40 protein-coding genes (1 of these 40 cut by a window edge) are annotated in these 47,190 nt (G+C 32.8%); 32 read left to right on the top strand and 8 right to left on the bottom strand.

Features of this window, described 5'->3' with window-relative positions:
• The first annotated feature begins 570 nt into the window (after positions 1-570).
• From fadX to LQ609_RS08210, 5 genes are all read left to right on the top strand, one after another.
• Positions 571-2,148 carry a fatty acid degradation protein FadX gene (fadX, locus tag LQ609_RS08230; RefSeq protein WP_208143498.1) on the top strand — a complete coding sequence of 526 codons (1,578 nt, stop codon included), beginning with the start codon at positions 571-573 and terminating at the stop codon, positions 2,146-2,148.
• A 14-nt stretch (positions 2,149-2,162) separates the two neighbouring features.
• On the top strand, positions 2,163-3,680 hold the full coding sequence (gene fadD / locus LQ609_RS08225) for a long-chain-fatty-acid--CoA ligase FadD (RefSeq protein WP_078357426.1): 1,518 nt from the start codon (positions 2,163-2,165) through the stop codon (positions 3,678-3,680).
• A 64-nt stretch (positions 3,681-3,744) separates the two neighbouring features.
• Positions 3,745-4,950 (top strand): acyl-CoA dehydrogenase FadE, encoded by a 1,206-nt coding sequence (fadE, locus tag LQ609_RS08220; RefSeq protein ID WP_239734574.1) that lies wholly within the window; start codon positions 3,745-3,747, stop codon positions 4,948-4,950.
• Positions 4,951-5,004: 54 nt separating this feature from the next.
• Positions 5,005-7,263 (top strand): 3-hydroxyacyl-CoA dehydrogenase/crotonase FadB, encoded by a 2,259-nt coding sequence (gene fadB, locus LQ609_RS08215; protein WP_239734573.1) that lies wholly within the window; start codon positions 5,005-5,007, stop codon positions 7,261-7,263.
• 31 nt (positions 7,264-7,294) lie between these two features.
• The gene (locus tag LQ609_RS08210) at positions 7,295-8,482 is read left to right on the top strand and encodes a thiolase family protein (protein ID WP_239734572.1); all 1,188 of its coding nucleotides are present in this window, start codon (positions 7,295-7,297) and stop codon (positions 8,480-8,482) included.
• A 384-nt stretch (positions 8,483-8,866) separates the two neighbouring features.
• Here LQ609_RS08210 and mbcS read toward each other — a convergent pair whose 3' ends face one another.
• The gene (gene mbcS / locus LQ609_RS08205) at positions 8,867-10,447 is read right to left on the bottom strand and encodes an acyl-CoA synthetase MbcS (RefSeq protein WP_239734571.1); all 1,581 of its coding nucleotides are present in this window, start codon (positions 10,445-10,447) and stop codon (positions 8,867-8,869) included.
• Positions 10,448-10,679: 232 nt separating this feature from the next.
• Here mbcS and LQ609_RS08200 point away from each other — a divergent pair, with 232 nt between their 5' ends.
• The 5 genes from LQ609_RS08200 (at position 10,680) to LQ609_RS08180 (ending at position 16,963) form a co-directional block, all read left to right on the top strand.
• On the top strand, positions 10,680-12,332 hold the full coding sequence (locus LQ609_RS08200) for a Na/Pi cotransporter family protein (RefSeq protein ID WP_115337035.1): 1,653 nt from the start codon (positions 10,680-10,682) through the stop codon (positions 12,330-12,332).
• A gap of 767 nt (positions 12,333-13,099) precedes the next feature.
• A complete protein-coding gene (locus LQ609_RS08195; RefSeq protein ID WP_078358578.1) occupies positions 13,100-14,176 on the top strand; it encodes a Gfo/Idh/MocA family protein in 1,077 nt (358 codons plus the stop codon).
• A 17-nt stretch (positions 14,177-14,193) separates the two neighbouring features.
• Positions 14,194-14,910: a ThuA domain-containing protein gene (locus LQ609_RS08190; RefSeq protein WP_078358579.1), complete on the top strand. Its 717-nt coding sequence runs from the start codon at positions 14,194-14,196 to the stop codon at positions 14,908-14,910.
• Positions 14,911-14,927: 17 nt separating this feature from the next.
• Positions 14,928-15,971 (top strand): Gfo/Idh/MocA family protein, encoded by a 1,044-nt coding sequence (locus LQ609_RS08185; RefSeq protein WP_239734570.1) that lies wholly within the window; start codon positions 14,928-14,930, stop codon positions 15,969-15,971.
• Between the two features lie 23 nt (positions 15,972-15,994).
• A complete protein-coding gene (locus LQ609_RS08180; protein WP_107510043.1) occupies positions 15,995-16,963 on the top strand; it encodes a sugar phosphate isomerase/epimerase family protein in 969 nt (322 codons plus the stop codon).
• 96 nt (positions 16,964-17,059) lie between these two features.
• On the opposite strand, the gene LQ609_RS08175 is transcribed toward LQ609_RS08180, so the two are convergent.
• Positions 17,060-17,494, bottom strand: a complete 435-nt coding sequence (locus tag LQ609_RS08175) for a VOC family protein (RefSeq protein ID WP_239734569.1) — start codon at positions 17,492-17,494, stop codon at positions 17,060-17,062.
• A 187-nt stretch (positions 17,495-17,681) separates the two neighbouring features.
• Here LQ609_RS08175 and LQ609_RS08170 point away from each other — a divergent pair, with 187 nt between their 5' ends.
• The 15 genes from LQ609_RS08170 (at position 17,682) to cysC (ending at position 34,047) form a co-directional block, all read left to right on the top strand.
• Entirely contained in the window at positions 17,682-18,755 is a 1,074-nt protein-coding gene (locus tag LQ609_RS08170; protein ID WP_208143508.1) for a YkvI family membrane protein, read from the top strand.
• A gap of 140 nt (positions 18,756-18,895) precedes the next feature.
• The gene (locus LQ609_RS08165) at positions 18,896-20,230 is read left to right on the top strand and encodes a sodium-dependent transporter (protein ID WP_078357908.1); all 1,335 of its coding nucleotides are present in this window, start codon (positions 18,896-18,898) and stop codon (positions 20,228-20,230) included.
• A gap of 35 nt (positions 20,231-20,265) precedes the next feature.
• The gene (cidR, locus tag LQ609_RS08160) at positions 20,266-21,150 is read left to right on the top strand and encodes a cidABC operon transcriptional activator CidR (protein WP_078357907.1); all 885 of its coding nucleotides are present in this window, start codon (positions 20,266-20,268) and stop codon (positions 21,148-21,150) included.
• A 340-nt stretch (positions 21,151-21,490) separates the two neighbouring features.
• On the top strand, positions 21,491-21,841 hold the full coding sequence (locus tag LQ609_RS08155) for a CidA/LrgA family protein (RefSeq protein WP_411815205.1): 351 nt from the start codon (positions 21,491-21,493) through the stop codon (positions 21,839-21,841).
• Complete coding sequence (locus LQ609_RS08150; RefSeq protein ID WP_078357905.1) at positions 21,838-22,527, top strand: LrgB family protein; 690 nt, start codon at positions 21,838-21,840, stop codon at positions 22,525-22,527. The genes LQ609_RS08155 and LQ609_RS08150 overlap by 4 nt, the downstream gene beginning before the upstream one ends.
• A 362-nt stretch (positions 22,528-22,889) precedes the next feature.
• Complete coding sequence (locus LQ609_RS08145; RefSeq protein ID WP_208143509.1) at positions 22,890-24,512, top strand: BCCT family transporter; 1,623 nt, start codon at positions 22,890-22,892, stop codon at positions 24,510-24,512.
• 225 nt (positions 24,513-24,737) lie between these two features.
• The gene (locus LQ609_RS08140; RefSeq protein WP_078357903.1) at positions 24,738-25,469 is read left to right on the top strand and encodes a phosphoadenylyl-sulfate reductase; all 732 of its coding nucleotides are present in this window, start codon (positions 24,738-24,740) and stop codon (positions 25,467-25,469) included.
• A gap of 109 nt (positions 25,470-25,578) precedes the next feature.
• The gene (locus LQ609_RS08135; protein WP_208143510.1) at positions 25,579-27,399 is read left to right on the top strand and encodes an assimilatory sulfite reductase (NADPH) flavoprotein subunit; all 1,821 of its coding nucleotides are present in this window, start codon (positions 25,579-25,581) and stop codon (positions 27,397-27,399) included.
• Positions 27,400-27,414: 15 nt separating this feature from the next.
• The gene (locus LQ609_RS08130; protein ID WP_404932025.1) at positions 27,415-29,118 is read left to right on the top strand and encodes an NADPH-dependent assimilatory sulfite reductase hemoprotein subunit; all 1,704 of its coding nucleotides are present in this window, start codon (positions 27,415-27,417) and stop codon (positions 29,116-29,118) included.
• 19 nt (positions 29,119-29,137) lie between these two features.
• Complete coding sequence (gene cobA / locus LQ609_RS08125) at positions 29,138-29,908, top strand: uroporphyrinogen-III C-methyltransferase (RefSeq protein ID WP_078357900.1); 771 nt, start codon at positions 29,138-29,140, stop codon at positions 29,906-29,908.
• A gap of 15 nt (positions 29,909-29,923) precedes the next feature.
• Positions 29,924-30,664: a sirohydrochlorin chelatase gene (locus LQ609_RS08120; protein ID WP_078357899.1), complete on the top strand. Its 741-nt coding sequence runs from the start codon at positions 29,924-29,926 to the stop codon at positions 30,662-30,664.
• 25 nt (positions 30,665-30,689) lie between these two features.
• Positions 30,690-31,322 carry an NAD(P)-binding protein gene (locus LQ609_RS08115; RefSeq protein WP_239734568.1) on the top strand — a complete coding sequence of 211 codons (633 nt, stop codon included), beginning with the start codon at positions 30,690-30,692 and terminating at the stop codon, positions 31,320-31,322.
• Between the two features lie 3 nt (positions 31,323-31,325).
• The gene (locus tag LQ609_RS08110; protein WP_078357897.1) at positions 31,326-32,234 is read left to right on the top strand and encodes a sulfite exporter TauE/SafE family protein; all 909 of its coding nucleotides are present in this window, start codon (positions 31,326-31,328) and stop codon (positions 32,232-32,234) included.
• Positions 32,235-32,249: 15 nt separating this feature from the next.
• Complete coding sequence (gene sat, locus LQ609_RS08105) at positions 32,250-33,428, top strand: sulfate adenylyltransferase (protein ID WP_239734567.1); 1,179 nt, start codon at positions 32,250-32,252, stop codon at positions 33,426-33,428.
• A 19-nt stretch (positions 33,429-33,447) separates the two neighbouring features.
• On the top strand, positions 33,448-34,047 hold the full coding sequence (cysC, locus tag LQ609_RS08100; RefSeq protein WP_078357895.1) for an adenylyl-sulfate kinase: 600 nt from the start codon (positions 33,448-33,450) through the stop codon (positions 34,045-34,047).
• A gap of 185 nt (positions 34,048-34,232) precedes the next feature.
• On the opposite strand, the gene cudC is transcribed toward cysC, so the two are convergent.
• Complete coding sequence (gene cudC / locus LQ609_RS08095; RefSeq protein ID WP_078357894.1) at positions 34,233-34,787, bottom strand: choline uptake/conversion transcriptional regulator CudC; 555 nt, start codon at positions 34,785-34,787, stop codon at positions 34,233-34,235.
• 209 nt (positions 34,788-34,996) lie between these two features.
• Between cudC and betB the strand changes: the two genes are divergently transcribed.
• Positions 34,997-36,487: a betaine-aldehyde dehydrogenase gene (gene betB / locus LQ609_RS08090; RefSeq protein WP_107509624.1), complete on the top strand. Its 1,491-nt coding sequence runs from the start codon at positions 34,997-34,999 to the stop codon at positions 36,485-36,487.
• 41 nt (positions 36,488-36,528) lie between these two features.
• Complete coding sequence (gene betA / locus LQ609_RS08085; protein WP_078357892.1) at positions 36,529-38,211, top strand: choline dehydrogenase; 1,683 nt, start codon at positions 36,529-36,531, stop codon at positions 38,209-38,211.
• Positions 38,212-38,447: 236 nt separating this feature from the next.
• Here betA and LQ609_RS08080 read toward each other — a convergent pair whose 3' ends face one another.
• Positions 38,448-38,990 (bottom strand): recombinase family protein, encoded by a 543-nt coding sequence (locus LQ609_RS08080; RefSeq protein WP_239734566.1) that lies wholly within the window; start codon positions 38,988-38,990, stop codon positions 38,448-38,450.
• Between the two features lie 88 nt (positions 38,991-39,078).
• Here LQ609_RS08080 and LQ609_RS08075 point away from each other — a divergent pair, with 88 nt between their 5' ends.
• Positions 39,079-40,530, top strand: a complete 1,452-nt coding sequence (locus tag LQ609_RS08075) for a SulP family inorganic anion transporter (RefSeq protein ID WP_239734565.1) — start codon at positions 39,079-39,081, stop codon at positions 40,528-40,530.
• 80 nt (positions 40,531-40,610) lie between these two features.
• On the opposite strand, the gene LQ609_RS08070 is transcribed toward LQ609_RS08075, so the two are convergent.
• Complete coding sequence (locus LQ609_RS08070; protein ID WP_239734564.1) at positions 40,611-41,501, bottom strand: fructose bisphosphate aldolase; 891 nt, start codon at positions 41,499-41,501, stop codon at positions 40,611-40,613.
• A gap of 180 nt (positions 41,502-41,681) precedes the next feature.
• Here LQ609_RS08070 and LQ609_RS08065 point away from each other — a divergent pair, with 180 nt between their 5' ends.
• Positions 41,682-42,011, top strand: coding sequence for a DUF4889 domain-containing protein (locus tag LQ609_RS08065; protein ID WP_078357888.1), 330 nt, complete (start codon positions 41,682-41,684; stop codon positions 42,009-42,011).
• A 49-nt stretch (positions 42,012-42,060) separates the two neighbouring features.
• Here LQ609_RS08065 and LQ609_RS08060 read toward each other — a convergent pair whose 3' ends face one another.
• The 3 genes from LQ609_RS08060 to LQ609_RS08050 are packed head-to-tail and all read right to left on the bottom strand — an operon-like array spanning position 42,061 to position 45,557.
• The gene (locus LQ609_RS08060; protein WP_107509629.1) at positions 42,061-43,464 is read right to left on the bottom strand and encodes a PTS transporter subunit EIIC; all 1,404 of its coding nucleotides are present in this window, start codon (positions 43,462-43,464) and stop codon (positions 42,061-42,063) included.
• A 21-nt stretch (positions 43,465-43,485) separates the two neighbouring features.
• Positions 43,486-44,217: a chitin disaccharide deacetylase gene (chbG, locus tag LQ609_RS08055; RefSeq protein WP_107509630.1), complete on the bottom strand. Its 732-nt coding sequence runs from the start codon at positions 44,215-44,217 to the stop codon at positions 43,486-43,488.
• A complete protein-coding gene (locus LQ609_RS08050; RefSeq protein WP_239734563.1) occupies positions 44,214-45,557 on the bottom strand; it encodes a family 4 glycosyl hydrolase in 1,344 nt (447 codons plus the stop codon). Before LQ609_RS08050 ends, chbG begins: the two co-directional genes overlap by 4 nt.
• Before the next feature lie 133 nt (positions 45,558-45,690).
• Here LQ609_RS08050 and LQ609_RS08045 point away from each other — a divergent pair, with 133 nt between their 5' ends.
• The 3 genes from LQ609_RS08045 to LQ609_RS08035 form a co-directional block, all read left to right on the top strand.
• Complete coding sequence (locus tag LQ609_RS08045; RefSeq protein ID WP_239734562.1) at positions 45,691-46,404, top strand: GntR family transcriptional regulator; 714 nt, start codon at positions 45,691-45,693, stop codon at positions 46,402-46,404.
• A gap of 16 nt (positions 46,405-46,420) precedes the next feature.
• Entirely contained in the window at positions 46,421-46,906 is a 486-nt protein-coding gene (locus LQ609_RS08040) for a GNAT family N-acetyltransferase (protein ID WP_239734561.1), read from the top strand.
• Between the two features lie 229 nt (positions 46,907-47,135).
• Positions 47,136-47,190 carry the 5' end (the start) of a mechanosensitive ion channel gene (locus LQ609_RS08035; protein ID WP_078357886.1) on the top strand. 884 nt of this gene lie beyond the right edge of the window, so 55 of the gene's 939 nt are visible here — the first part of the coding sequence; the start codon lies at positions 47,136-47,138; its stop codon lies beyond the right edge, outside the window.

Genomic DNA, 47,190 nt, shown 5'->3' with positions numbered 1-47,190 from the left:
ATTAACTCGGCAATTAATCTAAGAGATGAGGTAAGTTGTAGATTAACTCGGCAATTAATCTAAGAGATGAGGTAAGTTGTAGATTAACTCGTTAGTTAATCTAAGAGATAGGGAAAGTTGTAGATTAATTCGTTAGTTAATCGAAGAGATTGAATAATAATATTTAATTTATCAAATATTATTATTTTGAATTTTTTTGATAAAAGTATACTATTTCCCCCTTATTATCTAGTATATCGTCATAAATAGATATGTAATAAATAATTAAGTGTACTTCATAAAACTATATAAATATAGTTAAATATTTCCTTAACATTACTTATATAGTTAAAAATTCACTTGTCATGTGGGTTTGATTATTTTTTGAAATATTATATCTACAGTATGTGAGGAGGTACTAAGTGCTAGTTGTAAATATTTATTTTTAGTTATTAAAAAGATATTGTTGTATACCTTTTTACTTTTAATTTATATTTACACTATGTTATATTTGTATATGTAAGGGCTTACATTTTGTTGGGGAGGTCTTTTATGGATTGATTGTAATAATGAGAGATAGGGGATAATGGTATGCAAATTGCTTCGTTCGATGATTTAAAAGATATAGTTAAAACTGGTGATGTCATAGCACTTGCTGCTTTATCGGTAAGTAATTTACCAGCTAATGTTTTAAAACATATTGTTAATGCCCATGATAAATTTGGAAATATTGATGATTTAACATTTATGTTAGCTAATGATATAAGCGATTATCGTGGTGATGGATATGATCTAGATTCTTTTGTTAGTAGAGGTATGGTTAAACGTCTTATTATGAGTATTATTATTGGTTCGCCTAAAACAATTGAGGCAATCAAAGACAATGATTTAGAAGCATATTTCGTTCCACAAGGTCTATTAGCTACTCACTATAGAAATTCATCAAATAAGTTTCCAAACATGATTTCTAAAATAGGGTTACACACTTCTGTGGATCCAAGATACTCTGGCGGAAAAGTGAATGAAATGACTAAGGAAGATATTGTTTCTTTATTAGATATAAATGGTGAAGAATTTTTACAATATGATTTTCCTAAAGTTGATGTTGCTTTGCTTCGTGGTACATACGCTGATAACGAGGGGAATATTTATATGCACCAAGAAGCACATCTAGGTGAAGGATACGGTGTTGCTTTAGCTGCTCATCAAAATGGTGGGAAAGTGGTTGTCCAAGTTAAAGAAATTGTACAACATGGCAGTTTTAAACCAACTGAAGTATTTATACCTGGAGAACTTGTGGATTATGTATTTATAAATGATGACCCGAAACTTCATAGACAAACAATTCAACATTATTACAATCCGGCAATATCTGGTGAGTACAAAGTGCTCAGCATGCCTGAACCAGTTAATAAATTCAGTACTCGAAAAGTGATATTAAGACGTGCTGCTCAATTTTTAAATGAAGGAAATGTTGTAAGTATTGGTTTTGGTATAAATAACGAACTTTCTAATTTATTAGTTGAGGAAAAAGTAGAAAAATCTGTACAGCTGAATATAGATACTGGTGTATTTGGTGGCATGATTGGCAGTGGTCAAAACTTTGGTTTGAATTACAACTTAGATGCTAAAATGCGACATGAAATGACATGGGATTTTATTTATAACGGTGGTTTAGACATCGCTTACTTGAGCTTTGCTGAAGTTGATCAGTTTGGCAATGTCAATGTTTCAAAATATGGCGATAGAATGAATGGTTGTGGGGGATTCATCGACATAAGCCAAACTGTTAAGAAAATTGTATTCTCGGGAACAATGGTAGTCGGAAGTCAGGCTACTTGCAATAATAAAGAATTAGTTATTGAACAAGAAGGACACTCGAAAAAGTTTGTTGAAAATGTGCATAATATGGATTTCAATGCATCTTATGCTAAAGAATTAGGGCAAGAGATTTATTATGTAACTGAACGTGCTGTATTCCAATTAACTGATGATGGACTGAAATTGATTGAAATAGCTGCTGGGTTAGATTTAGAACGGGATATACTAGCAAACTTAGCATTTCAACCAATCATTGCTGATGAACTTAAAGTGACAGATCAGAATATTTATCAAGAAAATTGGGGAGGATTACATCAATACATTAAAGGCAATGGTTCAAACAAATAAGGGGGTAGTTTAATATGAATTACGATTGGATTAAAACAAGAGCGCATTATGATGAGGAAAAGGCAGCAATTATCGATCCATTAAAAGGTACAAAGTGGAGTTATCAAGAGTTGAATATTCGTGCTGAGAACTTAGCAAATCATCTTCAAGAACAAGGCGTTCAAAAAGGGGACGTTGTTGGTATATTCGCTCCAAATGATGTCGCATTATTAGATTTATTATTCGCTTCATTTAAAATGGGTGCAGTATACTTTCCGATGAACTGGAGACTTAATTCAAAGGAAATTGAAAGTGTAATAGAAGATTCTGGTGTTAAACTAATATTTTATGCCAATCGACATTTAAGTAGCTTAGAAGGTATTGCGGATGACTATTTGCATTTGGATATCGATTCACCAGAATATGATGAAGTTGTAAACCCTAAGAATCACAAACCTTTCAATACAGTAGATGTTGAAGGTGACGAGTTAGCTTCATTGATGTATACAAGTGGTACAACTGGTATGCCAAAAGGTGTCATGTTCACATATGATTCATTTACTGCAAATGGTATTAATACAGTTCTTACTTATAAAATCAATTCAGATTTCGTATCAATTGTTTCATTGCCAATGTTCCATGTATTTGGACTTAATGATTTAGTGTTACCGTTGTTAATGTCTGGTGGTTCGCTTGTATTACATCGATACTTTGAGGGTGAACAACTTAATGACTTAATGGCTGAATATAAACCTAATTACTTATCGCTTATACCAACTATGTATTATGCGATGTTAGTTGCACCGAACTTTAATCTGAAAAATTTTGATAATATAGATTTTCTTGTTCAAGGTGGATCAGCACCATTACCAGGCGTTCAGAAAAAATTTGAGAGCATGGGTTTAAATATCATTAATGGTTATGGATTAACTGAAGCACCGCTTGCATTACTGAATACACCGTCTAATTCTCTTAAAAAGCCTATGAGTATTGGTAAAGCAGTAATGTACGTTGATTTGAAATTATTTGATGAGAAGTTTAATGATGTAGAAGTAGGAGAAATCGGTGAATTAGCAATTAAAGGTAAACAGGTAACGCCAGGTTATTGGCATAAACAAGAAGAGACTGACAAGAATTTTCATGATGGTTACTTCTTAACAGGAGATCTTGCACGAATAGACGAAGATGGCGATATCTTTATCGTAGACCGTCGTAAAGAATTAATTATTACAGGTGGAGAAAATGTACTACCATCTGAAGTAGAAACAGTGCTTTCAGATCATCCACTTGTTGCACAATGTGTAGTTGTTGGATTTGAAAGTGAGAAATTTGGAGAATCGGTTTCAGCTGCAGTATTGCTAACTGAAAAGGATCCTGATTTTGAAGAAAAGTTAGATAAACATATGAGAGAGCATTTAGCGAGTTACAAAGTTCCTAGAATGTATTTATCAGTTACTAAGATGCCTTTAACAGCAACATCTAAACCTAATAAATTAGAAGTTAAAGAAATGATGAAGAGAAAAGCTGAAAAATTAAATAATAAAGAGGACTGATCATAGTCTGAAAAATTTTTAAATAATAATGTAAGCGCTTTAATAATATATGGAGGTCATAGATATGCCAACAAAATTAGAGATGTTAAAAGAAATATTTCCAGAAGATATATTGAATATTTCAAAAGATTTAACTGAAGGTGAAGTAAAGTTTTTAAAACAACTTAATGATTTATTAGAAGAAAAATATCGTCCGACTATTAATGAACATTGGGTAAACGCTACTGTACCAGAAGACTTCTTTGATGATATGGGGAAATTAAACTATTTCCAAAATCCATTATTATTTGAAGGCCGTGAAGGTGCTAAAACGACGAGTCAATTATTCCAATTTTTCTTATCTTACGTTGTAGCTAGATTTGACGTATCTTTAGTTACATTATTAGGTGTACACCAAGGATTAGGTCATAATTCATTCTTGTTCGGTGGTAGTAAAGAACAAATTGAATACTATATTCCTAAGTTACAATCACATGAATTAAGAACATGCTTTGCTTTAACAGAGCCAGAACATGGATCGGATGTAGCAGGTGGTCTTGAAACGACAGCAAAACGTGTAGGTGATAAATGGATTTTAAATGGTGAGAAGAAATGGATTGGCGGTGCGAATTTAGCTGATGTTATGCCTTTATATGCTGTAGATGTTGAAACAGGTAAACCAAAAGGATTCATCGTTAAACCTGAACAAAAAGGTGTAGATATTAAAGTTATAGAGAATAAAATCGCATTAAGAATTATTCCGAACACTATTATTAAGTTAGAGAATGTAGAAGTTGAAGAAGACCAAAGACTTCAAAATATTAATGGCTTTAAAGATATAGCAAGAATACTTTATTCAACGCGTGCTGGCGTAGCATACATGGCAACTGGAGCTATGGCAGGTGCATTACGTGCAACACTTGATTATGTAACAGAGCGTAAACAGTTCGGTAAAGAAATTAGTAAATATCAATTGATTCAAGAGAAATTAGCAATGATGCAAGGTAATTTATCTCACTCAATGGCAATTTGTGCACAACTTGCAAGAATGCAAGAGCATGGTGAATACGATGAAGTAGCCACTTCAACTGCCAAAATGATGAATTCCCTTAGATTAAGAGAATCAGTCGCAATGGGTCGTGGTATTACTGGTGGTAACGGAATATTAGCAGAATATGACATTGCGAGATTCTTCTCAGATGCAGAAGCAATTTACACATATGAAGGAACACATGAAATTAATGCATTAGTCATTGGACGTGCATTGACTGGCGATTCTGCATTTATTTAGTCTAACTAAATGACACAATATAATCTCAGAATAAATTAATTTGGAGGACTTTTTATGACGATAAATAAAGCAACCGTTCTAGGTGCAGGTACTATGGGTAGCCAAATTGCTGCACTATTAGTTAACGCAGGTTTAAAAGTAAAATTATTAGATATAGTAATAGATGAAAAAGATCCAAATAAAATTTCTAAAAAAGCATATGACGTAATAACAGATGCTAAAAGACCATTATTATTTGATTTAGAATTTGCATCAAATTTATCTTATGGCAATTTCCAAGATGATTTAACTGGTGAAGATGATGCAGATATTTATATTGAAGCGGTGAAAGAAGAATTAGATATTAAGCATCAAGTATGGAAACAAGTTACTCAAGTAGCAAAAGATAGTGCAGTATTTGCTACAAATACTTCAGGTATTCCGATTGAAGCGATTTCTAAAGCTTTTGATAAAAAAGATAAAGAACGATTTTTAGGACTACATTTCTTTAATCCGCCTCGTATTATGAAATTAGTAGAGGTTATCCCTAATAGCAATACTTCAGATGCAATAGTTGAAAGAACTCAAGTATTTGTAGAAGAAGTATTAGGTAAAGGTGTAGTAGTTGCAAACGATGTGCCAGGCTTTGTTGCAAATAGAGTGGGTACTCAAACGATGAACGATATTATGTATCGTGGTGAAGATCAAGGATTCTCAATTACTGAAGTAGATGCTTTAACTGGAAGAGCAATTGGTAGACCTAGTACTGGAACATACGGTTTGTCAGATTTAGTAGGTTTAGACATTGCGGTTGCTGTTACAAGTGGTCTGCAAAAAGTACCAGAAGAAAAACCTTACTTTAAAGATACAAAAATTGCAGACACACTTATTAAAAATGGTTCGTTAGGTCGTAAAACAAAACAAGGTTTCTACAAAAAAGATAAAAAAACGAGACTAGTTTATGACATTGATTCAAATGAATATGTTCAACCTGAACAACCTAAATTTGAAATACTAGCAAAATTCGGCAAAGACTTACAATCGAATTTAGATGTAATCTTTAATGCTGAAGATGATGCAGGTAAATTCTTATGGGAAACATTAAGAAATAATTTCTATTATTCTGCAATTAACGTTCCTAAAGCTGCATCAGACTTTAAAGATATAGACCGTGCACTTGTATGGGGATTCAACTGGAAAAAAGGGCCGTTCCAACTTTGGGACTTAATGGGATTTGAACGCGTTAAAACAAGAATGAAAGAAGAACTTGGTGAATTACCTGAATGGATTGAACAACAAAACGGTTCATTCTATAAGGAAGATGAAACAATCGAACGCGTAACACCTACTTCAGCTTTTGTAGACCGAGAAGTTTGGAATAGAGAAGATTCTAATTTATCAGTAGCCAATAAAGATCAATTATTACTTAAAATACAAAGTAAAAATAATATTATCTCTGATGGCTTTGCAAGTGATTTAATTGAGTCTATCGATTTATTAGAACAAGAAGATTATACAAGTATGGTCATATACGCTGATGGAAACAACTTTAGTGTAGGAGCAAACTTATACTTAATGAAAAAAGCGCACGAAAGCAAAAAAGTAGAAGAGCTTGTTGGACCTGCAATTGATAAACTTCATGAAAGTTTCGGTAGAATGAAATATTCACTTAAACCTATCGTAACAGCTATACACGGTAGAGCATTAGGTGGTGGTTGTGAAATTGTATTACACTCACCATTTATAGTTGCAGCGAGTGAAACATATATTGGTTTAGTTGAAACAGGTGTTGGCTTATTACCTTCAGGTGGAGGATTAGCTGAGTTTGTAGACAGAACATTACGAACTGATCACAAAAATGATGATAAACAAGAATCTATTTCTAAAGTTCTTATGAATGTAGGTTTAGCTAAAGTTTCTACAAATGCATATGAAGCTAAGAAATATGGCTATTTAAGAGACATTGATACAATTATTTTCAAAAAAGAAAAACGTGTTGAAGTGGCACTTAATAAAGCACGTTATGAATCTGAAACAAACTATGTACCTAAACCTAAAGCTCAATATCCAGCATTAGGTAGAGATTTCAAAGCGTTAGCTCAAGCTCAATTAGATGCTCAACGAATCGGTCACTTTATTAGTGATTATGATTATGAAATCACTTTAAAAGTAGCTCATATACTTTCAGGTGGCGATTTACCACGTAATACGTATATCAATCAAAGATATATTCAAAAGCTTGAAAGAGAAGGTTTCTTATCACTTTTACAAAACGAAAAAACTTATGATCGTATTTCGCACATGCTAGAAAAAGGAAAACCTTTACGTAACTAATGAGTAGCTGAATAAGAGAGGATGGATATCAATGCAAGAAGCATATATAGTAGCATACGGACGCTCTGCTGCAGGGAAAGCTAAACCAGGTGGCGCATTATTTCACGAAAGACCTGATGAGGTTGCAGCTCAAGTATTAAAAGGAGTACTTAATAGAGTTGGGGGTTCATTTAATCCAAGCATGGTTCAAGATGTCATTGTCGGAAATTCTTTTCCTGAAGGTTTACAAGGACAAAATATCGCACGTTCAATTGCGTTGCTTGCTGGATTACCAAATGAAGTTCCAGGTCAAACGGTCAATCGTTATTGTTCATCAGGACTTCAAACAATCGCAATTGCAGCAAATGAAATTATGTCAGATCAAGCTGATGTGCTCGTAGCTGGTGGTGTAGAACTTATGAGTGCAGTACCAATGGGTGGTAATGAACCTACAAATAGTCCAGAGTTGCAAGAAGCGGATACTGGCGTTTCATACCCAATGGGATTAACAGCTGAAATGGTTGCTGAAGCATATAAAGTTTCTAGAGAAGCACAAGACAAATATGCAGTAGAAAGCCATAAAAGAGCAGCTGAAGCACAAAAATCAGGGAAATTTGAAGATGAAATTATACCTATAAACGTGCATAAAGTGAGCTATGATAAAAATGGACCATCTATAACAAAAGAAGAATTTAAACAAGACGAATTAATACGACCTGATACAAATTTAGAATCTTTATCTAAATTGAGAACCGTATTTAAAGCAGATGGTACAGTAACAGCAGGTACGTCGGCACCACTTACAGACGGTGCAGGTTTTGTAGTATTGATGTCTGGAGACAAAGTGAAAGAACTAGGAATCAAGCCTATAGCTAAATTTGTAGGGTTCAAAGCAGTAGGGGTAGATCCTAAATTAATGGGTATTGGACCAGCTTATGCAATACCAGAAGTATTAGAATTAACAAACCTATCAGTAGATGATATCGATTTAGTAGAATTAAACGAAGCATTTGCATCACAAACAGTAGCTTCAATAAATGAAGTAGGTTTAGATATTAATAAAACAAACGTTAACGGTGGTGCAATAGCATTAGGACATCCACTCGGTGCAACCGGTGCAATGTTAACAGGTAAGTTATTATCTGAAATGAGTAAACGACCAGACACTAAATACGGTATGGTTACAATGTGTATCGGAGTAGGAATGGGCGCAGCAGGTATATTTGAATATGTAAGATAATAAGTAGAAAGCATTCGATTCTTTGAATCGAATGCTTTTTTTAGTTAGAGGAATTGAGTTGTAAGGGTAAGTTGTAGATTAATTTGGAAGTTAATCTAAGAGATGGTGCGAGTTGTAGATTAATTAAGGAGTTAATCGAAGAGATGGCATAAGTTGTAGATTAATTAAGGAGTTAATCGAAGAGATGGCATAAGTTGTAGATTAATTAAGGAGTTAATCGAAGAGATAGGGTAAGTTGTAGATTAATTCAGAAGTTAATCGAAGAGATAGGGCAAGTTGTAGATTAACTCAGAAGTTAATCTAAGACATTTCCAAATTTAATGCCATAAAATAAGAAGCTGAGACAATTAATTGTCCCAGCTTCTATTCATTTTCGTTATGATACTATTTATTATATTTTTGTTTTTCGGCTTCTCTTAATTCTATTCGTCTGATTTTGCCTGAGTTAGTTTTTGGTAATTCAGTTACGAATTCGATTGCTCTTGGATATTTATATGGTGCTACATCTTTTTTGACATAGCTTTGTAATTCTTTTACGAGTTCATCATCGCCAGTGATATCGTTTTGCAAGATAACGAATGCTTTTACGATGTTACCTCTTATTTCATCTGGGCTTGCAACGACTGCACATTCTTGTACTTTAGGGTGTTTAGTTAAAGAGTCTTCTACTTCGAACGGTCCTATTGTATATCCAGAACTAATGATGATGTCGTCTTCTCTACCCATGAACCAGAAGTAACCGTCTTCGTCTAATTGAGCGCGGTCTCCAGTTACATAATAGTCGCCTCGTTTTGATTTTTCTGTACGTTCTTCATCTTTATAGTATCCTTTGAATAATGATGGTGAATCTAATGAAACGGCTATGTCGCCAACTTTTCCATTTGTTATAGGTTCACCGTCTTCATCGATAACTGCTACGTGACTACCAGGTATTGCTTTACCCATTGCTCCTGGTCTACTTTCTGTATCTTTTAAAAATGCAATAAGTAATGTGTTTTCAGTTTGGCCATATCCATCTCTTACTTTAATGTTGAAGTTACTTTGGAATTGTTCTATTACTTCTTTATTTAATGGTTCACCTGCTGATACAGCACTGTGAAGATTTTCTAATGTATAGTCAGATAAATTTGGTAACTTAGCCATTAAACGATATTCTGTTGGTGTACAGCATAATGCGTTTATTTGGTGCTTTTCTAGTAAGTCTAAATATTTTGCTGCGTTAAATTTACCGTTATATACGAATGCTTTTGCACCTGAACCTAGAATTGATAAGAAAGGACTCCAAATCCATTTTTGCCATCCAGGTGCAGCAGTTGCCCAAACAGTATCTGATTCAGTAATACTTAACCAGTGTTTTGGTGCAGTTTGTATGTGTGCATAACCCCAACCATGTGTATGGATAACAGCTTTAGGTAGTCCTGTTGTACCTGATGTATAAGATAAAATTGCGATATCATCTCTTTTTGTTTCATCAACAACTAGTTCTTCACTAGCTTCTTGTATTTCATCATCAATTGATATCCAATTTTCTTGTTTAGATCCTACAACAAATTTTGTTAATTGATTGAATTCTTTAATACCTTCAAATTCAATTGTGCATTGATCGATTACGACTACAGCATTAACTTCACCGTGTGTGATTCTATGTTGCAAATCTTTCGTACGTAACATTTCAGAACTTGGGATTATGATAATGCCAAGTTTAAGTGCTGCAATGTATATTTCATATGTTTTAATTGAACGAGGCATTAGAATGAGCACTTTATCGCCTTTTTTAAGACCGTGTTCTTTAAATATGTTTCCAACTCTATTAGCATTTTTTATAAGTTTTGAATAAGTAATAGTTTGAACTTTGCCTTCAACATCTTCAAAAACAATCGCTTCTTTAGATTCGTCGGCAGTATGTTTTTCGATTTCATTAACAATGTTGTATGTTTCTGGTGCTATTAAGTCTGAATTTTTCATGTTAATCTCCTCATTTTTTATTATTATTTTATTTTATCAGTGAATAATCATAAATACGAATAAATGAAACTATATGAAAACACGAGTATCTAATTATTTATATTTCATAAAAATATTGCAAATGTAAGCGATTTTTTGTTAACTTAAAGGAAAGTTAATTAAATCTTTACACTAGATTTACAATTATAGGTTAATATTCACAATGGTTACAAAAACTTTAAAGAGGTGTCTTATGGAACTGTCGGCTTTAGAAATTATCTTTACATTTATTGGTGGTTTAGGTATTTTTCTATATGGTATTAAGCAAATGGGTGATGGCTTACAAGCAGCAGCGGGAGATAGATTAAGAAGTATATTAAATAGATTTACGAGCAATCCAATAATGGGTGTGCTTGCAGGTATGATTGTTACGATACTAATACAAAGTAGTTCGGGAACAACGGTTATTACTATCGGCCTAGTTAGTGCAGGATTTATGACGATGAGACAAGCTATTGGTGTTGTTATGGGTGCTAACATCGGAACAACAGTTACAGCTTTTATAATCGGTATTAATATTGGTGATTATGCTTTACCAATATTGGCATTAGGTGCATTCTTAATATTCTTTGTTCAAAAGCGTAAAGTTAAAAATATAGGTATGGTATTCTTTGGATTTGGTTCATTATTCTATGGTTTAGAATTAATGAGTGGGGCAGTGAAACCATTAGCTGATCTAGAAGGATTTAAACAAATTATGTTGGATATGTCTTCAAATCCATTTTTAGGCGTATTAGCGGGTACGTTTGTAACATTAATTATACAAAGTTCAAGTGCAACAATAGGTATTTTACAAGGATTCTATGCAAATGATTTAGTATCATTACATGGTGCATTACCGATTTTATTAGGAGATAATATTGGAACAACTATAACAGCGATATTAGCAAGTTTAGCTGGTTCTATAGCTGCAAAACGAGTTGCAGTCGTACATGTTATGTTTAATGTCATCGGAGCAGCAATATTCTTATTAATATTACCATTTTACGAAGCAGCAATGCAGTGGGTCAATCATGCATTGAACTTAAACCCTAAAATGGTTATCGCATTTGCACATGGTACATTCAATATAACGAACACGTTAATTCAATTACCATTTATTTTCGCATTAGCTTGGATTGTTACGAAAATTATTCCAGGTGAAGATGTAAATGAAAAATATAAACCAAAATATTTAGATAATAATTTAATAAATAGAGCACCAAGTATTGCATTACAAGAAGCACAAAATGAAATTCAAAACATTGGTAAAATGACAGTTTCAATGCTAGATAATGTTGGAAATTTAAATGAAAAAGCATTAAAAAAACATAAACAAAAACATGTAGCTGTTGATAACATGTACGATAATGTTAGACAGTATTTAAATAAATTATCTGAGAAAAAATTATCTGCGAAAGATGCTGAAAGATTGTCAGTCTTATATGATGTGAATAGAACAATATTAAAAGTATCAACGTTAACAGAATCATACTTAGATGAACTTCAGAAAAAACAATCATCAGATATTCATATATCAGATAAAGCAGACCAAAGTATTGATAAATTATATAATCACGTTAAAGTATCATATGAAAAAACATTCGAAGTATTTGATGTTTATGATTATATTAAAAAAGATGAAGTCGTTAAAAGAAGTGAAGATTCATATTTATTAGAACACGATTTACGTAAAAAGCACATAAAACGATTAAGTTCCGGAGAATGTTCTCCAGAAGGCAGCCTCGTTTATATAGATATGATTTCTATTCTTGAAAGAATTGGTTACCACTCAAGAAATATTTCAGAGTCTATGATTAACTTAGGCGAAGACACATATACCCAAACATCAGAAGTTAGATTATAAAATTTAATACAAACTTAGAAGCCGAGACAAATTAATTGTCCACAGTCTGAAAGCACCGTGCCAACTTTGTGGCACGGTGCTTTTTTTCTCTATTTATCATGTTGGGTACGACTTGATAAATTCAGCCTCTCTATGTTGCTTGTTGGCCTCGTCTTGCAATGTTCAGTCGCTCTATGTTGCTTGTTGGGCCAGTCTAGCAATGTTCAAACGCTCTATGTAGCTTGTTGGGCCAGTCTAGCAATGTTCAGTCGCTCTATTTATCATGTTTGCCTCGTCTTGATAAATTCAGCTCTTCTATTTATCATGTTGGACTTGTCTTGATAAATTCAGCCCTTCTATTTATCATGTCGCACCTGTCTTGATAAATTCAGCCTTTCTATTTATCATGTCGCACCTGTCTTGATAAATTAAAGGGACATTGTCTCAGCCTGTATTCATTGTACGGTGTTAATTTTAGAGATGTCTTAGATTAACTCTCGATTTAATCAACAACTCATATCATTTTTTCAAAAAATCCTTAATTTCCGTCGTACCAGACTTGTATTTAGTTAGATTTTCCTAAATGGGAATCCCAGTAAACTTCATTTATGAGGAGTGTTATTTAAAAATATTTTCAGTCTTTGAAAATAAATTCAGATGTAAGATATAAATGTCTTTACGAGGGTTATTCATTGGTCTTTGAACTTTTTTATTTTAACATAGTTATATAAACGATAATGTAAGCGATTACTATAAATTATTATAACTACATAAAAGGGGCTGTACGTATGAGTTTAAATGTTGGAATCATTGGTTGCGGTGGTATTGCAAATGGAAAGCATTTACCTAGTTTGCAGAAGATAAGTGAAGTAAATATTGTTGCTTTTTGTGATATTGAAATTGAAAAAGCTCAAGTTGCTGCAGAACAATATGGTACAAATGATGCAAAAGTGTACGAAAATTATAAATTATTGTTGGAAAATGATGATATAGATGTTATTCACGTATGTACACCTAACAGTTCTCATAAAGCATTAACGGTTGCTTCACTCGATGCTGGTAAACATGTGATGTGTGAAAAACCTATGGCTAAGACAACAGAAGAAGCGAAAGAGATGATTGAAGCTGCTAAACGTAATGGTAAAAAATTAACGATTGGTTATCAAAATCGTTTCAGACCTGACAGTCAATATTTACGTAAAGCTACGCAACGTGGAGACTTAGGTGATATTTATTACGGTAAAGCTCAAGCTATACGTAGAAGAGCTGTACCTACTTGGGGTGTCTTTTTAGATGAAGAAAAGCAAGGCGGTGGACCTTTAATTGATATTGGAACACATGCTTTAGATTTAACATTATGGATGATGGATAATTATGAACCTGAATCTGTAATGGGCTCAACTTTCCATAAGCTTGGCAAAAAGGAAAATGCTGCAAATGCATGGGGACCATGGGATCCTAAGAAATTCACAGTTGAAGATTCCGCATTCGGTTTTATTAAAATGAAAAATGGTTCTACAATTATTCTTGAATCAAGTTGGGCGCTGAATTCATTAGAAGTGGATGAAGCAAAATGTGCACTTTCAGGTACTGAAGGGGGCGCTGATATGAAAGACGGTTTGAGAATTCATGGTGAAGAGTTCGGTTCTTTATACACTACAAATGTAGAGTTAGAAAATAAAGGTGTAGATTTTTATGAAGGTGAAACTGTTGATGAGGCAGAAGTAGAGGCGCGTAGCTGGATTGATAGTATCATAAATGACACTGAACCAGTTGTTAAACCAGAGGAAGCTATGGTAATCACGCAAATATTAGAAGCACTTTATCAATCAGCAAAAACAAGTAAAGCTGTATACTTCGATTAATAAAAGGGGATATTAAAATGAATATAACTGTATGGAATGAATATAGACATGAAGTAGAAAGTGAAACAATTAAAGCTGTTTACCCGGATGGTATTCACAATGTTATAGCAGAATTTTTAGGTGAGGATCATGAAGTTAAGACAGCAACATTGGATGAGCCTGAACATGGTTTAACTGATGATGTGTTAGCTAATACAGATGTATTAATATGGTGGGGACATAAAGCACATGATGAAGTGAAAGATGAAATTGTAACTAAAGTGAAACAACGTGTGTTAGATGGCATGGGTCTAATCGTATTACATTCAGGTCATTTTTCAAAAATCTTCAAAAGCTTAATGGGAACAACGTGTGATTTAAAATGGCGTGAGGCTGACGATAAGGAAAGACTTTGGGTAGTAGATCCGACACATCCTATTACTGAAGGTCTCAACTCATATATAGAGTTAGAAAAAGAAGAGATGTATGGTGAACATTTTGATATACCTGCACCAGATGAAACAGTATTTATAAGCTGGTTTGAAGGTGGAGAAGTCTTTAGAAGTGGTGCAACATTTAAGCGTGGTAATGGTAAGATTTTCTACTTTAGACCAGGTCATGAAAGCTATCCTACTTATTATAATAAAGAAATTCAACAAGTTATTAAAAATGCAGTTGAGTGGGCGTGTAATAGAAATACACCTAAGCATCAATATGGTAATGCACAACCTCTTGAGAAAATTAGTAAAAAATAAAATAGGAGACTTCTAATATGAATAAACTAAAATTAGGTGTCATCGGTGTTGGTGGAATTGCACAAAATAGACATATACCAGCTTTTAAAAAATTAGACCACTTAGTAGAAATAGTAGGCGTACAAGATATTAACTATGAATTGTCTGAAAAAGTAGCTTCAGAATTTAATATTACGAATGTTTTTGAGGAATATAATGAAATGTTTAAACAAGTAGATGCTGTCGTTATATGTACGCCGAATAAATTCCATGCTGAAATCAGTATTGCTGCTTTAAATGCAGGTGTGCATGTATTTTGTGAAAAACCAATGGCAATGAATCGTAAAGAATGTGATGCGATGATTGAAGCGGCAAATCGTTCTGGCAAATTGCTAGCAATTGGTTATCATTATCGTTTTACAGATGCGTCAATAACAGCTCATCGTGCAATTGAAGAAGGTGTAGTTGGAGATGCGCTCGTAACAAGAGTACAGGCATTACGCAGACGTAAAGTACCAGGTTGGGGTGTCTTTACTAATAAAGAACTTCAAGGTGGAGGCAGTCTTATAGATTATGGATGCCACTTATTAGATCTTGCTATGTGGTTACAAAAAGATGCTCAACCGGTGGAAGTGTTGGGTAAGACTTATAATCGATTAAGCAAAACACCAAACCAAATAAATGACTGGGGAACATTTGATTACGAAACATTTGAAGTAGACGATCATGTGTCTAGTTTTATCACTTTTGAAGATGGGTCAACAATGCAATTTGAATGTTCATGGTCAGCAAATATTAAAGAAGATAAAATTCATTTAAGCATGTCTGGTGTTGATGGCGGTCTAAATGTATATCCGTTTGAAATATATCAACCTCGATTTGGAACATTTTTTAATGAACAAGCATACGCTGAACATAATGAAGATAATGCAGCACAACGACAATCTTTAAACTTTGTAAACAGCTGTTTAGGTTTAGAAGATTTAGTTGTGAAGCCTGAAGAAGCAAGACGTGTAAGTTCATTAATAGACGCTATTTATCAAAGTAGTGAAGAGGGAAGAAGTGTAAGAATAGAGTCTTAATAAATTTATAAGGGGTGTTACATATGAAAATCGGTGTATTTACAGTGCTTTTTCAAGATAAAACGTTTGAAGAAATGTTAGATCATGTAGCAAATTCTGGATTAAAGATGGTTGAAATTGGTACTGGAGGAAATCCTGGTAATCATTTTTGTAATTTAGATGAATTGCTAGAAAATGAAGATAAAAGAACAGAGTTTATGAATGCAATTACACAAAGAGGATTGGAAATTAGTGCTTTTAGTTGTCATGACAATCCAGTTTCTCCAGATAAAGAGCATGCTAAACAAGCACATGAAACATTTATTAAAACAGTCGAATTAGCTTCAATCCTAGGCGTACCAGTTGTTAATACATTTTCAGGCGTACCTGGATCTGACGAAGATTCGAAACATCCAAACTGGCCAGTGACACCTTGGCCAACAGCTTATTCTGAAATACTAGAATGGCAATGGGAGAAAAAACTAATCCCGTATTGGAAAGAAGCGGCTAAATTTGCTAAAGATCACAATGTCAAAATTGGTATCGAGTTACATGCAGGTTTCTCAGTACATACACCATATACATTGTTGAAATTAAGAGAAGCAACAAATGATGCAATAGGTGCTAACTTAGATCCGAGTCATTTATGGTGGCAAGGTATAGATCCAATAGCAGCAATTAAAATACTAGGTAAAGCCGGTGCAATACATCATTTCCATGCAAAAGATACTTATATTGATCAAGAAAATGTCAATATGTATGGATTAACAGACATGCAACCATATAGTTCAGTCCAATCAAGAGCATGGACATTTAGAACAGTCGGTTATGGACATAGCCCACAAGTATGGGGAGATATTATAAGTGCACTAAGAATAAATGGATATGATTATGTCGTAAGTATAGAACATGAAGATCCTATAATGTCAGTAGAAGAAGGCTTCCAAAAAGCAGCACATAACTTACAGACAGTGAATATCAACGAATCACTAGATAATATTTGGTGGGCATAATGAAAAACATGACTTCAGCTTATAAAAATGGGCAGAAGTCATGTTTTTTTAGTTGGATATTTGGTGGTGTATTATGAAGTTGTAAGTGATATGTTATTAAAGTTTTTCTGCTAATTCTACAAAAATGCCTTCGGGTCCTTTTATATAACATAGTTTATATAGGTCTTCGTATTGAATGATTTCTCCAATTATATTTGATGATGTTGATTTCAAGTTCTCGACAACTTGCTCAATATTTTGAATTGCAAATGCGAAATGACTGGCACCGATATTTTTGGGGAAGTATTTAGTTTCATTAGATGTCTCTACTTGGTTATGGAATTTTATAAGCTCTATTGCGGTTTCTCCGTTGTGGACTTTCATCATAGCAATTGTTGCTTCTACTGCATCGACTCCGTATATGTTATTAATCCACTCGCCATTGACATTTTGTTCGCCAATTAATTCTAAACCTAAAGTATTGAAAAAATGTTTAACTTCTTCCAAATCTTCAATGACAATTCCTACATGGTCCATTTTCTCTAATTTCATGTTATACATCTCCAATTTAGATTATGAGTTATTTGTTATTATATAATGAAATTGTTATTTAAACTAATAAATTAAATCATAAAATGAAAACGATTTCAAATAATTGTCTTTCTTCTCTAAAAATAGGTTGAATATTGAAAAATCGGAACTAAACTTTGATATAGTATATTTAAGGGGAGTGAGATTTATGAAAAGAATTTTTTTGATAGCTAGTGCTTTTATAGGTGTCATAGTAGGTGCTGGATTCGCATCTGGCCAAGAAGTTCTACAGTATTTTACGAGTTTTGGGGTTATGGGGATATTTGGAGGTATCATAACAACAGCACTGTTTGCATATGTAGGTATGATGCTAGTTTGGCTCGGAAGTAAAATGAAGACAGATTCACATAAAGAAGTTATACATAAAGTAACTGGTAAATCAGCTTTTGGAAGTATAGTCGGTTGGACTATTGATTTAGTAATTATCTTTACACTGTTTGGTGTAGGTGTCGTAATGTTAGCAGGTGCAGGTTCGAATTTAAGCCAACAATTTGGTTTAGCACCTATTATCGGTACATTAATTATGACGGTTTTAATTCTTTTAGCAGGTATGTTGAAAGTAGAAGGTGTCGTTAAAGTTATCGGAAACATAACACCATTTCTTATTGTCTTTATTGTAATTATATCAGTTTATAGTTTCTTCACAGTAGATACATCGTTTGCTGAGTTAAATAAAATATCTGACTCATACTCTTCTACATTACCAAACTGGTTTATAGCTGGTATTAATTATGCATCATTTAATACTGCAGTAGGTGCATCAATGGCTATTGTTATGGGTGGCGCTGAAAAAGATTCTAAAATCGCAGGTATGGGTGGATTATTAGGTGGACTTGCATTAGGTGTCATGATTATATTAAGTCATTTAGCTATTTTCTCTAAACTAGATACAGTAGGAGATTTAGATATGCCAATGTTAGGTATTGTAAATGAAATTTCTCCTATCTTAGGTGTGTTTATGGCGATTGTGATATTTGGTATGATATTTAATACTGGATTGGGAATGTTTTATGCATTTGCTTCTAGATTTACTTTTGTAGGTACAAATTCATTTAAAATATTTTACATAGTATCAGTCATAGTCGGTTTAGGATTAAGCTTCGTAGGATTTACAGACTTAGTTGCAATATTCTATCCGTTAATTGGTTATTTAGGGTTAGTATTAATCTTAGTACTAATTTATGCACCATTTAAAATGAAATTTGGTAAAAAGGAACTTTAAATATATTTTTCAAGAGTTGAGGCTGGGACAAATTAATTGTCTCAGCCTTAATTGTTAAAATCATTAAATTATTACTGTGTAGTCTACAATTATACGATATACTTCAATAAAGAGTTAATAGACATGAATGGAGGGATAACATGGATAATCAAAGAGATCAATGGTCATCTAAACTAGGTTTTATTATGGCATCTGCTGGTGCTGCAATCGGAATAGGGGCTATATGGAAATTTCCATATGTTGCTGGTCAATTCGGTGGTGGAGCCTTCTTATTATTATTTATTATATTTACACTATTTATTGGATTACCAATGTTAATATCAGAGTTTATAATCGGGCGTTCTACGAGTAAAGAGGCGGTTGCGGCTTATGATTCTTTAGCGCCAAAATCACCTTGGAGAATAACTGGTAGACTTGGCGTAATCGGATGTTTCTTATTATTATCGTTCTACAGTGTTGTAGGTGGTTGGATAACGATTTATACGGCACTAGGTTTAACGGGTAATCTTATTTCAGATGATGCAAACTATGGTAAAGTCTTCGAACAAATTATCGGACAACCTTTCACTGTATTGATTGGTGTATTTGTATTTATTTTAATGAATGTTATCGTATTGAACTTTGGAATTAAAAAAGGTATTGAACGAGCAAATAATATTTTAATGCCATTATTATTTATCTTTTTCATTATTCTTGTTATAAGAGCGGTTACTTTAGAAGGTGCTTCTGAAGGGCTATCTTTCTTCTTTAGTTTTAATTTTGAAGATTTTTCAGCAGAAGGTGTCTTATATGCGCTCGGCCAATCATTCTTCTCATTAGCAGTAGGATTTTCATGCATGGTTACATATAGTTCTTATTTAAGTAAAAAGGAGAGTCTACCAACATCAGCTGCGTCAGTATCAGCGATGAATATTATAGTTTCAATATTAGCAGGTATGGCTATTTTCCCTGTTGTGTATGCATTTTCTTTAGAGCCAGCAGAAGGTCCAGGTTTATTATTTATAGTATTGCCTAATGTATTTAGCCAAATGGCATTTGGATCAATATTTTTAACTTTATTTTTACTATTGTTCTTATTTGCTACTTTGACTTCATCGTTCAGTCAGTTTGAAATTATTATTTCTGCTTTAGAAAAAGAAGGCAAAAGATCTAGAACAAAAATCGTATGGATACTTGGCTTACTTACATTTATTGCTTGTATACCTTCTTCGTTATCATATGGTGTATTAGCAGATGTTTCTATATTTGGAAGATCTATATTCGATGCAACAGATTATTTAGTGAGTAATATATTACTTCCAATTGGATGTTTGCTTATTGCAGTATTCATCTCATTTAGGATGGACCAAGCAATTGTGAAAAAAGAATTTCAAATTGGTAATCAATTATCTCTAAAATGGTTCAAATTATGGAAATTCTTAATGAGATATATTATACCTATCATTATCATTATAGTATTTATATTCTCGCTTTAATTTTGTAATGACATCCATGAAAAGAGGTGCTAGAAATGGAATTTAAACAGTTAAAATATTTTGTGGAGATTGTCAGAAATGGTGGTATGACACAAGCTGCAGAACATTTATTTGTAGCACAATCAACAATAAGTAAAGCAGTTAAAAATCTTGAAAATGAATTTGAAGTCACACTTTTTGACCGTTCACAAAAACATATTAAACTGACGGATACGGGAGAAGTTTTTTATGAAAAAGCCGTAGAATTTTTAACACTATTTGATCACTTAACATTAGAACTTAATGATATTTTTGACGTTCAAAGAGGGCATATAAGATTAGGATTATCACCCATGATAAAAGTTGACCTCATAACAGATAGTCTTGAAAATTTTCATAAAAAATACTCAAACGTCACATATGAAGTTACTGAAGGTGGCGGTAAAGCCGTAGAACACTATATAAATAAAGATGAAGTAGACATTGGGGTGACGACATTGCCAGTAGACTCCTCAAAATATAATAGCGTCGCTTTGTATAAAGAAGAACTATTTTTAGTCGTAAACAAATTACATAAACTCGCACAGAGATCACAAGTTTCAATTAGTGAACTGAGAGAAGAAGAATTTGTATTATTTCATGACGATTATTACTTAAGAGATATGATTATAGAAAATTGTCGTAAAGAAGGATTTTATCCAAAAACCGTAGCCAAAATATCCCAGCTAACATTTATAAGCAATATGATAGAAAGAGGACTCGGGCTATCAATAGTACCTCGAAGTATAGCAGAACAAATGAGTGAAGATGTCAGAATGATTGAGCTGAAAGGTGAGAAAATATATTGGCACTTAGGCCTCATCTGGAAAAAAGGCGCTTACGTCAATCAAGTTACAAAAGAATGGATAGTATTTTTAAAAGACTCCCTAGATAGGAAATAAGCATAAGGGACAAAATTCCGAGAAATGTCCGTAAGCAGTGCTGTCGCTAAGGAGCACAATTCGGAATTCTGCCAGTAAGATCAACATAAGAATGACAATCAAAATTTAAGAGAACCCCCGAAGTTAGACTTTTGCCTAACTTCGGGGGTTTTTATATCAAATCAGTTTGTTCATCACAATAATAGGCTCTGTTTTAGACTAACTATTCCAAATCGGAATGTGTGTAATCGATAATATGTATTTTATTAATAGTTCGTATGGTCATATAATGATGTCTATAACGATTTATTAAAAGGGTTGTGTTTATATGGTGAAACTATTTATAAAGATATTATTTCAAGTGTCTTTGATATATATAATTACGCAAGTTGGGAAATGGCTACAAGAGATACTGCATATACCGATTGCAGGTAGCATTGTTGGTCTTGGGTTTCTGTTTTTCTTACTATTAACGGGTATTTTACCTGAGCATTGGATTGAGGTTGGAGCTAATAAATTAATCAATGTTATGATTCTATTTTTTGTACCTTCAATTGTAGGTGTAATGGATATCGCTGATCAAATTGGACTGAGTTACATTATTATGGTCGTTTTATTGATTGTAAGTACGAGTTTAGTTGCATTGTCATCAGGTTATGTTTGTGAAAAAATTTTAAAGTTAAATAAAAAAGATAAGGAGAAAACAGCATGATTATAAAAACAATTACGATGATATTTTTAACACTAGCATGTTTTATAATCGCTAAGAAATTACAACTGAAGTATAAACATCCTCTTCTTAACCCAGCGCTCATTTCTTCTATCATGATTGTGAGTGTATTACTTATTCTAGGATTCAACTATAAGGACTATATGGTGGGTGGCTCTTGGATACATCAATTTTTAGATTGTTCTGTTGTGAGTTTAGCGTATCCTTTATATAAATATAGAAAATTAATTGTCGCAAACTTTAAGATTATTATAACGAGTGTATTAACAGGTATTATGGTTAATTTTATTGTTATTTATAGTGTGCTTTATGTAATGGGTTATCCTAGTTCGACTATTGTTACGATATTGCCTAGATCTATGACAGCAGCTGTTGGGATAGAGGTTTCTCATCAAATGGGTGGAACGGATACACTAACTGTCATGTTTATCATTGCGACTGGATTGATTGGCAGTATATTAGGTAATTTCTATATAAGTAAAGCTAGATTTAAAAGTGATTTAGCGAAAGGCTTAACTTATGGAAATGCTTCACATGCATTTGGAACAGCAAAAGCATTAGAGGCTAATATTGAAGCTGGAGCATTTAGTACAATAGGTATGATATTGACTGCAGTCTTAAGTGCAATTATGTTACCGGTCATGTACTTAATTACGACATATATTTAGAATGTGAAGTCATGGTGTGAAATTTCCATGACTTCTTTTTTTATTAACAAAACGACGTAATGAAAAATATTTTTATATAAATTTTTATTCATAAATTACGTATAAATATACTAAATGAAAGTAAAAAAGATTTGTTTAGTTTGTTAAATTATAACTTAACACAACTGTTATAGCAATATTTCTTATCGCTAAAAATGCTTCGTTATATATATTTATTCATAAATAATCGTAATTACCTTTGTATGTAATTTGCATTTTTATTAAAAGTTCTATAGTGTCTTCAATGTGATTTAAATCATCGTGTTCATTAAAAGTGATTATATTGACGATGTACATTAATCGACAACGAGGAGTGTTCAGAAGTGAAGAAACATAAAGTAATGGACTGGTGGACATTTTACGGGACTGTAGCTGTATTGCTTATCGCAGTTATACCAATGATGGTTTTCCCGAAAGCTAGTCAAGAAGTGATAACAAGTATTAATGATATGATATCCAATACATTAGGTCCTTGGTATTTAACACTTGGTCTAATTGTTTTTGCGTTTGTATTATACATAGCGTTTGGTAAATATGGGAATGTAACTTTAGGTAAAGCAAGTGACAAACCTGAGTTCAATAATTTTAGTTGGATTTCTATGCTATTTTGCGCAGGTATAGGTTCAGATATACTTTACTGGGGTGTAATTGAATGGGCATATTACTATCAAGTACCGCCATATGGTGCAAGTGGTATGACTGACGAAGCACTCCAATATGCAACGATGTATGGCATGTTCCACTGGGGTCCAATTGCTTGGGCTATATATGTGTTACCAGCATTGCCTATTGGTTATTTAGTATTTGTTAAGAAAAAACCAATTTATAAAATTAGTCAGGCGTGTAGACCAATATTAAAGGGACAAACAGACAAATTACCAGGTAAAATTGTCGATATTTTATTTATTTTTGGTTTGCTCGGTGGTGCAGCTACATCTTTAGCACTTGGTGTACCATTAATTTCAGCAGGTATAGAAAGGTTAACCGGACTAGATGGTGAAAATATGGTCATGAGAAGTGTAATCTTACTGATCATCACAGTTATATTTGCATTTAGTTCGTATACTGGCCTTAAAAAAGGCATACAAAAATTAAGTGATATTAATGTTTGGTTAACTTTCTTAATTTTAGGTATTGTACTTATTGTTGGTCCTACAGTATTTATAATGGAAACGACTGTTTCAGGATTTGGTAATATGCTTAAAAACTTCTTCCAAATGGCTACTTGGTTAGAACCGTTTGGTGGAATTGGGAAAAGAGAAGAGACGAACTTCCCACAAGATTGGACGATATTCTATTGGTCATGGTGGTTAGTATATGCACCATTTATAGGTCTGTTTATTGCAAGGATTTCTAAAGGACGTACTTTGAAAGAAGTTGTCTTAGGGACAATTATATATGGAACATTAGGTTGTGTATTGTTCTTCGGTATTTTTGGGAACTATGCAGTATTTCTACAAATTTCTGGCCAGTTTGATGTCATTCAATTCTTGAATCAGCATAGTGCAGAAGCCACTATTATAGAAGTAATGCATCAATTACCGTTTCCAAAAGCGATGATTGTTTTATTCTTAATATCAGCATTCTTATATTTAGCTACTACATTTGATTCAGGCTCTTATATATTAGCAGCAGCAACTCAAAAGAAAGTGATAGATGAACCATTAAAAGCAAATCGTTTATTCTGGGCTTTCGCTTTATGTTTATTACCATTCTCCCTAATGTTGGTAGGTGGAGAACGAGCATTGGATGTATTGAAGACAGCTTCAATTTTAGCCAGTGTTCCCTTAACCATAATATTTGTTATGATGATGATTTCATTTATACGAACATTAAATGGTGATCGGATTAAATTAGAGGAACGTGCAGATAAACTAAAAGCAGTAGAAAGACGTTCATTAAGGATTGTTCAAGTAAGTGAGAAAAAAGAAGACGATAATTTATAGATTGAAAAAAATTCGTAATTCAGATGAATTACGAACTTTTTTTATTTGTAAAATTAACTGAAAATTAAAAAAGAAATGTTGACATCATATTTTGTATCGGGTATGCTAATGAGCATAATTTATTATTTCATAGTAATCCTATCTGCTTAAAATATTTTATCGTTTTTTAGGTGGTTTTTAGATAGAAAAGCTTTAGAAATAAACATAAGGAGGACGTTGTATATCATGACAGAAGTGTTGACTTATGAACGTTTTGACACAGATCCTTTTAAAGACATTAATATTGATGATGAAACTAAAGGTGCTTATCAAATCATAAAATGGGCCTATGAACATTATGGAGATTCTATAGTATATTCATGTAGTTTTGGTGCAGAAGGTATGATTTTGATAGATTTAATTTCAAAAGTTAAAAAAGATGCGAAAATCGTATTTTTAGATACGGATTTACATTTTCAAGAAACATATGACTTAATTGATCGGGTTAAAGAAAGATATCCTTCGTTGAATATCGAATTAAAAAAACCAGATCTAACATTAGAACAGCAAGCTGATCAATATGAACCAGCTTTGTGGACTAGTGATCCAAATCAATGTTGTTATATAAGAAAAATTAAACCTTTAGAAGAAGTACTTTCTGGTGCGACAGCTTGGGTTTCAGGATTGAGAAGAGAACAATCACCTAGTAGACAAAACACTGACTTTATTAATAAAGATGAAAGATTTAAATCTATTAAAGTTTGTCCTTTAATTTATTGGACATGGGATGATGTTTGGGCGTATATGGAACGCCATGATTTAACTTATAACGAATTGCATGATTTCAATTATCCAAGTATCGGATGTATACCTTGTACATCACAAGTTTCGTCTTCAGGGGATTCACGTGAAGGAAGATGGAATAATTTTAATAAAACTGAATGTGGTTTGCATACAGCAAATAGTAAGCCTAAATAAAGTATCTCATTAAAAGATTTTTTATAGTCTTTTTTTAAGTATAAAACATACTATTCCTATATGAATAGTAAAAATGAAAATAAAAATTGGACAGGATGAGGTGACATTTTTGGAATTAACAGTAACAAATAGCCCATTTAATCAAGAACAGTCAGAAAAGCTAAATCAAGTACTTTCAACACTTACTAAGGAGCAAAAGATTTGGTTTAGTGGTTACTTATCAGCGGCAGCTGCCCAAAGTAATGAACCAAGTGCATCAATAGTTGAAACAGCAGCACCAGTTAGTAATGAACCAAAACCAAAAACACGAGAAATCACAATATTGTTTGGTTCTGAAACAGGAAATGCTCAAGGATTAGCAGAAACATTAGAAAGTAAATTAAAAGAAAAAGATTTCAAAGTTAATCTTGCATGTATGGAAGATTTTAAACCGAAAGATTTAAAGAAAGTCGAAGATTTATTTATTATTACTGCAACTCATGGTGAAGGTGATCCACCAGATAATGCGATCACTTTCCATGAGTTTATACATAGTCGTAAGGCGCCTAAGTTAAATGACTTAAGGTATTCTGTCTTAGCTTTAGGAGATGAGTCTTATGAATTCTTCTGTCAAACTGGTAAAGATTTTGATAATAGACTAGAAGAACTTGGTGCAGAGAGATTACATTCAAGAGTCGATTGTGACTTAGACTTTGATGAACCAGCAGAAAAATGGATGGAAGGTATCTTAAATTCTATAGGTCATGTATCAGGTCATGAATCAACTGAACCAGTTAAAGTTGACCCTGAAGATATATCTGCTACTCAAACGTATTCAAGATCTAATCCATATGAAGCTGAAATACTTGAGAACATCAATTTAAATGGTAGAGGTTCAAATAAGGAAGTGAGACATATCGAACTATCTTTAGAAGGTTTCACCGACTCCTTTGAACCAGGAGATTGCATTGGTATATTCCCTAAAAATGACCCTGAAGTAGTATCAGACTTAATTGAAACACTCGTTTGGAATCCAGATGAGAGTGTTCCTATAAATGATGCGGGTGATACATTAACGCTCCGTGATGCACTGACAAATCATTTTGAAATCACGAAACTTACAAAACCAATTGTTACAAAAGCAGCTAATATTTTTGGGAACGACGTGTTATCTGAAAAAGTAAAAAAAGACCGTTGGATATACGGTTATGTTGAAGGTCGCGATTTAATCGATTTAATTAATGACTTTCCACCAGAAGACTTACAACCAGATGCACTACATCAGATTTTACGAAAATTACCTGCTAGAGAATATTCAATTGCTAGTAGTTATCAAGCTACACCAGAAGAAGTACATCTTACAATTGGTGCCGTTCGATATCATGCAAATGAACGAGATAGAAACGGTGTTTGCTCAGTACAATTCGCTGAACGATTAGAACCTGGCGATACTGTACCAATTTATTTGAAAAAGAATCCAAACTTCAAGTTTCCTAAAACGAATGAAACACCTGTTATCATGATTGGTCCTGGTACAGGCGTAGCACCATTTAGATCTTATATTCAAGAAAAAGAAGAATTAGAACTTAATAATAAAGCATGGTTATTCTTTGGAGAACAACATTTTACAACAGACTTTTTATATCAAACAGAATGGCAAGGTTGGTTAAAAGATGGCGTGCTTGATAAATTGAGCGTGGCATTCTCTAGAGATTCTGAAGAGAAAGTGTATGTACAACATCGAATTGAAGAAAATAGTAAAGAATTTTATCAATGGATTCAAGAAGGCGCTGCTTTATATGTTTGTGGAGATGAAAAGTGCATGGCCAAAGATGTACATCAATCCATTTTGAATGTGATTCAAAAAGAAGGACATTATAACGAAGAAGAAGCAGAAGACTTTTTAACTCAAATGAAAAAAGACAGAAGATATCAAAGAGATATTTATTAAGAGGGGGGCATTATTGTGAGCACTCAAACTAATTTATCCGAAAAATTAGATGAAATGGAACACATTAAAAATAGAAGTAATTATTTAAGAGGAACAATTAAAGAAGGTTTATCTGATGAAATAACAGGAGCAATAGCAGAAGACGATACAAAATTGCTGAAATTCCACGGAAGTTATATGCAAGATGATAGAGATATCCGTGACGAGCGTCGTAAACAAAAGCTAGAACCTGCTTATAGTTTCATGATTAGAGTTAGAGTTCCAGGTGGTACAGCAACAGCTGATCAATGGCTTGCAATGGATGATATTTCTACAGAATATGCAAATGACACAATCAAATTAACAACGAGACAAGCATTTCAATTTCACGGAATTTTAAAAAGAAATTTAAAAAGCTCTATGCAAAGTATTCATCACGCAGTTATGGATTCTTTAGCTGCATGTGGTGACGTAAACAGAAATGTTATGTGTAACCCAAATCCATATCAATCAGGTGTACATAAAGAAGTGGATAAACTTGCAACAGATATTAGTGATCATTTATCACCACAAACCGGAGCGTATCATGAAATTTGGTTAGATGATGAGAAAATAGTTGATACTAAAGAAGAAGTAGAACCGATGTATGGTAAGACTTATTTGCCTAGAAAATTTAAAATCGGTATCGCTGTTCCACCTTCAAATGATATAGATGTTTATTCACAAGATATTGGACTCATTTCAATAATTGAAGATGACCAATTAGTTGGATTTAATGTCACTGTTGGCGGTGGAATGGGTATGAAACACGGTAATACGAAGACATACCCTCAAGTAGGTAGATTGCTTGGTTACTTCCCTAAAGAAGAAGCGATAGATGTTTGTGAGAAACTATTAACAATACAAAGAGACCACGGTAATAGAGAAGATAGAACAAATGCACGATTTAAATATACAGTTGACCGACTAGGTGTAGATTGGATTCGTGAAGAATTAAATACAAGATTAGGTTGGGAAATTGAAGAACCAAGACCATTCGATTTTAAACATAATGGAGATCGTTACGGGTGGACTGAAGGTAGTGGCAAATGGCATTTTACATTATTTATTCAAAATGGCCGTGTGAAAGATACACAAGACTACAAGTTAAAAACAGCTTTAAGAGAAATTGCTGAAATCCATACAGGAGATTTCCGTTTAACTCCGAACCAAAACTTAATTATTGCTAATGTAGCCAAAAGTAAAAAGGCTCAAATTCAAAAAATTATAGATAAATATGGTATTACAGATGGAGAAAATTATACAGGGCTTAGAAGAAATTCAATGGCATGTGTAGCCTTTCCAACTTGTGGTTTAGCAATGGCTGAATCAGAACGTTATTTACCTACACTTATTAATAAAATTGAAGGTCTTTTAGATGAAGCGGGTTTAAATGAAGAAGAAATTACAATTCGTATGACAGGTTGTCCTAACGGTTGTGCAAGACCAGCTCTAGCTGAAATTGCATTTATCGGTAAAGCACCAGGTAAATACAACATGTATCTTGGTGGTGGATTCTCTGGAGACCGTCTAAATAAACTATATAAAGAAAATATAGGTGAAGATGAAATTTTAGAAAGTTTAAGACCAATTATTATTCAATATGGTAAAGAAAAAAATGATGGTGAACACTTTGGAGACTTTGTTATCCGTAAAGGCATTATAAAAGAAGTGCACTCAGGACAAGACTTTCATAGTTAAACAGAAAAGGGGTGGAAGCATGGGCAAAGTATTCTTAGTTGGTGCTGGACCAGGTGATCCAGATCTAATAACAGTTAAAGGTATTAAAGCAATTAAACAGTCCAATGTCATTCTATATGATCGACTTGTTAATAAAGCGTTACTTGAATATGCAACTGAAGATACAAAAATGATTTATTGTGGAAAAAGCCCTAAAAATCACTCATTAACGCAAGACGAAATCAATGAATTACTTGTGAAGTTATCTTTAGAAGGTCATACCGTAACACGATTAAAAGGTGGAGATCCATTTATATTTGGTCGTGGCGGTGAAGAAGCGGAAACATTAAAAAATTATGATATTCAATTTGAAGTAGTTCCTGGTATTACAGCTGGTGTTGCAGCACCAGCTTATGCCGGAATCCCTGTTACACATAGAGATTACAGCTCGTCGGTTGCTTTTATAACAGGCGTGATGAAGGATTCTATAGATGAAGACGAATATTGGAAACATTTAGCTTTAGGACCAGAAACACTTTGTATTTATATGGGCGTCAAAAAGCTACCAGAAATTAAAAGATTGTTAGTTAAACATGGTAGAAGTTCTGATACACCTGTTGCATTAATACATTGTGGCACATCAAATCATCAATTAACTGTAACTGGTACTTTGGATGATATTGTCACTAAATCAAAACATGTTAAAAATCCTGCAATGATTGTCATTGGAGAAGTCGTCAAACTAAGAGAAAAAATGAGTTGGTTTGAAGAAGTAGCGAACGAACAACAGGTTCCACAACTCATTTATTAATACTGGAGGGATACAATGATAGGCGTATTATATGTCAGTCATGGTAGCAGAATTAAAGAAGCAACAGAAGAAGCTATTACTTTTATAGACTCAGTTAAAAAGAAAATAGATATTCCTCTACAGGAGATTTGCTTCTTAGAGTTAGCACAACCAGATATTCAACAAGGTGTAAAAAAATTAATAGACAATGGTGCTACTGAAATTTCTGTTATACCCGTATTATTGCTCAGTGCAGGTCATTACTTTAAAGATATACCGAATGAAATTGATGAAATAAAGAAAAAACATCCTGAAGTTACATTTACTTATGGAAAGCCTTTAGGTGTTCAACCAAGATTATCAGCTATTCTGAATGAACGCATTCAAGAAACGAATATTTCAATCAAAAAAGACGCAAAACTACTTGTTGTAGGGAGAGGAAGTTATAACCCTCAAACTAAAATAGATATAACGGCTATTGGCAAAGCATTATATGAAACGACAGAATTTGAAAATGTAGAAGTTTGTTACTTAGCTGCGTGTGAGCCATCATTTGAAGATGCGTTACAAGTAGCATTACAAGCTGAACATTCACAAATATTCATAGCACCATATCTTTGGTTCACAGGCGTGTTAGAGCGTCACATAGAGAAAACAGCTAAAGAACATAATATGAACAGTGACATTATCGTTTGTAAACACTTAGGTCATCATCCTTCTATACAAGAAGCATTGAAAGACCGTGTTTTTGAAACGCTTACTACTGAAAAAGTTTGAATATATGAATAAAGGGTGATTTCTATTGGCATATGTTCCACTCAATATTGATTTTACAGATAAGCAAGTCAAAGTTATCGGCGGTGGAAAAATAGCAGAACGAAGAGTGAAAGCCATACTTGAAAGCGATGCTGTGATTCACGTTATTAGCCCAGAACTCACAGAAGACTTATTTCAACTTTATCTTGATGAAAAAATAATATGGAAGAAAAAGATATTCGAATCATCAGATCTGGAAGATGCCGACTTTATTATATCTGCTACAAATCAACAAGAGGTAAACGATGTTATTAAAAAGTCAGCCCCGAAACATAGTCTTATAAATATGGTCAGTGATGCACAAGTCGGAAATGTTATATTTCCTGGGACATTAAAACGAGGGAAATTACAAATAAGCGTGACATCAACTGGTGCGAGTCCAAAGTTAGTAAGTAATATTTTGGATGATTTAGAGAAGCAATATCCTGTTGATTATGAAGAATACGTAGAATTTTTATTTGAAAGTCGCATAATTATTAAATCATTAAACCTAGAAAAAACAGAAAAAAACCAATTGTTAGAATCTATATTATCTGATCAATATTTTGATAAAGATGAACAAAACAAATTAATAAATTGGTTAAGACGACAACCTAAAAAGAGAACAAGAGAGGAGTAGTATATGCGAAAACTAACAATATTTGCGATTGTAGGATTTTTAGCTCAATTAATTGATGGTTCTCTCGGGATGGGATTTGGTGCAACTTCTTCTTCATTATTATTAACATTTGGTGTTGCTCCAGCAATCGCATCAGCAACGATTCATTTTTCTGAAGTTGCAACAACAGCAGCATCTGGTATTTCTCATTTGAAATTTAAAAATGTAGATAAAAGCATTATTTTAAAGCTGGCGTTACCTGGTGCCATCACAGGTTTTATTGGTGCAGGTGTACTCAGCAATCTACATAGTGATTTTATAAAACCTTTTATAGCAATATTTTTATTATCTATGGGAGTCTACATTATTTATCAGTTTGTTTTTAAAAAACAACAAAATAATAAACTGAATGGTGGAAAGTTATCAGGATTTATACTTGTTCCTCAAGGTGCTGTAGCAGGATTTTTAGATGCAATTGGTGGAGGAGGCTGGGGACCAGTCAATACACCATTACTGTTATCTAGAAATCAAATAGAACCGAGATATGTTATAGGTACAGTTTCAGCGAGTGAATTTTTTGTAACAATTTCTACATCATTAGGATTTATCATTTTCCTTGGATGGAGTCAAATTAGCATATTATTAGTTGTGGCATTAGCATTTGGTGGCGTAGTTGCAGCACCATTTTCAGCTTGGTTAGTAAAGACTTTGCCAGTATATGTTCTAGCAGTACTTGTAGGCGGACTTATTATTTTTACAAATAGCAGTGTGTTATTAGGCAGTTTTGTAAGTAATGAAACAACAGTCTATATAGTTAAGATAGGAATTGTCGTTGCATGGTTAGGTCTCGTATTATTTACGCTTTACCAACATAATAAATTTCCTTTCAACATTCAAAATCAAAAATCAAAAGAAGTAGATCAAATAAATTAATAGGAGTGAATCAGAATGGTATCAGCAACTCAACAAATTAGCGAAACAATTAAGCCTCATGGTGGTGAATTGATCAACCGTCAAGTTACAGGTGAAGAAAGAGAACAATTAATTGAAGCAGCAGAGTCATTCTCTAAGTTAACTTTAAATCCTTGGAGTTTATCAGATTTAGAACTAATTGCAATAGGTGGCTTCAGTCCATTAACAGGCTTTTTAGGTGAAAAAGATTACGTAAGTGTAGTGGAAAATGTACGTCTAGAAAATGGACTAGTTTGGAGCATTCCGATTACATTGCCTGTAACAGAAGAAGAAGCAAATAACTTTGAAATAGGTTCTAACATCGCGTTATATGGTGAAGATAATCATCTTTATGGTGTGTTAAAGCTTGAAGAGAAATATACGTACGATAAAGAAAAAGAAGCTCAAAATGTATATGGCACAACAGATGTAGATCATCCAGGTGTTAAGCTTGTATATGAAAAAGGGAATGTATATCTTGGAGGACCTATTCAATTAGTAGATCGTCCTAAACACGATGAATTTAGTGATTTCCATTTAGACCCAAGTGAAACAAGAGCATTATTTAAAGATTTAGGATGGAAAACAGTTGTTGGATTCCAAACAAGAAACCCTGTTCATCGTGCACATGAATATATTCAAAAAATAGCACTTGAATCAGTAGACGGATTATTATTAAATCCACTCGTTGGTGAAACAAAATCTGACGATATTTCAGCAGAAATTAGAATGGAAAGTTATCAAGTCATTTTGAAACATTATTACCCTGAAGAAAGAACAAGACTTGTTATATATCCAGCAGCTATGAGATATGCGGGACCACGTGAAGCAATTTTGCATGCATTAGTACGTAAAAACTATGGCTGTACACACTTTATTGTCGGTCGTGATCACGCTGGAGTAGGCGATTATTATGGAACTTATGATGCACAAGAATTAATCTCACAATATGAAGATGAAATTGGCATTCAAATCTTTAAGTTTGAACATGCATTTTTCTGTACTGTTTGTGACAATATGACAACAGCTAAAACTTGTCCACATGATAAATCAAATCATGTCCACTTAAGCGGAACAAAAGTAAGAGAGAAATTGCGTAATGGAGAACAATTACCGAAAGAATTTTCAAGACCAGAAGTAGCAGATGTATTAATTAAAGGCTTGAAACAAAACTAATTTCTTGAGGAGTGAAACAATGAGCGCGTCAACAAATATTACATGGCATGATTCAGAAGTAACAAAAGAACAACGACAAGAAAGAAATGGTCATAAAAGTGTCGTTATTTGGTTTACAGGTTTATCAGGATCAGGTAAATCAACAATTTCAGTAGCATTAGAAAAAGCATTGTTTGAACAAAAAATAACATCATATCGTTTAGATGGAGATAATATACGTCACGGATTAAATCAAAATCTTGGATTCAGTCCAGAAGATAGAAAAGAAAATATTCGTCGTATAGGAGAAGTAGGTAAACTTATGGTAGATGCGGGTGTTGTAACAATGACAGCATTCATCTCACCATATAAAGAAGATCGAGACATCGTAAGAAACATTCTAGAAGACGGAGAGTTTATTGAAGTGTTCACAAAATGTAGCTTAGATGAATGTGAGTCAAGAGACCCTAAAGGTTTATATAAAAAAGCAAGAAGTGGTGAAATTAAAGAATTTACAGGCATTAATGCACCATATGAAGAACCATCTAATCCGGAAATTGTAATCGATACAGAACACGAAAGTATTGAAGAGTCAGTAAATAAAATCGTGTCATACTTAAAAGAAAATCAATATTTATAATAGGTAATATAAAAAGCAGAGAAAATTCTTAGTATTTAAGAATTTTCTCTGCTTTTTTAGTTGAGTATAGATTTCAGATGAATCGCACGATAACTCAGAAGTCTTCGTGCGATTCGCCCGGATTACCCCAGATTATTCCAGATTTAAACAGTATCAAATTTCACTTTGGAAATAACTTCAATACTTTATTTATCTTCACGTTCTGGTATAGGGAAATATTTGTATATTTCTCCTGTTTTAATAGCGCTACTAATATTCGATAACCATTCGTAATAAACTTTGTAGTCTTCTAATTGTTTATATATGATAGTTGCTTCTTCTTTAGTATCTTCATCAACACCATCAGCTTCAATAACTTTTTTTAGTAATACTTCTGCATCTTTAACTGAATCCATATTAATAGATATTTCTCGATCCCATTTTCTTGAGAAGAAGTTATTAAAGAAAATAAAGAAGTCTTTCTCAGCTATAAAGTGTTGTTTTCTGCTACCTCTTGTAAATTGTTGTTTGACGATATCAAACTCCTGTAGTTTCTTAACACCAGCGCTCATACTCGGTTTACTCATTTGGAGTTGTTCGCGCATTTCATCAAGTGTCATACTACCTTCAAATACCATCGTGCCATATAAATTACCAACACTACGGTTAATACCATATAAATCCATCGTTTCTCCAATTCCATTTATAACGATGTCTTTAGCTTGGTCTAATTGTTTTTTGTAGTTATCTGAACGTACCACTACATACACCTCCAATAATTACTTTAATTGTACCATGAATTCTTTTAAATTGTAGTTGCTTTTCCCTTACTTGTCTATTTGTAATACCTGTATAAAGTTATGATTTTAATTTGATATTGAAGATTTGACGCCTTTTATATTTATATGCTAACATAAGTTTGTAAAGTTCGTTAAATAAAAATTTAACAAAGTTAACGGAGGTAATTTAAATGGAATATATAGATCGTTTATCAAGACGTCAATTTATTAATGGTGACTGGGTCGAAGCTTCAAACAAAGCGACTCGTGACATCGTTAATCCATATAATCAAGAAGTAGTGATTTCAGTCTCAGAAGGTACTAAAGAAGACGCTGAGCAAGCTGTATTGGCTGCAAGAAAGTCATTTGAATCAGGAGAATGGTCACACGAGACGAGCGAGAATAGAAGTCAAAAAGTTAGAGAAATAGCAGATTTAATAAAAGAACATAAAGAAGAGCTCGCGACTCTTGAAACGTTAGACACTGGTAAGACATTAGAAGAATCATTTGCAGATATGGATGATATTCATAATGTGTTTATGTATTTTGCTGGGTTAGCAGGAAATGATGGTGGAGAAATTATTGAATCACCTATTCCTAATTCAGAAAGTAAAATAGTTAAAGAACCTGTTGGTGTTGTAACTCAAATTACACCTTGGAATTATCCATTACTTCAAGCTTCATGGAAAATTGCTCCAGCTCTTGTAACGGGTTGTTCATTAGTTATGAAGCCAAGTGAAATTACACCGTTAACAACAATTCGTATATTTGAATTAATGGAACAAGTTGGTTTTCCAAATGGCGTGATTAACCTCGTACTTGGTAAAGGTTCAGAAGTTGGTGACGTATTATCATCTCATAAAGAAGTTGACCTTGTTTCATTTACTGGTGGTATTGAAACTGGTAAACACATTATGAAACGCGCAGCAGACAATGTAACGAACATTGCGCTTGAATTAGGTGGCAAAAATCCAAACATTATCTTTGATGATGCAGATTTAGAGTTAGCTGTTGATCAAGCATTAAACGGTGGATATTTCCACGCTGGTCAAGTTTGTTCAGCTGGTTCACGCATAATCGTACACAATGATATTAAAGCGCAATTTGAAGAAGCGTTAGTTGATAGAGTAAACAAAATTAAAATTGGTAATGGTTTTGATAAAGAAACTGAAATGGGTCCTCTAATTTCAGCAGAACATAGAGGAAAAGTTGAAAAATATATAGAAGTTGCTAAAGAAGAAGGGACAACAATTGCCGCTGGTGGTAAACGTCCAGAAAGAGCCGACTTACAAGATGGTTTCTTCTTTGAACCTACTGTTATTACAAACTGTGATACTTCAATGAGAATTGTTCAAGAAGAAGTGTTTGGTCCAGTTGTAACAATTGAAGGATTCTCTTCAGAACAAGAAGCAATCGAACTAGCTAATGATTCAATTTATGGATTAGCTGGAGGCGTATTTACTCAAGATATAGGCAAAGCAAATAGAATCGCTAACAAATTGAAAATGGGTACGGTTTGGATTAATGATTTCCATCCTTATTTTGCACAAGCACCATGGGGTGGATATAAACAATCTGGTATCGGTAGAGAGTTAGGTAAAGAAGGATTAGAAGAATATATTATTTCTAAACACATTTATACAAATATACAACCTGAACCAGTGAATTGGTTTAGCAAATAAAAACAACAAGGATTATTGAAAATATAGGAGGATATTAAAGCATGGAGAAGTCTTATGATTATATAATTATCGGTGGCGGAAGTGCCGGTTCAGTATTAGGAAGTCGTTTAAGTGAAGATAAAGATAAAACAGTATTAGTATTAGAAGCTGGTAGAAGTGACTATGCTTGGGATTTGTTAATTCAAATGCCAGCAGCTCTTATGTATCCATCAGGTAATCGTTTCTATGACTGGAAATATGAAACAGATGGAGAACCTCATATGGGCGGTCGAAAAGTTGCACATACAAGAGGTAAAGTATTAGGTGGATCTAGTTCAATCAACGGAATGATTTATCAACGTGGTAACCCTATGGACTATGAAGGATGGGGAGAACCAGAAGGCATGGAAAGTTGGAAATTCGCTAATTGTTTACCATACTTCAAAAGATTAGAAAAAGCATATGGTGCAGATAAATCAGATCAATACCGTGGGCATAATGGTCCAATTAAATTAAGAAGAGGCCCAGCAACAAATCCATTGTTCCAAGCATTTTTTGAAGCGGGTGTAGAAGCAGGATTTAATAAAACACCTGATGTGAATGGATTTAGACAAGAAGGATTTGGACCATTTGATAGTCAAATTCATAACGGTAGAAGAATTTCAGCTTCACTTGCTTATTTAAGACCAGCTATGAAACGTAAAAATTTAACAGTACAAACAAGAGCTTTTGTAACAGAAATTAATTACGAAGGTAGAAGAGCGACAGGCGTTACGTTTAAGAAAAATGGTAAGAAACATACTGTAGGAGCTGGAGAAGTTATTTTATCAGGTGGCGCATTCAATACACCACAACTACTACAACTTTCTGGTATCGGTGATTCAGAACATTTAAACTCACTAGGCATCGAAACGCGCGTACATTTACCAGGTGTAGGTGAAAACTTTGAAGACCATTTAGAAGTTTATGTTCAACATGCATCTTCTGTACCAGTTTCACAACAACCAAGTTTAAATAAATTTAAAATGCCTTTCATTGGTTTACAATGGATATTTGGACGTAAAGGACCAGCAGCAAGTAACCACTTTGAAGGTGGAGGATTTGTGAGATCAAACAACGAAGTAGATTATCCAAACTTAATGTTCCATTTCTTACCTCTTGCAGTACGTTATGACGGACAAAAAGCAGATACAAAACATGGTTTCCAAGTACATATTGGACCTATGTATTCTAACTCAAGAGGCAGTCTGAAGATTAAATCTAAAGACCCATTCGTAAAACCAAAATTCGTATTTAACTATTTATCAACAAAAGAAGACGAGCAAGAATGGATAGAAGCAATTAAAGTAGCAAGAAACATTCTAGCTCAACCGGCATTAGCACGATTTAATGACGGAGAAATATCACCAGGACCATCAGTACAAACAGACGAAGAAATTTTAGAATGGGTTAAGAAAGATGCAGAAACAGCATTACACCCATCATGTAGTGCTAAAATGGGACCAGCATCAGACCCAATGGCTGTTGTAGACCCATTAACAATGAAAGTACACGGTATGGAAAATCTACGAGTAGTAGACGCATCAGCAATGCCACGTACAACAAATGGTAATATCCACGCACCAGTATTGATGCTAGCAGAAAAAGCAGCAGATATTATAAGAGGTAAAAAACCATTAGAACCAGAAGAAATAGATTACTACAAACACGGCGTGCACGATAAAGACGCAGGTATAATGAAGTAGAATGAAATGATGGTTGGCTAAGACGTAATTGTCCTAGAAATTTAATAAGAGCAGAAATTCATTATTAAAATTGAATTTCTGCTCTTATTTTTTATGAAAATCATTTAAGTCCCCGGCTCTTTTCATTGAATGGTGTTAATTTTGAGTATGTCTTAGATTAATGATGGAGTTAATCAACAACTTGACCGAACTCATAGATTAACTTCCGACTTAATCTATGACTTAGCTTATAATTGTTATTTATTTAAATGTCTATATAATGTCGCTCTACTAATGTTTGTCGCCTCTTTAATTTCTTCTAAAGTATACTTCTTAGAGTGATACATATCGATTGCGTTTTTTAAATTAATATCATTTCGCTTTGGTCTTCCTATAGTCTTACCTTCTGTTTTGGCTTTTGCGATACCTGACTTAGTTCTAAATTTAATCATATCGCTTTGAAACTGGTTTAGTAGATTTAAAAATTTATTAAAATTCATATGCTTATTTTGGCTAATCGTTACTTCAGCATTAATAATATAAATTTCTACATTCATTTCCTGGGCAATCGCAATTAATCCTTCTAATTGGTATGAGGTATCTGCAAGAATACACAAATCAGTTATGTATAATACATCCCCACTTTGTAATTTACTATAAAATAAAGTATTTAATTCTTTTCTTATTTCAGTTTGAGCATGAGATTCTTCAATAATTGTTAAAGAAAATTTGCTTAACTTTGAATGCTGTTCAGCAATCGTATCATGTAATTCAATGGGTCTAATATAACCGTAATTCATAAATTTCACCTCAATAGTTTCATAAATGTATACATATGAAACTTTTTTGTTTATAATAACTCTATTGAAAAAAATAGGAGTATGTATGATGTTAAAAACTTATATAGAAGAATGGTTTTCTAATCCAGGGAAAAATTTACTAGCAGGTATCGTTGTAGCACTAGCGCTTATACCTGAAGCCATTGCATTTTCTATAATTGCAGGTGTAGATCCAATGGTAGGATTGTATGCTGCTTTTATTATTGCTACGATAACTTCAATTGTAGGTGGTAGACCTGCTATGATATCTGGAGCTGCAGGAGCTGTTGCGCTTATTGTAACACCTTTAGTAAAAGAATATGGCGTCGATTATTTATTTGCAGCAACTATACTCATGGGTATTATACAGTTAATATTAGGTATTCTCAAAATTGGTAGACTCATGAAGTTCATACCACGTTCGGTAATGATAGGGTTTGTAAATGCATTAGCAATTATGATCTTTATGTCTCAACTTGAGCATATATTCGGTATTTCAATTAGTACATATATTTATATAGGTATTACATTACTAATTGTTTATATTGTACCAAGATATTTCAAAGCAATCCCTGCACCACTAATTGCAATTGTTTTATTAACAACATTGTATATGATAACAGGTTCTGATGTAAGAACAGTTGGCGATTTAGGTACTATAACAAGAGCGTTTCCAAATTTCTTAATACCACAAGTTCCATTTAATTTAGAAACATTAACAATTATTTTGCCGTATTCTTTATCAATGGCAATTGTAGGTTTAGTAGAAAGTTTATTAACTGCTAAAATTGTTGATGAAGCAACAGATTCTCATAGTAATAAAAATAAAGAATCTAGAGGTCAAGGTATTGCCAATATTATCACAGGGCTATTTGGAGGAATGGGTGGCTGTGCTATGATTGGTCAATCCGTTATAAATGTAAAATCAGGTGCAACGAGTAGATTATCAACTTTTACTGCGGGTGTCTTTCTAATAATACTGATTTTATTATTAGGAGATGTAGTAGTACAAGTACCTATGCCAATTTTAGCAGGTATAATGGTTATGGTATCTATTAGTACATTTGATTGGAAATCATTTAAATACGTTAAGCAAGCACCTAGAACGGATGCTGTAGTTATGATTCTGACCGTGATGATTGTGTTGTTTACACATAATTTGGCTATAGGCGTCATAGTCGGTGTAATATTTAGTTCTTTGTTCTTTGCTACTAAAATATCAAATGTTCATGTTCATCAGACAATAGAAAATAATTTATATAAATATACATTCACCGGACAAATATTTTTTGTTTCAATCGATTCAATGATGAATCAGTTAGACTTCTCAATTGAAAATAGTCAAATCGAATTAGATTTTACACATGCTCATTTATGGGATGACTCAGCAGTAAATGCAATCGATTCAATGGTGAAGAAATTTGAAGATAAAAATAATACAGTATATGTTAAACAATTAAATACTGATAGCAGGAAAATTATTTCAGAATTAAGCCAACTAAATGAAAGACATTTAACATAAGAAAATAACATAAAAACCCGTATAAATTCATTATATAGTGAATTTATACGGGTTTTGTTTAAATATGAGTTATATATTTATTAATTTTTATTCACTGAAGCGTCATAGATAGAATCTACTGCGTCTTGTAATCCGCTATCAAATTCTTCTGATGATTGACCAGCGAATAAATCAGTTACTAATGCGCGTGAAAAACTTGCGATAAGTTCATCATTTTCTTTTAGTAATTCGTTTGCTTTTTCTCTAGAGTAACCGCCTGATAATGCTACGACACGAACTACGTTAGGGTGTTCGATCAATGATTTATATTGATTTGGTTTTGTTGGAATTGTTAATTTCAACATTACGTATTGATTATCATTTAATTTGTCTAATTCTTTAGCGATTTCTTCTTTTAAGATATCTTCAATTTCTTCTTTATCTTTAGCGTTAATGTTAACTTCAGGTTCAATAATTGGAACTAATCCTGCTTCGATGATTTGTTTACCAATTTCAAATTGTTGTTGAACAACTTTAGCGATAGCATCTTTATTTGCTTCTAAAATATTTGAACGCATTTTAGTACCAAATACGTTGCGTTCTTTAGCGCGTTTTAATAATTCATCTAAACCTGGAATAACTTTCATTAATTGAACGCCATTTTCTTCTTCAGCAAGTCCTTTGTCGACTTTTAAGAAAGGTACAATACCTTTATCTGCTAAGTAGTTTGATGTGTATTTGCCTTCTACTTCACGGTCCATTGTTTGTTCAAATAAAATGGCACCTAATATTTTTTCTGGTGTAAAGGCTGGTGATGTAACGATACGTGTTCTCATTTCGTGAACAAGTGTAAACATTTCATCTTCATTGCTATATTGATCTTCTTCAATACCGTAATCTTTAAGAGCTTTCGGAGTACTACCACCACTTTGATCTAGTGCAGCTATAAAACCTTTACCATTTTTCATTTTTTCAAATTGTTCTTGGTTCATTTTTTCCACTCCTTTAGATATTCTTCACTTAATATTATGATGATTTTTAGTTTTTATGGCAAGTTATTCAACTTTTCAAACTGTACATCTAAAAAAATATGTCGAATTTAAGAAGATTCCATGAAGGTCATTTCATAATTAGGTAAGACGTTTTATGATGTAGGTTAGGGAGGATTCTCAATGAATAAAAAATCAGCAATATTATTAATTAGTGGCTTGGCAGTTCTTGCTATAGCAGTAGCATCATTATTATTATTCTCAACACAAAAAAGCACATACTACGGGTATATGGAGAACGGAACAACAGCAGAAAAAGTAGTGAGCGAGAAAAATAACGAAGTAACAGAAAACGTTAAACTGGAATCAACGAAAGACTTCAAACCTAAAAAAGGTGACTTCGTGAAACTGATTTCTAAAGACGATGGAAAAACATTTTATAAAAAAGATGTAGTAACTCATGACGACGTACCACACGGCTTAATGATGAAAATACATGATATGGAAATGTAATATAAAAAAAGCTACCAACAAATATAAAATTGTTGGTAGTTTTTTTTATTTAAGTGTTATCCATTTCTTTATTAAATTCTTTAACAAGTTTTGTTACTTCAGGACCAATGACGATTTGAGCATTATGTTTATCTATAATTACAACGCCATGAGCACCTGTTTGCATAATTTTATCTTTATTAATTAAAGAAGTGTCTTTAAGTTCTAACCTTAATCTAGTAATGCAATTTTCATATTCAATTACATTATCTTTAGTACCAATGTTTTCAAGTATTTTTTTAGACATATATTGGTATTGATTATGTGATAAAGATAACTCTTTTTCTTCATCAGATTTTTCTTCTTCAAAATTAGTTTCTTCTATTTGGCCCATGATTGGAACGTTTCGATTAATGATATAGAAGTAAAATGTAATGAAATATAGTATGAAAAATCCTATGCCTACTGGTATAATCATCCAACCTTTGTCTGATAAACTTAAATTGAGAACATAGTCAATGATACTACCACCCCAAGAAAAGCCTTCTCGAATGTGTAAATAATATAAGGTCATTCCGGCTAAACCAGTATAAACAGAGTGAATAAAATATAGGAATGGTGAAGTGAATAAGAAAGTGAACTCTATAGGCTCAGTTATACCTGCAACTATTGCAGTAAAACTACCTGATCCCATAAGGGCTTTTGTATTTTGTTTGTTGTATTTTGCAGCTTTAGATATAGCTAGGGCTATAGCAGGAACTCCAAACATAATCGATACAAAATACCCACTCAAGAAATAACCTGCTGTTGGATCCCCATTTAAGAATCTTGTAACTTCACCATGGACTACTTCTCCTCCAGATGTTTTGAAATCTCCAAGTCCAAAGTAAATATAAGTATTCAATACATGATGTAAGCCGAATGGAAGTAAAAATCTATTTAAGAATCCATTTATAAATACGCCTAAACCACCCAAATTGACTAACGTTTGAGCCAACCAATCAATTGAAGATTGAGCATATGGCCAAACTAAAAAGCTTATTCCTGTTACTGGTAACATGATTACAATAATCATTGTAATAGGGAAATTTTCACCAGAAAAGAATGAGAATATTTTAGGCAAATCAACATCCTTAAATTTATTGTAAACCCAAGCTGCGAGCAAACCCGAAATGAGACCACCGAAAACGCTCATGTTTAAATCGGAATCCAGAATATTTAAGCCCTCTTTTAAAATAGAAATTGCAATAAAACCTGTTAAAGCAGGTATCCCTCTGTCTTTAGTCTTTGATAATCCCATCGCAATACCGATAGCTATAAGAATATCAATATTATTAAATATTGCACCGGATGCTTGAAATAGTTTCCAATCCAATAAGTCTTCAGAGCTAATTCTAAATAGAATACCTGCTGCTGGTAATGCTACTATTGGAATAAGCATGGATTTTCCAAGCTTTTGTAAGAATCTCATCATACTAAATGTCCCCCTTTGACATTACAATTCCGAATAATTGATTAAAGATATTCCGTTTTGTTCATTAAATGTATTTTTCGCATGATCACTAGTTAAAATGTCTAATTCTTCAATTCTTGGCATAACAAAAGATGAATGATCTCTTAAGAATTTATCTATATAAGCTGGATGACACATTATTTCGATTGATTCATATTCTATATATTTATCTTTAATAACTTCTATTGAATTTAAAATAGTTTCAGGGTGATATTCAAAGTAATCTACCATTTTATATTGTGGAAACTTTTTTTTATCGCCTAAATTATTTCTAATAGGTAAATGATATTCAGATGCTAATTTTAAAAATATAGGCTTTATGAGTTCTAAGTTATTAACATGATGATGACTATCTAAATGAGTAGGTGTTAAACCAGTTGATAGAAATTTTTCGATTTGTGCTTTCCATTCCTCATATAGCTCATCTACATCTATATAATATTTTTGTTCGTAATGAGATAAATCTCTAAAATCTCCATTACTGTCTACTAAACTATATAAATTGTTAATTAATGGTCTTCCACAAGTTAAAGATAAGTGAATCCCAACGCCTAGTTCGGGAGTGTTATTAGCTAAATTGATAGCATGTTCAAATCCAGGCATATTAGTTAAACATGTAGTGGAGGTGAGTATTCCATTTTTGTGTGCATCAATAATTCCATAATTCACACCATTTGAATATCCAAAATCATCCGCGTTTATGATAATTTTCATATATTTTCCTCCTTTTTATTTAAATTTGGCCAGTAATCTTTATTTGCTTCAAATAAATCAGTTAAGACATCTTTAGCTTTGTTTGTATCAATGACTGTTCTATTTAATACGAGTGCCTGTATTAATTTGTCATAATCATTTTCAAAGTATGCTTCGACAACTAACTTTTCATAAGCATATTGATTTTCTAATAACCCTTTATAGAATGTAGATATTTCACCCACATGAAGAGGTGTTGCACCATTGTTTCCGAGTAGAGCAGGAACTTCAACAAGTGCGTCACTCGGTAGGTTAGGTATAATTCCATCATTTCTTGTGATAATAATAAATCTTTTATTTAAATGATAAACAAGTGATGCGGCGATGCGGATCATATATATACCGTGAATATCTCCTGAAATATCTATGTTGTGTGTATTATTTTGATTAATGATAGTGTCACAATCATTAAATACTTCTTTTTCACGCCCGTTTATAACTTGTCTAGCACGTGTGTTTTCTATAGATTCTTTCTGAGATAGTTGGTTAGGATAAAGGTAATACTGTAGATATGTGTTAGGTAAATATTCATTAAAATCCATTACCATTTGTTTAGCTTGTTTAAAAGTTGATTGCCATGATGGATCATTAGCAATTAGTTTATCTGTTGGTTTAAAGTCATTATTTTGAATTAGTTGTTTGAGTTCTGATGTATATTCATGGCCATCTTTATTTCGTATTTTTGTAAACCATCCAAAATGATTTAATCCGAAGTAATCAGCTTCTAAATTCCAAACATCTTCATTTAATATGTCTGCATAACTTTTCATAATTGCGATAGGCATATCACATATATTCAATAATCGATCATCATTAGGAAAAACTTTATCTAGCGCTAAACCAACTATTGCAGCAGGATTTGTATAATTCAAAATCCATGCATCTTTATTTATTGAACGAATATCTTCAACAAGTTGTATCATATCTGATATAGAACGTAACCCGTAAGACATACCTCCAGCACCACAAGTTTCTTGTCCAACTAATCCATGTTGTATAGGTATTTGTTCATCTAATTCTCTCATTAACAAACCGCCCGTTCTAATTTGGACGAATATAATATCAACATCTTTAAAAGCTAATGTTTTATTAGTTGTGTATTCAAACTTTTCTAATGAAGGATAATGTTCTTTTAATAAGATTGAAGCAGCTTGTCCAATCTTTTCTTGTCGTGAACTATCAGTATCGTATAGCGTAATATGACTCAGTGGTAAATTTTCCGATTCCTCGATTAAACTCATTAATATTCCTAGAGTATAAGTGCTTCCTCCACCTACAATTGTTAATTTACATTTTTTCATTAATTTGTAACCCCTTTCACGTGTATTATACAATATGTATTATTAAAATCAATACAAATATAATACATATTTTAAATATGTATGTTTTTGGTGGTCAAAGTGTTAAAATGAAATACGAAGGTGAGGGGTTTTTATGGATGATAAAAAAATGCCTTTATATCAAGAAATTATGAAAAATCTACAAGATTATATTAAAAAACAAGGACTTGAATATGGAGATGTTATACCAACTGAAAAGGCTTTGTCTGAGAAATATCAAGTGAGTAGGGTAACTGTGCGAAAGGCTATTTCTAAATTAATAGATAAAGAAATATTGTTTAGCATTAAAGGTAGTGGAACGTATGTAGCATTTCCAAAATTTGAACATAACTTATTTAAATTACAAGGTTTTACTGAAGAAATGCAACCATATCATGATGCTATCAAAAATGAAGTAACAGAATTTAGTCTAATGAAGCCTAGTGAGCTAATACAAGAAATGCTCAATCTTAACAATGATGAAAAAGTTTATAATATTAAAAGGATTAGGAATTTAAATGGGGAAGCTTTAATTATAGAGAATGCATATATCCCGTTTAAATTATTTCCAGATCTTTCAATTGAAGCAATGACAAAATCGAAATATGGGTATTTAAAAGAAAAAGGTTATGCTATAAAAAAAAGAGTAGAAGAGTTCATTCCTAAATTACCGGATAAGGATACAATGGAAACTTTCAATATCGATTCCAATACGCCGTTATTAGAATTGAAAGCATACTCAATATTAAATAATGATGAAATATTTGAATACTCCGAAGTGTTGTATCATCCTAAAAAATACAAATTTAAATTAGAACTATCAAGATAAAAAGGGGTGGCATTATATGATTATACGTAATAAAAAAGAATCCGATATAGAGTCAATAGCTAAAGTTCATTATGAATCTTGGATAACTATATATAAGGGGATTGTTCCTGACAGTTATTTAGATAGTTTGTCCTTAGAGTCTTATATTGAAAAACATCATATGTTTAATGCACCATGTATTGTGGCGGAAGTCGATGGTAAAGTTGTTGGATTTCTAATGTATAGTAAAGATAAAGATGAAGATACGAGTGACAAATGTGGTGAAATTATGGTTATATACCTATTACAAGAATATCAGCATAAAGGTATCGGGACGCTTTTAATGAATGAAGCGGAAAAAAGAATGAAATCTGAATTTGATCAATTAAGCCTTTGGGTACTTGAAGATAATATTCCGACTGTTAAATTCTATGAGAAAATGGGATTTGAAAAAGACGGTAAGTATGAGCTTGAAGAACTAGGAAATGTTTTACGTGAAACGCGAATGATAAAGAATATATAGTGGGAAATAAATGAAAATTTGAAGCTGAGACAATTAATTTGTTCTCAGCTTCAAATTTATCTATATTCACACAGGTGGAGAAAAGTGTAGCTACGAAGCATATTAATTATTAGTTCAACTTTAATTTGAATCTAAAATTAATATTTTCAGAATAATGTTGAAAATATTATTTAAAATATGATTATTATTATTATACTAGGGTAACATATCAAGAAAGGAGGAATTAAATATGAGTAAAATTACAGATTCGTTTTTAAGTGCTTTAGATAGCGTTATTGGTTTTA

The organism is Mammaliicoccus sp. G-M28 (genome assembly GCF_022386595.1).
GTDB classification, from domain to species: Bacteria; Bacillota; Bacilli; order Staphylococcales; family Staphylococcaceae; genus Mammaliicoccus; species Mammaliicoccus fleurettii.
This window is presented reverse-complemented; position numbering and strand designations above follow the sequence as displayed.

Coding starts and splice junctions, on each gene's coding strand:
- LQ609_RS08190 (WP_078358579.1), top strand. CDS start 14,194: ATGAATATAACTGTATGGAATGAATATAGACATGAAGTAGAAAGTGAA.
- LQ609_RS08180 (WP_107510043.1), top strand. CDS start 15,995: ATGAAAATCGGTGTATTTACAGTGCTTTTTCAAGATAAAACGTTTGAA.
- fadX (WP_208143498.1), top strand. CDS start 571: ATGCAAATTGCTTCGTTCGATGATTTAAAAGATATAGTTAAAACTGGT.
- LQ609_RS08065 (WP_078357888.1), top strand. CDS start 41,682: ATGAATAAAAAATCAGCAATATTATTAATTAGTGGCTTGGCAGTTCTT.
- LQ609_RS08050 (WP_239734563.1), bottom strand. CDS start 45,557: ATGAAAAAATGTAAATTAACAATTGTAGGTGGAGGAAGCACTTATACT.
- LQ609_RS08075 (WP_239734565.1), top strand. CDS start 39,079: ATGTTAAAAACTTATATAGAAGAATGGTTTTCTAATCCAGGGAAAAAT.
- fadD (WP_078357426.1), top strand. CDS start 2,163: ATGAATTACGATTGGATTAAAACAAGAGCGCATTATGATGAGGAAAAG.
- betB (WP_107509624.1), top strand. CDS start 34,997: ATGGAATATATAGATCGTTTATCAAGACGTCAATTTATTAATGGTGAC.
- LQ609_RS08185 (WP_239734570.1), top strand. CDS start 14,928: ATGAATAAACTAAAATTAGGTGTCATCGGTGTTGGTGGAATTGCACAA.
- LQ609_RS08080 (WP_239734566.1), bottom strand. CDS start 38,990: ATGAATTACGGTTATATTAGACCCATTGAATTACATGATACGATTGCT.
- LQ609_RS08070 (WP_239734564.1), bottom strand. CDS start 41,501: ATGAACCAAGAACAATTTGAAAAAATGAAAAATGGTAAAGGTTTTATA.
- LQ609_RS08175 (WP_239734569.1), bottom strand. CDS start 17,494: ATGAAATTAGAGAAAATGGACCATGTAGGAATTGTCATTGAAGATTTG.
- LQ609_RS08040 (WP_239734561.1), top strand. CDS start 46,421: ATGATTATACGTAATAAAAAAGAATCCGATATAGAGTCAATAGCTAAA.
- LQ609_RS08060 (WP_107509629.1), bottom strand. CDS start 43,464: ATGATGAGATTCTTACAAAAGCTTGGAAAATCCATGCTTATTCCAATA.
- LQ609_RS08140 (WP_078357903.1), top strand. CDS start 24,738: ATGACAGAAGTGTTGACTTATGAACGTTTTGACACAGATCCTTTTAAA.
- LQ609_RS08210 (WP_239734572.1), top strand. CDS start 7,295: ATGCAAGAAGCATATATAGTAGCATACGGACGCTCTGCTGCAGGGAAA.
- fadE (WP_239734574.1), top strand. CDS start 3,745: ATGCCAACAAAATTAGAGATGTTAAAAGAAATATTTCCAGAAGATATA.
- LQ609_RS08110 (WP_078357897.1), top strand. CDS start 31,326: ATGCGAAAACTAACAATATTTGCGATTGTAGGATTTTTAGCTCAATTA.
- cysC (WP_078357895.1), top strand. CDS start 33,448: ATGAGCGCGTCAACAAATATTACATGGCATGATTCAGAAGTAACAAAA.
- LQ609_RS08120 (WP_078357899.1), top strand. CDS start 29,924: ATGATAGGCGTATTATATGTCAGTCATGGTAGCAGAATTAAAGAAGCA.
- mbcS (WP_239734571.1), bottom strand. CDS start 10,447: ATGAAAAATTCAGACTTAATAGCACCAGAAACATACAACATTGTTAAT.
- LQ609_RS08150 (WP_078357905.1), top strand. CDS start 21,838: ATGATTATAAAAACAATTACGATGATATTTTTAACACTAGCATGTTTT.
- LQ609_RS08195 (WP_078358578.1), top strand. CDS start 13,100: ATGAGTTTAAATGTTGGAATCATTGGTTGCGGTGGTATTGCAAATGGA.
- sat (WP_239734567.1), top strand. CDS start 32,250: ATGGTATCAGCAACTCAACAAATTAGCGAAACAATTAAGCCTCATGGT.
- fadB (WP_239734573.1), top strand. CDS start 5,005: ATGACGATAAATAAAGCAACCGTTCTAGGTGCAGGTACTATGGGTAGC.
- LQ609_RS08170 (WP_208143508.1), top strand. CDS start 17,682: ATGAAAAGAATTTTTTTGATAGCTAGTGCTTTTATAGGTGTCATAGTA.
- LQ609_RS08165 (WP_078357908.1), top strand. CDS start 18,896: ATGGATAATCAAAGAGATCAATGGTCATCTAAACTAGGTTTTATTATG.
- cidR (WP_078357907.1), top strand. CDS start 20,266: ATGGAATTTAAACAGTTAAAATATTTTGTGGAGATTGTCAGAAATGGT.
- LQ609_RS08045 (WP_239734562.1), top strand. CDS start 45,691: ATGGATGATAAAAAAATGCCTTTATATCAAGAAATTATGAAAAATCTA.
- LQ609_RS08200 (WP_115337035.1), top strand. CDS start 10,680: ATGGAACTGTCGGCTTTAGAAATTATCTTTACATTTATTGGTGGTTTA.
- chbG (WP_107509630.1), bottom strand. CDS start 44,217: ATGAAAATTATCATAAACGCGGATGATTTTGGATATTCAAATGGTGTG.
- betA (WP_078357892.1), top strand. CDS start 36,529: ATGGAGAAGTCTTATGATTATATAATTATCGGTGGCGGAAGTGCCGGT.
- cobA (WP_078357900.1), top strand. CDS start 29,138: ATGGGCAAAGTATTCTTAGTTGGTGCTGGACCAGGTGATCCAGATCTA.